This is a genomic window from Hymenobacter nitidus (genome assembly GCF_020447315.1).
In the GTDB taxonomy this organism is placed as follows: Bacteria; Bacteroidota; Bacteroidia; order Cytophagales; family Hymenobacteraceae; genus Hymenobacter; species Hymenobacter nitidus.
Map to the genome: position 1 here is coordinate 287441 of NZ_JAJADQ010000006.1, position 55454 is coordinate 342894.

The following is a 55454-nucleotide window of genomic DNA, read 5'->3' on the forward strand; positions in this document are numbered from 1 at the left end:
TCGTGGTTAATAACGGCGCCTGCTCGGCCCGCGACAGTACCACCGTCCGCCTGGTGGCTTCGCCCACCATCACCCCCGACACCACCGGCTGTATAGGGAGTGGCGTGGTGCTGACTACCAAGGCTGAGCCGGGCAGCACGTACCTGTGGTCGACGCAGGCAACTACGCCCAGCATTATAGCTACCACTTCGGGGCGCTACACGGTACGCGTCACGCAGGGCGCGTGCGTAGAGGAAAAGGCCGTAACCGTGACGCTGCTGCGGCCGGTGTTGCCGCCCAACATCATCACCCCCAACGGCGACGGCATAAATGATGTCTTTAAGCCCTCCAAAGCTGACTTGATAGAGCCTGGTACGCGCCTGCGCCTTTTCAACCGCTGGGGCCGGCAGGTGTATACCACTGACGACTACCGCAACGACTGGGGCCCCGGCCAGCCCGGCGGGACGTATTACTACACGCTGGAAAATCCGCGCTTCTGCACGCCCTACGTCAAGGGCTGGCTGGAAGTGGTGAAGTAAGAGAAAGGCGTGGCGTCTTCCGCTGGCCTTCCGTACTTTCGCAGCAGCTAAGGCCTGCCATTTGGGGGACGAGCTGCTTCCATCCAGGCTTCAACAACCAGCAACCAACAACTTTCCTTCCCACATGCAATTCCGCACCGAGAAAGACACCATGGGCACCGTGCAGGTCCCCGCCGACGCCTACTGGGGCGCCCAGACCCAACGCTCTATCGAGAACTTCCAGATTGCGCAGGATATCAACCGCATGCCCAAGGAAATCATCCGGGCGTTTGCCGTGCTGAAGAAGGCCGCGGCCCTCACCAACCGCGACGCGGGCGTATTGCCGGCCGAAAAAGCCGAGCTGATCGGGAAGGTGTGCGACGAAATTCTGGAGGGCAAGCTCGCCGATTCTTTCCCGCTGGTGGTGTGGCAAACCGGCTCGGGCACGCAGTCGAACATGAACCTGAACGAGGTTATTGCCTACCGCGGCCACGTGCTGCAGGGCGGCAGCCTCACCGATGAGAAGAAGGCCCTGGCTCCGAACGACGACGTGAACAAGTCGCAGAGCTCGAACGACACCTTCCCCACGGCCATGCACATTGCCGCCTACCAGACGCTGGTGGAAGTAACCATTCCGGGTATCACCAAGCTGCGCGACACGCTCAAGCGCAAGAGTGAGGAGTTCATGCACATCGTGAAAATCGGCCGCACCCACCTCATGGACGCCACCCCGCTGACCGTGGGCCAGGAGTTTTCGGGCTACGCCTCCCAGCTCGACCACGGCCTGCGCGCCATCAACAACACCCTGGCGCACCTGAGCGAGCTGGCGCTGGGCGGTACCGCCGTCGGCACGGGCATCAACACGCCTCCTGGCTACTCCGAGGCCGTGGCCAAGCACATTGCCGACTTGACTGGCCTGCCCTTCATTACGGCCGAGAATAAGTTTGAGGCCCTGGCCGCCCACGACGCCATTGTGGAAGCCCACGGCGCGTTGAAAACGGTGGCCGCTTCGCTGATGAAGATTGCCAACGACATTCGCCTGCTGGCCTCGGGCCCGCGCGCCGGTATCGGCGAGCTGTTCATTCCCGACAACGAGCCCGGCTCCAGCATCATGCCCGGCAAGGTGAACCCCACCCAGAGCGAGGCCATGACGATGGTAGCGGCCCAGGTAATGGGCAACGACGTGGCCATCAACATCGGCGGCATGAACGGCCACTTCGAGCTGAACGTGTTCAAGCCGGTCATGATTTACAACTTCCTGCACTCGGCCCGCCTGATTGGCGACGTGTGCGTGTCGTTCAACGACCGGTGCGCCGAGGGAATCCGGCCGCTGGAGGAAAACATCAAGAAGCACGTCGATTCGTCGTTGATGCTGGTAACGGCCCTGAACCCGCACATCGGCTACTACAAAGCCGCCGAAATTGCCCAGACAGCCCACAAAAACGGCAGCACGCTGAAGGAAACGGCCTTGCAGCTCGGCTACCTCACCGAGGAGCAGTTCAACGAGTGGCTGAAGCCCGAGGACATGGTTGGCGAGATTAAGAAGTAATTTTCTTCACCTAACATTCCCTAAACCGTCTGTCATCCTGAGCCTGCGAAGGACCTTATTACGCTAGAACAAGACATTGTTATGATCTTCGTTCAACTGGCAAAAGGTCCTTCGCAAGCTCAGGATGACAGACGATTTTAGTTCTCCCCCCTGCTCCACCCATGGACTGTTCCCGCTGTATCACGCTCGAAAACTCCCGCGTCCGGCTACGGCCGCTGGAGTGCTCGGACTTTGAGGATCTGAAAGCCGTCATCTTCGACGACGACATCTGGCGCTTCACTACTACGCCCAACCCCGGCGACGCCGTGGGCCTGGCCGCCTACCTGACCCAGGCCGTGCAGGGCCGGGAAAAGCACCAGCGCTACCCCTTCGCCATCATCGACCGGCAGACGGGGCGCGTGGTGGGCAGCACCAGCTACGGCAGCTTTGCCCTACCTGAGAAGCGCCTGGAAATCGGCTGGACGTGGATTGGGCGGGACTACCAGCGCACCGGCCTGAACCGAGCCGCCAAGCACCTGCTGCTCAAGTATGCGTTTGGCGAGTTGGGCTGCGAACGGGTAGAGCTAAAAACGGATGCCCGCAATTGGAAGTCGCGGGAGGCTATGCGTCGCATGGGCGCTACCGAGGAAGGTATTCTGCGCAGCCACATGTATACGCAGGGGGGCCTGCGCCGCGACTCGGTGTATTTCAGCATTCTGAAGCCCGAGTGGGACCAGCTGCGCCTGACGGTTTTCCGCGAATTCGACGCCCGTGGCTGAGCCCACCAACGACAGCCTGCTGCGGCGGCGCATCGCCAGCTTCGGGCACGCCTTCCGGGGCGTGGTTTCGGCTTTACGCTCGGAAGTGCACCTGCGCTTTCATGCCTTGGCGACAGTTATTGTTATCGGCCTGGGCTTCTATTTTGACATTTCCGGCTTGGAATGGGCGCTGGTGGCTTTGGCCGTGGGCACGGTATGGTCGGCGGAACTGGTGAATACGGCCGTGGAAGCGGTAGTAGACCTGGTATCGCCGGACTATCATCCGCTGGCGGGCAAGGCCAAGGACGTGGCGGCCGGGGCAGTATTGGTAGCTGCGTTTGCGGCGCTGGCCGTGGGGCTGCTCGTATTCGGGCCCCGCGTGTGGGCCCTGGTATAAGCTACAAGAGCCGGATTTCAGTTGCTATGGCCATCTGCCTTAGCACGACGGCCAGCCTTGCTATATATTATAAACTATATTTGATCCGGGAGCCCAGAGCGGCTACTGCCTTTTTGTGGGCCGCAACCGGACGTTGATGCCGGGTGAAGAGCACGTGGGAATGCTTACCTGGGCAAGAAACAGCTGCGGCTACCCAGGCCCGGGAATTCAGGCGGCGCCGTTGGGCTGCGAGTATCCCGTGCATCCTGCCCGTACTATTCCGCCTGCCCTTACTGCTGCCAGGAAGGCTATTTCCACGCTTTGAATAAGTGCATGCATAGATTTCTCCTGCTGGGCAGCTGGCTGCTGGCTCTCACGGGGGCCGCCCAGTCGCGCCCCAAAAAAGAGGTAGCCGGACTAGCATTGCGCGGGGTGCTACCGACCACAGTTGACCCGCGGCATATGGCCGTGCACGGCACTACGGCCTACGCCGTCGACTGGAACAAAACCCTGCACCTGTTCAATATCAGCACGCCCGCCAAGCCCCGTTTGCTGGGCCAGGCTACCACCAATGGCTATGCCAGCCGCGTAGTGGCCACGGCAACTACTGCGCTGGTCATTACTTCCGAGCCTGATGCAATAGAGGTATTTGATGTACGCTGCCCCGCGGCCCCGCGGCGCCTGGGCAGCTTCCCGACTGCCGCCGAAGCCGTGGATGTGCTGCTAATAGGGACCACGGCTTACGTGGCTATCCGGGACGACTCCGTGGTGCGGGTAGTGGACATACGTAACCCCGCGGCGCCCCGGGAGCTGACGCGCTTGCGGACCGCCGGAAACTCTCCGCGCCTGGCGGCGGGGCGGGCCACGCTGGCCATTACCAGCCAATCGGCCGACCTGCTGCAGCTCTACGATATTACGGAGCCCGTGCGCCCCCGCCTGCGGGGCAGCATCGCCACGGGCCTGTACCCGGCAGCCGTAGTGGTGCAGGGCACAGTGGCGGCCGTCACTTTCGAGCGGGACAATATTCTGCAGCTATTTGATATTCAGAATGCGGCAGTTCCCCGGCTGCTTAGCAGCACCGATATTCCCTGGTCGATGCGGGGCCTGAGCATGAGTGACAGCCTGGCCTACGTATGGTATAATGACGAAGTGCGGGCCTTTGAGGTACGCAATCCGCGGCAGCCCCGGGCTCTGGGCTGGCAGGCAATACCTTCTTTGAAGGCCGTTGTAGGCCATAAGAACTTGCTGCTTACCATGGCTGCCGAGCTGGACAGGGGCCCCCTGCAGGTGTGGGGCCCCAGTGCCCAGCCCGGCCCTGAATGGCAGGCCGCACCTGCGCCCCCACCGGTGCCGCCCGAGCAGCGGGGCAGCATCCGGACCAGCGCCGGGGCAACGAGCGTGGCCGTGCAGGGCGCGGTAGCCTACGTTACCAACAGCAGCAACCGCCTTCAGCTCTTCGACGTGCACGACCCGGCGGCTCCGGTCCTGCTGGGCTCCGCAGCTACCGGCCACGGCACTAGCATGGTGAAAGTAGTCGGTCCTATTGCCTACGTAGCCAATTATAACGGCAGTACCCTGGAGCTTTTCGATGTGCAGAACCCTGCTCATCCGGTGCGCCGCGGTCAGATTGCGACGGAGCCCAAACCTGCCTGCGTGGCCATAGAGGCCGGCCGGGCTTATACCGTGAGCAGCACATATGCCCAGCTGCAGATCTTCGATGTGCACCAGCCCGCCAAACCCCGCCTGCTCGGCAGCAGCCCAACGGATGCCTCGCCTTCGGGAGTTGCCGTAGCGGGCAATTACGCCTATGTAGCCGCTACCGATGCCCAGACCCTGCAGGTATTCGAGGTGGCTAACCCCGCCAAACCGCGGCTGGTAGGCACTATAGCGACGGGGCGCATGCCACTGAGTGTGGAAGTAGCCGCCGGCCGGGCTTACGTCAGCTGCGCGGGGAGTAGCGAGGTGCAGATTATTGACGTGCAGGACCCCGCAGCCCCGCACCTGCTGGGGCGGGCTGCCACCCAGGATTCGCCCGGCATGCTGGCCGTGCAGGGCAATAGTCTGTACGTGGCTAACATTCGGGAAGGCACGGTACAGGTCTTCGACGTGGGCAACCCGGCCGCGCCGCGCCTGTTGACGTCGGTGCCCACGGGCCCAGCTCCGCTGGGCCTGGCCGTAAGCGGGGGCCTGGGCTACGTCACCAGTGAAGAGCGCAGTGTGCTGCTGTTGCTAACGCTGCCCACGGCTCCGGCCCGCTAGTTCGTCTGGGAGCAGTTCATGTCTGGCAGCGCATCAGGCGGCTGGTAAACGAGCTGAGGCGGATAAGCACGACCGGAATGTGCTGGCCCTGAACAATGGCTCGGCAACTGCGTAACGCAAGTTTATCTGCATCTTTGCCGCAATACTGCTTTGTAGCAGGAGCGGATTATTGCTAACCGCCCGATCGTATGCGTCTTCCTCTGCTTCTGGTCACCTCCGTGACTGTCTTATGCTCTGCCCTGGCCTGCAACCGCGGCGTAACCGTGACCACGCCCACCGACCCGCCCGTGAGCGGCAGCGTGAACGGCAACGACACTCCCAACCCCACCAGCACCAACACCACCGACCTGCGCCCGGCCCGGGCCACCGCCTTCGACACCACTTCGCGCCCAGCCTGGCTGGAGTCCCGCATTCAGAACCACCTGGCCGAGCCCAAGCAGAACCCACCCGTGCAGGTTTCGCGCTACCGGTATAAGGGTCAGGTTGTGTACTACGAAACTGTGGGCTGCTGTGACCAGTTTTCCAACCTCTACGACGCCAAGGGCAAGGTTATCTGCCATCCGGAAGGAGGCCTGACCGGCCGCGGCGACGGCCAATGCCCCGACTTTGACAAAAACAAAACCGGCGAAATGCTGGTTTGGCGAGACCCCCGGTAGGCACCTGTCCCGGTGGGCGTCCCCGCTTTCATCCGCCTTTGCATTCACCTTTTACCATTATGATTAACACCAACGAAAAGCTGGGGGCCTACAACGTGTGGGCGAACGACACCCTGCTGCGCCACCTCGACGGCCTGGTAGCCGCGGGCCAGGAAATTCCGGCCGTGTGCCTGCGCCTGTTCAGCCACGTGCTCAATGCTCAGGCCATCTGGATTGCCCGCCTCACCGGCACCAAAAGCCCGGTAAAAGTGTGGCAGGAGCACGATCTGGCCGGCTTGCACCAGCTGCACCAGCAAACATCCGGGCACCTGCACGAGCTGATTCGTACGGCGGATGAGGCCGAGCTGAGCCGCCAGATTTCCTACACCAACTCCGTGGGCGACTCCTACACCAGTCAAGTGTCCGATATTTTCACCCACGTGCCAGTGCATGCCAACTACCACCGCGCCCAGGTCGCAACCCGCCTGCGGGAAAATGGTCTGGAGCCCATCAACACCGACTTTATCACCTACTGCCGCGAGCTGTCGGCAGCCGGGGTGCCGCAGGTAAGCCTGTAGGCAACCGGCAGACGGTACTGTATAGCCCTTTGGTAGCCAAACCAAAGGGCTTTTTGCTGGTTATACGTCACTCTCTCTTCCTTCCCCCGACTTCTTTCTTATGGCTACTCCCGTAGTAAGCGCTGAGCGCCTGGCCGCCAGCTACACCTATTCCAGCTACCGCCAGCTGATTGACGCGCTGCAGGCCGAGGGCAAAACCACCGGCCCCCAGCAGTCGGAGCTGCTGACCAACTACACCCGCCTGAACGTGCAGCGCATGAGCCGCCTCGACAAAACGGTGCAGCTGCTGCCCGAACTGCGCGAGACCCTGGCCCAGGTGCGCAAGCCCTACGCCTGGCTGATTATCACGGAAGGCTGGTGCGGCGACGCGGCCCAGATTGTACCCGTGCTGGAAGCCGTAGCGCAGGCCTCGGGCGGCACCATCACCACGCACTACTTCCTGCGCGACGAAAACCTGGATTTGATGGATCAGTACCTCACGGCCGGGGGCCGCTCCATTCCCAAGCTCGTGGTGCTCGATGCCGCGACGCGCACGGAAGTAACTAGCTGGGGCCCTCGCCCCGCTACGGCCCAGCAGATGTTTCTGGATCTGAAAGCTCAGAACTTACCGTTTGAGGAGTTCTCGACTCAGCTGCACGGCTGGTATGCCAAAGACAAAACCCAGAGCACCCAGCAGGAGCTGACCGACTTGCTGAAGAGCCTGTAGAAACTGCTTTTACCAACAGAAAGCCCCTCACCAATGAAGATGAGGGGCTTTCTGCGTTTTACGTCTGGTAGCGGATACCTTAGCGCTGGGTACGGGCTTCCGTTTCGCCACCACCACCGTTGCCGGTGCTGGTCTGGGCTACGTAGCCTTCCAGCACGGGCTTCAGGCCATAAGTACCGTTGCCTTTAGCCACTACCTGCCAATTGGGGTCGATACCAACCAGCACGGCGTACTGCAGGCCTCCGCCCACGCGGGCATTTACTTTCACTTTCAAACCGGAAGTGGAGCCGCTGGGCGTATCCAGCGCTACTACGCGGCCATTGCTGAGGGTAATGGTATTGTTGGCGCCCAAAACCAGCCGCACTTGCTTAACGGTGCCGGCCTGGAAGCCCGAGGTCGTAAACAAAGGCGAAGCAAGCGTAGCGGAGTTCAGCAGGTTGCGCACGCCGGGCTGCACATCCGTCAAGGTAGTCCAGCTGAGGGTGCGCTCATCGGCATCCTGGCTAACTTCGATCCGCTGAATGTCAACGCTGACGGCCTGGTAGGCGCCCGCAGACTCTTTTTCTTTCTTAGCATCCTGCGCAGTAGTCTGGGCGGCGGGGGCTGCTACATCCTTTAAAGCGTCTTCGCAGCTGGTCAGGAAAACGGCGGCCGTGAGCAGGCCCGAGCAAAGTAGGTGAGTCTTCATACAAACGGTGGTAGAGTGAGACAGATAATAGTTTGGCGTCCCAAACCTAGAAAATTACGCTGGATATTCAGGCATAGGAGGAGGTAAATATTTCCTGTATTGCATTGTTTATTAGTTATATAACATTGACAAGAATAAAACATGCAACTATTCCCAATCTGGGAAATATTATGACCCTCAGTTATCCACACTATGCCTTTCACCGGATTCCATTGAGCAGCCAAAACGCAAAAGTAGAGGGCACAAAAAAGCCCGGCAGCTGCCGGGCTTTTCAGGCTTGGTTGCCAGTACTGCTTACTGGAGCTTCACTGTCGGCACGCTGGTAGCCTGGTTATTTACCACCACAATACCCGTAGCGGTAGCCGTGCGATAAGCCTGCTGATTAGCCGGGGCAGTAGCCGTGGGAAAGAACTCGACGCGGTAGGTGCCGGAAGGAATGCCCTGGAACCGGTAGGCGCCGCTGGCATCGGCGGCCGTGCTGAATGTATCAGCCGGGGTGATGGACGAGCGGATAGCCAGAATCTGGGGCAACGCGGCGGCCGGCGTTACGGTGCCATAGATGCCGCCCGCAATTTCCTGAGCTACCAGGCGAATCACCGGCTTCAGCAGAAACCGCTCCTTTTTATCGTTACCGGGCTTCCAGTTGCCGCGCTCCACAATGGATTTGGCCACGTCGAAGTCGAGCAGCAATTGGAAGGTTTCGCCTTGGCGAAGTGTGGCTTTGTCCAACTTCAGTTTCACGCCAGAAGTCTGACCGCTGGGCGTTTTCAGCGTGTACACTTCCCCGTCGCGGGTAGTCACGGTGTTGTTGGGGCCCAGAATCAGGCGAATTTCCTTCAGGTCGCCGGGCGCGAAATCGGTGCTGACCAGCAAGGCCGAGCGGCCGTTCACGTACTCCAGCACATTGAGGGCCTGGGGCGTGAAGGGCAGCAACTGCCAGCCATTCGGGTCGTTTTCCTCTTTCAGGTGCACCTCTATCTTCTGCACATCCAGGCTGACGCGGTTGAAGTCGCCGGGCGCGTCCATCAGGCGTACTTCCAGCTTAGAGGTGTTTTGGGCGTCCGACTCGTTGTCTTTCGAGCAGCCAGCCAGGGTGATGCCCGCTAGCAAAGCCAGGGAGAAGAGGGGTTTAAACGTCATACGGCAGAGTGGGAAGGGTGGAAAATGAAAACGCAGAAGCCTTGACGAATGCAAGACTTCTGCGTTTCAGACAATAATCGGTCCTGTTTTTCCGGCTACTCTTCCCGGCTATCTTCTACTCTCCCGCTTTTGTGCTATCAGCTGGCGTGGGCTCGGGGGCTTTGGCGGCGGGCTTCTTCGGCTTGCCAAACAGGTTGCCCAGCGTCTGGGTAGCCTGACTTTTCAGCTTGGCCTGGGCTTCAAGACGCTTTTTCTCGATTTCCAACCGGGCTTTTTCCTCTAGTTCGGCCCGCTTGCGGTCCAGCTCCTTGCGGGCACTGTCCTGGGCTACCTGCGTATTGGCGGCCAGCTTAAGCTTGGCATCGTTCACCTTGCTTTGCACCACGCTTTGCACCAGGCTCTTGGCCACGTCCTTGGCCTGACTTTTCACGCCCCCGGTGGTCAGGGCTACCTGCGGCGACGTAACGGTACCGCCGATTTTGAGGCCCAGCGTCACGCGCTCCGTGCCTTTGATGTCCTGCACGCCGGTGAGCTGAGTGAGCTTGGCATTCAAAGCGTTACCTACTTTGCCGGTCGGCACGTCGAGGGCCATGACGTACTCCAGGGCGCCACCGATATTGGACGAGCCACCCAGCGTACTCTTAATCTGGCCCACATTGAAGTCGAAAGGCTTCACGATGAAGTTGCCGTTGATCAGTTCGGCGGCCACATCCTTGTTGTTTACAGCAAAGCTTTTCAGCTCCTGCAGCTGGGTCAGGGAGCTGATTTTGCTCAGTACCGGCGAGGCTCCCACGGCGGCCCGCACTACCTCAAACAGGCCCTTGCCCGTGAGCGTGCTGTAGACCGGCATCATGTCCTGGCCCATCTCGCCGCTCACGCTGAAGTTCGTGGAGAAAATGCCCTCTACCTGCGAGGCCAGCGGCACGAGTTTCTTCACCGAGTTGAAGGCCGTGAAGGCATTCTGGAAGTCGAGGTTCTTAATGTTGAGGCCCAGGTTGAACTTGGGGTGGGCCAAATCTTTGCTGGTGTAGCTGCCGGTGGTAGCGAAGTTGCCGCCCAGGGTATTGAAGGTCAGCCCGTTCATGTTCACAGCTTGGTCGCGCACAACCAGCGCGCCCTTCATGTTGTCGAGCTTCAGGTTGTCGTACACCACCTGGCCCACGTTGGCATTCAGCGTCAGGTCGAAGAACTGCGGGATTTCCAGCACGCCGTCGGCCTTGGTGGCGGTGGCCGGCGCTTTGGCGGCCGTGGTGGCACCGGCGCTGGGCTGGCCGCTCACGTTGTCCACCATCCACTCGTTCACATTAAAGCGGCGCGAATCCACGTTCAGGGTGCCGCGCAGGCTCTGGCCGGGCGTAAACAGATAGCCCATGTAGTTCGAAATCGTGCCCGAGGCAGCAATGTCGGACGAGCCCACGAAGCCTGTCATATCGCGCAGCACAATCTGGTCGTTGTTGAACGTAGCCGTGGCTTTGGTCACCTTCACGCCCTGGGGCAGGTCCTTGCTCTTATAGGTCACATTCTGGGCATTCACGGTGCCCGAGGCCACCACGCTCTGGTAGCGGCCGGCTTCGATGTCGGCCATCTTGCCTTTGGCGGCCACGTTGCCGTTCAGGCGGCCCGTCACGGTCATGCCTTCGAGCGGGAAAATCTTGGTGAGCTTGGTCAGATCCACCACCCCTTTAATGTCAGCGTCGAAGATGGGCTTGTCGATGTTCTGGGCCGCCACGCGGCCTTCCAGCGGCTCACCGTCCAGCAGCATCCGGAAGCGGGGAATGTCGATGCGGGTGTCGTTGACCTGGCCGGTGCTGTTCAGCACGGTGCCGTTCAGCGTCAGATTTTCGATGGGGGCCGGAAACTGCTTGCTCTTCACGTAGCCGTTGGTCAGGTTCATCTTGGCATTCACCACCGGCATCTGGGTTTTGGAATAGGTGCCCTTGCCGGTAGCATCCACGAAGAGCTGCCCACGCAATACGAGGTCCTGCACGGGATACACCTTCATCATTTCGGCCAGATCCACGTTGGCTTTCACGCGGCCGTCAATCTTCATCGGCTCCAGCCCGTCAACAATGACGTTGCCCTCCACCGGGTTTTTGCCCAGGTCCAGGTGAAACTGCTTCACATTGACTTTCACGTTGTTGGTGAAGCCCGAGGGGTTGTCCACGTTCATATCCACATTGATGTTGCGGGCCGCCTGGGGCAGCTGCGGGTAGTGGAACATGCCGTTCTTGATCTGCAGATTCACGCCGTAGCCGGGCATCTTCACCTCGTTCTGCACGCCCTTGAAGTAGCCGTCGAAGGCCACTTTGCCACCGGCTTCCACGTCTTTGAACTGCTCGGTGTAGACGCCTGGCACCAAGCTCAGAATGTTCTTGAAGTCGGTTTCAAGGGCCTTAAACGTCAGGTCGTAGGTGATGTCCGTGGCATTGGGCAGGCCGATGCTGCCCTGGAACGACGCCGGAAAGTCGTTGAGCTGCACCTTGTTGTCTTTGAAGGTGAACAGCATTTTGCCCAGGTCCATAGCCATGGTCACATCGGCCGTCAGCTTCTTCTTCGAGATATACTCGGTGCCGGCGTAGGTCATCGAGAGCTGGTCGGCCGTGGTCTGGCTCACCATGTCGAAGATGTTGCGGGTGAAGTCGCCCGAGCCGGAGTGGTTCAGCCCGCGCATTTCCATGCTGAAGGGAATGGTGCGGTCCTCGTAGCGCAGGTGGCCGTTGTTCACTTTCCAGCCTTTGATGGCCAGGCTTACCTGGCTGGTATCCTGGCCCTGGGCCGCCGCGGCCGAATCCGAAATCATAATGTCCCAGTTGGCCCGCCCGCTTTTCAGTACTCTGGCGCTGATGTCGGGTTGGTCAAGCTCAATGGATTTAATCTTAATTTGCTCGCCCCGCACCACGCTCATCAAATCCATCCCGACCCGGAACGAGGGCAGGTAGGCCAGCGTGTCGCGGGCAAACGAGTCTTTACCAATCACGCGCAGTTGGTCGATGCTCAGGGCCAGGTCAGGGAAAGTACTGAACAGGCTCAGGCTTACATTGCCCGGGTCGTACTCCACCTTGGCATTCACGCGCTGGGCCAGCTGCTGGTCGAGGGCCTGCTTGATTTTATCTTTAAATAAGATGGGCGTCAGGGCCACGGCCGCTACCACCACCACTAGGAAGATCAGTAAGCCTAACAGGAATTTGCGCATACGAGTAAAGGAAAAAACGAGGAAGGAGTCGGTGCCAAGCCGCAGTATACTCAGCCCATGACAAAAGTAGTGCAGAACTTACCGGAAGCCCGGTCTTGTACCAGTAGTTTTGCCGCAAACCCCGCCAGCGTCTTCTGCCATGCGGCCCGGCAGAAGCCACCTTGCCTAAAAGATGGATGATTTCGACATTTTAGTTCCACCCCGCACAAGCCGGCATGCACGAAAGCAGAGACCCAACGCGTTAAAGAAGTTGCTTATGCGGATGTACTACATTTCTTCTGCCCGCTCTACCCGCACGGTCGGGGCTCAGCTTCGGTGGCCGCCCCTGGCCCGGTCGGTGCTGGTGCTTGGCATTAGCCTGGCCGGGCGCGGCGCGGCCCAGGGGCAGGATTTGTACTTCGCCCAGCCCTACGCCACCCGGATGCATACCAATCCGGCTTTCACCGGCCTGTTCGACGACTACAGCATCACGCTCAGCTACCGCAACCAGTTCCCGACGCTGGCCGGCACCTTTCAGACCACCCAGCTGGCCGCCGACTACCGGTTTAAAGACCAGACCAGCGCCGTGGGGCTGCTCCTGAACCTGGACCGCACCGGCGCCATCGGCTACACGCGCATTGAGGCGGGCGGCACTTATGCCTACCACGCCCGCCTCACGCCCCAGCTCAGCTTCAGCGGCGGAGCCCAGGTGAGCTACGGTAATCAGCGGATCAGCTATAGCAACCTAGTGTTTGGCGACCAAATCGACGCCGACGGCAGCGTGCAGGGCGGCACCCGCGAAACGCTCGACTACAACCCCGTGAGCTACCTCACCCTCGGCACGGGTGTTCTGCTCTATTCCGACCGGTTCTGGCTGAGCCTGGCGAGCCACCATCTCAACCAGCCCGACCTGGGGTTTCGCAGCCAAACTCAGTTGCCGCTCCGATTGAACTTAACCGGGGGCTATAAACATTTCTTCGTGCGTAACACAACCAAGCAGCAATACCGCGAAATCAGTTTGTCGCCTACAGTCAGCTACACCCGGCAGGGCAGCAGCCAGCGGGCCGAAGCCGGGGTCTACGCCGTGCTGACACCCATTACCCTGGGCCTTATGTACCGGGGCGTGCCTTTGCCGGGCTCAAGCAGCCCGCAGAAGATTCTGACGGCTACGGCTGGCGTGAGTTTCGGCGCATTTCGGCTCGGTTATAGCTACGATGCGAGCCTGAGTTCTTTGAGTGCCGACCTGGGGGGAGCCCACGAGCTTTCATTGGGCCTGCGGAATTTCGATTCGCTGGAAGCAGCCTGGCGCCGGTTGAAACGCCGTAATTACCCGTCAATTCCTTGCCCAGCGTTCTAAAATTTCGTATTATTGCATCCGAATTGCCTTTCATAAATCATTTTCTCTCAGGTAGTTTCAACTTGATCATGAATTTTTCCAAGTACCTGCGTTTTGCGGTAGTGGGAGCCTGTGCGCTGGCTTCCTGTAAGGGTGGACCACCCACGGCTACCAAGCCCGGTAAGTACAGCTCGACTACGGGCATTGAGTACAATACCGAGGAAGGCATGAAAGTGGCCGACTATCAAGGCATTCCGGAAGGCCCTGGTCTGGTCTTCATCGAAGGTGGCCGGACGGTGCTGGGCACCCAGGAAGAGGACGTAACCATGACGCACGACAACATCGAGCGGACCGTTACCATCGCCTCCTTCTACATGGACGAAGCCGAGGTGGCCAACATTCACTGGCTCGAATACCTGCACTTCGTACGCAAGGACTCCTCCGAAGAAATTTACCAGCGCGCCTTGCCCGACACTACCGTGTGGGCCCGGGAGCTGTCCTTCAACGACCCCTACGTTGATTATTACCTGCGTTACCCCGGCTTCCGCTACTTCCCCGTGGTAGGTGTAAGCTGGCTGCAGGCCAACGACTATTGCACCTGGCGTACAGCTAAAGTGAACGAACGCCTGGCTGGCGAAGGTGAAGATGGTGGCAGCGCCCCCAAGAAAAAAGGTGGCCTGTTTGGCCGCAAGAACAAGGAAGTTGAAGGCGGCGATGCTGCTGAAGGCACCGAGTCGGGCGGCGGCACCAGAATTGCCATCGAAAACGGTAACACCCTGCCAAACTACCGCCTGCCCACCGAGGCTGAGTGGGAATACGCTGCTCAGGCTCTGATCGGCACCCAGGAAGTAGGCAACGAGAACCAGGAAAACAAGCGTATCTATCCTTGGGATGGTCGCCAGGTGCGTAACCCCTATGGAAAAAGCATGGGCTCTTTCCTGGCCAACTTTAAGCGTGGCCGCGGTGACTACGCGGGTATTGCCGGTAGCCTGAACGACGGCGCCATGATTACGGAGTACGTATATGCTTACCCACCAAACGACTACGGCCTGTACAACATGTCGGGCAACGTGAATGAATGGGTACAGGACATTTACCGTCCCCTGTCGTTTGAAGACGTGGAAGACTTGAACCCCTTCCGTCGTAATGGCTTCCTGGACCCCTCCGAGAAGTACGACAAGAAGAACTACCAGTCGCTCATCGATGACCACGTGCGCGTGTACAAAGGCGGCTCGTGGAAAGACGTAGCCTATTGGCTGTCGCCCGGTACGCGTCGCTTCATGGCAGAAGACTCGGCTACGGCTGCTATCGGCTTCCGCTGCGCGATGATCAACGCTGGCTCGAACAAGTAAGCGGACTTACATATCCGACAAAAGCCCCGATCTGGAAACAGGTCGGGGCTTTTACTTTTAGATAATATGGGCTGGCAAAGCGGCTGTTTACTGCTCGGCGCAGGCAATGGTGGCAATACTAACTTGGCGGCAGCCAGCAGCCAGTAGCACGGCCACACAGGCTTCCAGGGTAGCGCCGGTCGTCAGCACATCATCGACCACTAGCACGTGCTTGCCGACTACGCTGGCTTTGTTGGCCACTTCGAACACTGTGGCTACGTTTTGCCAGCGCTGGGTGCGGTTTTTCTGAGTTTGGGAGCTGGTGTGTTCCGTACGGCAGAGTGCGGCGGCGTCCCATGGAACCTGCAGACTGGCCGACAGCCCTTCGGCAAAGCAGTCGGACTGATTGAAGCCGCGCTTGGCCAGCTTGCGCGGGTGCAGGGGTACGGGTACTATCAGGTCGAACTCCTGGTTGAGGCCCTGCTGAGTCAGCTCAGTGCCATACCAGCGGCCCAGCACCTGCCCCACGTCGCGCTGGCCCTGGTACTTGAGCTGGTGCAAAAGATGCTGCACGCGGCCGTGGCGCAGAAAGCGCAGGTAGCTGAGAGCATGCGTCACGGGCACCTTGCCCCAGAAGCGGCGGGCTATGGGGTTAGCTGCTTCGGGCAGCTTGTGGTAGTCGGTGTAAGGGAGCTGGGCCCGGCAGGCTGTGCAGATATGGTCTTCGCCCCGGGTCAGGGCCTCGGAGCAGGCCAGGCACACCTGCGGAAAAATCAGGCCCACAAAATCGGCGAACAGCGCTGCTAGCATAGAAAACGATGGATAGAATAAGAAATAGATATAAGTGCCGAAAAGGTACGGATTTAGAGCAGCGAATTGTGAGGTGTAGGGCCAGTTCCTCTGTATATACTTTACACTAGCGCTTGGCGCGGGCATACTGGTCGGGCCAGGCCACGTCGATGCCCAGCTCCTTGGCCGCGTGCAGCGGGAAGTTAGGGTCGCGCAGCATCTCGCGGGCCAGCAGCACCAAATCGGCCTGGCCGCTGGCGACAATGGCTTCGGCCTGGGCGGCCGTGGTGATAATGCCCACCGCGCCGGTCAGGATGCCGGCCTCTTTTTTTACTTTCTCGGCAAACGCCACCTGGTAGCCCGGCCCCACCGGAATAGCAGCTGTGGGTACGTTGCCACCGGTTGAGCAGTCGAGTAGATCTACACCTTGCTCTTTAAGAATAGCGGCCAGCTGTACCGAGTCGTCGTCGCTCCAGCCGCCTTCGGTCCAGTCGGTGGCCGAGATGCGCACGAACAGCGGATACTCGGCGGGCCACTCGGCGCGGGTGGCTTCCACCACCTGCAACAGCAGCCGAATGCGGTTGTCGAACGAGCCGCCGTAGGCGTCGGTGCGGGCATTGCTCAGGGGCGAGAGAAACTCGTGCAGCAGGTAGCCGTGGGCCGCGTGCACTTCCACCACCTGAAAGCCCGCCGCCAACGCCCGCACGGTGGCTGCCCGGAAGTCCGCAATAACTTTATTAATTCCGGCCTGGTCGAGGGCTGTGGGGGCGGGCTGGCCGGCGTGGAAGGGCACGGCGCTGGGGGCTACGGTTTGCCAGCCGCCTTCCTCCGCGGGCACCACGCCGCTGCCTTTCCAGGACGTGTAGGTGCTGGCTTTGCGGCCGGCGTGGGCCAGCTGAATACCAGCTGCGGCCCCGTGCTCCTTCAGAAACGTGGTAATGCGCTGCAGGCCGGGCACATGCTCATCCTTCCAGATGCCGAGGTCGTCGGGGGTGATGCGGCCTTCGGGCGCCACGGCCGCGGCCTCGGTGATAATCAGGCCGGCCCCGCCCACGGCGCGGCTGCCCAGGTGCACCAGGTGCCAGTCGTTGGCAAAACCATCTTCGCTGCTGTACATGCACATCGGCGAAACGGTGATTCTATTCTTCAGGGTAAGGCCGCGCAGGGTAAGCGGCGAAAACAGGCTGGACATAAGGCGCAGAACTAGACTTGAGGAATTAAGCACTCTAAACCCCGTTCGCGAAGCCAGGGTTTTGCCCCGCCCCCGGCGCTACTCCACAATCACCCCGTATTTGCTGACCAGGCCCAGCAGGCCGGTAAGCGTAAACCGGGCCTTGGTCAGCGTGTTACCGTCGGGGTCGATGGTGAACTGGGAGGCCGTGGTAAAGTCGGCGCCGGTGAGCTGGGTGTTGCGGAACACGACGCCAGCCAGCGTGCAGTCCTGAAACGCGGCCTCGGTCAGGTCGGCGCTGGTAAAGTCGGCATCGGTGAGGGAGCAACCCACGAAGCGGGTACCGCGCATCTTCTTGCCGAAAAACGAGGTGTAGTGCAGCTGGCAGCCATTGAACCGCACCTCAAACAGGAAGTCGCGGGCGGCGGCAAACTGCAGGCCCGCCAGCTTGCAGTCGGTGAAAGTCACGTTCTGCAGCCCGGTACCCGCCAGGCTGGCCGACGACAGGTTGCAGCGCTCAAACAGACAGTCGGTGAAGCGCAGCTGGCCCAGCGGGGCCCCGGAAAAGTCGCACCCCACGAAGTGGCACTGCTCAAACTCGGGGTCGGGGTGAGAAGCCAGCGTGTGGGCATCCCAGCGTTCAAACCGGTTTTCGGGCGCAAATACAAGGGGCTTGCGCGAAGCCGAGGCAGGGCGGCGGTGTTTCATAGTGGTACGGAATCAGGCAGAGAGTAAGGGCCGGGCCCGTTTGTTTAGACCTGGCGCAGCAGCCAGCTCAGGGCTTCCTTTTCTTCCACGAACCGCTCCCCCACGAAAGGCTTGTCGAGGAAGTAGGCGGCGGGCGGAAAAGCAGCATCGGCATCCTGGTCGCGCAGCGTGACGGGCGCCAGCAGATAGGCCAAATAGGTGCGGCCCCCCAGGCGCAGCTGCAGCTGGGGCAAAAACGTGGAAACCATCCACTGCGCGCCTTCCCGGTCGGTATTGAAGCGGCGCCGCCCATCGAGCAGCCAGCGGCGGCAGCCATACTCGGCCGCGTACTCGAGCAGCAGCCGGTAGCCCTGTTGCATTTCGTCCACGGTAATCAGCCGCTGCCAGCGCACCACCAGCACCTGCAGATCGGGGCGGTAGGTGACGGTCAGAAAATCGGGCGGTGTGGGCAGCGTCATGCAAAGGGGCGGTAAGCCGGCAAAGCTACGGCGCAGCTTAGCAAGTTGTAACCCCAACCGCAAAGTTTAATATGGGGACAAAAAAACAGGCACGAGACAAAGCCTCGCGCCTGTAAACAAGCGGGTTGAGTACCAAGACACCAACCACTACTTGCCCGGAGCTGACGCCGAAGCGCCGTGCAGAGAAGTGCTGTGGGAGAGTAAAGCCAGCAGGAACGGCTTACCCAGAGACTCCAAAAAGCGCCTTGCTGCCACCGATAAGCCTGCTGACTCTACCGCCAATTTCCTTCGCTTAGGGAGCCTGCGCAATACCTACTTGTTGGTATTTTGCGGCGAAGCGTAGCCAGCGCCACAATACAGCCATAAGTATTACGCGGCTCTCAAACGTGCCATAATTCTATTGGGGCGCAAGCTTGTGGGGCTGGTTTAAGTTGGTATGGCGACAGGAGTGTCTAGCAATCAGAGGGATAGTGGGTGTTGTTTCCCTGAAAATCACAATTTATTCTTTTTTATTGCGTGCGTCTTTTTCGGAATAATCCAATAAACTTGTAAATCAGTCGGAAGACTGCGCCGGCCTTGAAAGGCAGGTTTTGCGTGTCATTTGCCCCGTTGGATTTGTGAAGAACTTACTGGCCCTGCTGCTGGGGTTGCTGGCTCTGCCGGCCCTGGCTCAGACGGGCGCCTCAACGCCTCAGCTTGCCCATTGCGACGCTGCCATTGAGCAGTTTATGCAGCGCTGGAAAATTCCGGGGGCCTCAGTGGCCATCAGCCGGCACGGCAAGCTGGTGTATAGCCGGGCCTTTGGCTACGCCGACCTGGGCCGCACCGTACCCATGCGGCCTTCCCACCTGATGCGGGTGGCCAGCGTGTCGAAGCCCGTGACGGCCACGGCCATCATGAAGCTGGTGGAAGACGGCCGTCTGGAGCTGAGCCACAAGGCGTTTGGCCCCGAGGGCTACCTGCAGTCGGACTATTACACCAGCGCCATCCGCGACGAGCGGGTGTACGACATCACGGTGCAGCAGCTGCTGGAGCACAGCGCCGGCTGGAACCGCAACAACGGCACCGACGGCTTCAGCAGCTCCGACCCCATCGACTTCCCCCTGCACGTAGCCGATGCGCTGAGTGCCCCCAACCCCGTCGGCGACTCGACCATGGTGCGCTTTCTGCTCACCAAAGGTCTGGATTTCAAGCCCGGAGCCCGGTTTGCCTATTCCAACGTGGGCTACCTGGTGCTGGGCAAGATTCTGGAGAAAGTAACCGGACAATCGTACGAAACCTGGGTGCGGGCCAATATTCTGGCCCCGGCCGGTATTCAGGAAGCGCACCTGGGCCACAACCTGCTGGCTGATAAGAACGAGCGCGAAGCCGAATATTTCAGCAAAGACCACCGCGCCTCGTGCTACGGCACCGGCAAAAACGTGTCGGCGGCCTATGGCAGCTGGAACCTGGAGGCCATGAATGCCCACGGCGGCTGGCTGTTTTCGGCCCGCGACTTGGTACGCTTTCTGGTAGCTACTGACGGCAATCCGGCCCAGCCCGACGTGCTGGCTCCGGCCACTGTGGAGCAGATGCGGGAGCCTTCGGAAAACAACCGCCACTACGCCAAAGGCTGGATGGTCAGCAAGAAGGTGAGTTGGCACACCGGCAGCCTCGACGGCACCGCCAGCTGCGTGGCCCAAACTGCCGATGGCTACACCTGGGCCATTCTGCTGAATGCCCGGGCCAACCCCAACCGCTTCTGGAATGACCTGGAAAAGCTGGGCTGGGAGTGCGTGGAAGGCGCTACCGAGTGGCCCACGCAGGATTTCTTTCCGCCCACCCAAAATGCCAGCCACCTGCGCGGCACTATCTTGCCCACGGGCACGGCGGCCCTGCGCTGGACCAACGGCAACGGCTCCCGGCGCCTGGTGATTCTGCAGGAAGGCAGCCCGGTGGCCGCGCTGCCCCAGGACGGCACCAGCTACGCACCCGATGCGGCCTTCGGGCACGGCTCGGCGCTGGGCAAAGGCGCCTACGTAGTAGCCGCCGGCCCCGACAGCACGATAAGCCTGCGGAATCTGGCGCCCAACAAGACCTACTACGCCCGCGTGGTCGAGTACTTACAGAACGATACCACCGGCCAACAGGCCATGTACGCCCTGGACGGCAACCCGACCTGGCAGTTTCATACCCCGGCTGCCCCTTCGCTGTTAGCCAAGCTCAGCCACACCTCGGCTAAGAAAAAACCCGCCGTGAAGAAGCCGGCGGTGGCTCAGCATAAGGCCAAAGCGGCCAGCGTAAGCAAAACAGCCGCTAAAAAGCAACCCCTGGCCCCGGCGCCGGCCAAAGCCGATGCACCCACCAGTACCTCGGATTCCTACCTGAACCGGCTGCGCACCAAAGGGCGGGAACTGCTGAAGTGGTTTGCCAAAGCCTAAGCTGGCGAGCTGATCTGGAAGGCGGCAAGAGCGTATACAGGGCGTAAAAGTCCGGCTGGTCCGTGTACTTTGCGGGAAATGACGGCCGCCGGTTCCGGCCGGAGCCGTTTCTCTCGTCTGCCTACCGGCTGGTTCCGCCGCTTTTACTCGCTCTTCTCTTATGACACAGATTCGCACCGGCCTGCTGGCCTATGGTATGTCGGGTAAGGTATTTCATGCCCCATTCGTGGCTACTCACCCCGGTTTCGAGCTAAGCGCCGTGACGGAGCGCAGCCGCAAAGAAGCCCGGCAGCAGTATCCCGAAGTCGTGAGCTACGACAGCGTGGAAGCTTTGCTGGCCGACGAGAGCCTGGAGCTGATTGTAGTGAACACGCCCAGCAACACCCACGCCGACTTTACCCGCCAGGCTCTGCTGGCCGGCAAGCACGTGCTGCTGGAAAAGCCCGTGGCCACGTCGCCCGAGGAGGTGCGCGAGCTGTGGGCCCTGGCCCGGCAGCAGGGCAAGCACCTACTGGCCTACCAGAACCGGCGCTGGGACAGTGACTTCCGGCTCGTAAAGCAGGTGGTGGAAAGCGGGCAGCTGGGGCAGCTCATCGAAGTCACCTTCCGCTACGACCGGTTCAAGAGTACGCTGAATCCCAAGCCGTTCAAAGAAACACCCCTGCCCGGCAGCGGCCTGCTCTACGACCTGGGGCCCCATTTGCTCGACCAGGCCATCAGCCTGTTTGGCCAGCCCCTGAAGAGCCGCAAAACCACCGGCCGCTTCCGCACCAGCACCCAGGTCGACGACTACTTCTCCATTCAGCTGCTGTATTCGGGCTTCACCGTCACGGTGGCTTCGGGCCTGCTGATGGCTGATCCGCTGCCAGCTTTTGTGCTGCACGGAACCCAGGGCAGCTTCCGCAAAAACCGCAGCGACGTGCAAGAGGCGCAGCTCATCAGCGGCCTTTCTCCACTGGCTCCTGAGTATGGCATCGAGCCCGCCGACCAGGCCGGTACGCTCACGGTAGCCGGCGGCAACGACGTGAAGACCACCACCGTGCTGCCCGCCGAGAAGGGTGACTACACCGGCTTGTTTGATGCCGTCTATCAGACCATTCGCCACGATGTGCCTTATCCCATCCGGGAGGAGCAGCTGCTGTGGCAAAATGAAATTCTGTCCCAGACGGACGACGTGTGGGTGCTGTAGAATTTTGTAGACTAAGCAGTTATGCGCTTGCTCAACATTCCCGGGGCCGGGCCATCTTGTTGGCCGGGTACTGCGGGTTCAGGGCGTGCAGCGTGTCGCGGAGCACTTTGGCCACTACGTAGGCTTTGTACCAGTTCTGGTCGGCGGGCACCAGGTGCCAGGGGCAGCTGGCGGGGTTGCAGTGCCGGAACACATCTTCGTATGCGCGCCGGTAGAGCGGCCATTTCTTGGCTTTGCCCGCGTCGCCGGCCTCGTATTTCCACTGCTTGGCCGGGTCGTGGAGGCGTTCCTGCAGCCGCTCGCGCTGCTCTTCCTCCGAGACGTGCAGGTAGAACTTGAGCACCGTGGTGCCCGCCTGCTGCAATAGCTTCTCGAAAGCGTTGATGGCCGCGAAGCGCTGCCGCGCCACTTCCGCCGGTATCAGCTTGTTTACCCGCGTGATGAGTACATCCTCGTAGTGGGAGCGGTTGAACACCTGTATCATGCCGTGGCGGGGCACCTGCTGATGCACCCGCCACAGGAAGTCATGGGTCAGCTCCTCGGCGGTAGGTTCCTTGAAGGAGTACACCCGCACACCCTGGGGGTTGATGCCGCTGAACACCTTTCGAATCAGGCCGTCTTTGCCGCTGGCGTCCATGCCCTGCAGAATGACCAGTACGCTCCGGCGGTTTTCGGCGTAGAGGCGGTTCTGCAGCTCCGCCAACTCCTGCCGCAGGTGCCTGGTTGCGCGCTGCGTGTCACCTTTGTGCAGGCCCTGCGGGGCGCGGCTCGCCAGCTGGGTCAGGTCGAAGAAAAGGGTTTTGGGGGCCATGGCAGGGGCGGCGGAAGGTGGGCTAAGTGGGCGTAAAGCAGGATGCCATCAACTCACAGCCTGTTAGTTACGGGTAAAAATTCAGCCAAAAAAAGTTGATCTTCTGTGTAACCCTGCTCCATGACAAAGACGTAGAAAGCGCGTTTTTTCTGTTTCACCATTTTAACTAACCACTATCATGGCTATCCAGAAATTTCAGGATTCCTTTTCTGACATGATGCCCGGCTCCTTCAGCACCATGTTAGACCGGTTCTTCAACGACTCACTGGCTTCGCGCGGCCGTCTGTCCAGCTTTTCCCCACAGATAGACGCCTACGAAACCGAGCGAGGGTACGAAATTGAGGCCGCTTTGCCCGGCATGAAGACCGAAGACATCAAAGTCGACTTCCAGCAGGGGCGCCTGAGCATCTCCGGGGAGCGGCACTTCCGGAATGAGCAGAACCAGCGGCGCTACCACATGGTCGAAAGCTCGTTCGGCTCCTTCCACCGTTCCTTCCAGCTACCCGACACCGTAAATCCGGAGCAGATCCAGGCCCGCTTCGAAGATGGTATTCTGCACATCACCGTCCCGAAAGACGAGCAGAAAACCATGCGCCACCAGATCCAGATTATGGGTGGCCAAAACAACTCGGCCCAGGGTCAGATGTCGGAACGGGTGGGGCAGCAGGCCTCTGATGTAGCGGTGCAAAACGGCGACAATCCGGCCGAAAAGGCCGACGGTAAACAGGCTGAGCAAGGCCAGCGCCCGGCTTTTCAGACCAGCGTGCAAGGGCGTAGTACCCGCAACACGCAACGTTCGAACTCGGAAGCCTAAACTGCTAAGGCTGCTTCCAGCAAACTAGTCCAAAAGGCCTCGCAATGCGGGGCCTTTTGTTTTATTATAGTACTGAATTACAGATTGTTGTCGCGGGCTTTGATTAGAGCGACGTATCGTCAGCAAGGGAGTAGTTACCGCCTGATTATGCCAATGTGACTGCAATGATAACGACCGAAGGTGAATGTAAAGACATTATGACCGGCAAAAGGACTCGGAATGCCTTAATCCAGGTTGGTACAGCGTTTGTATTTAAGCTCTCAACTAAGAAAGGAAATAGCCATGAATCTGATCAGCAAAGAGTTTATTCGCAACATTGCCCCCCAGCTCGACTTGCTCAATACGTTGGGCGGCGGCACGGCCCAGGCGGCGGTGCGCATAGATACGCGCGAGCAGGGCATTGTCATTCGGGTGGCCGTGCCGGCCGTGAGTCCCGAGAACTTCCACGTGGTGCTCGACAACAGCCGCCTCACGGTGTACTGCGAGTTCCGTCATCAGCCCGAGGATAAGCTGGCCGCTCCGCTGTTTGCCCACACCCTGGATCTGCCCGCCACTCTCGACCTGGCCCGCATCGACGCGGTACATAAGGGTCACGAGCTGCAGGTGCGTATTCCCTACAAGGATGCCGCCGCTCAGAAGCGCGAAATCGAAATCAAGCAGCGCTAGGAATCTGCTCCTGCTGCACTATTCATACCGTCGGGGCCGACCGACACCATTGTTCCACCTGGCCACTGCCCCCGCAGTGGCTTTTTTGTTGCCCGCCCGGCTTAGCCGAACAGCGGAATCAGCAGCACGAAGCCCAGCAGCAGCGAGAGGTAGAACCAGCCCATCACCTGCCCGCGGTAGCGGCGCGGCAGCCGGTTGCTGAGCACCAGTACGGCCACTACCACCAGCAGCAGGTGCAGCAGCAGAAACACGACGGTCTTCACCCAGTTGCTCACAATCGTGTTTTCGGGTTGTAGCTGGTCGGCCATACCCATGCCCGAGGTAACCCAGCTCAGCAGGTAATACGCGCCTGTTTCGAATGCTACGAACAGGGCCGCGCCCGTAAGCAGCGCCAGTGGTCCGGATTTTTCGGTGATGTCAGCCATTTCAGCCCCAAGCTACAAAAACAAGTCGGCCAGCGGATACCTCCACTGGCCGACTTCTTAAACGGAACCCTAAACAGGCTTAGCCTTTTTTACCTTTGCCATTAGCTTTATAGTGCAGCGTTACGGTTACTTCGCCGCTGGGCGAGGTGGTGCTGTGCGAGCTGTAGGTTTTGCCATTTTCCTGCCAGGTAGCGTCTTTGACCAGCGCGTTGGCGGGCCGCAGCTCCACTGGCACCGTGCCTTTCCAGACCGAGGTTTCGTTGCCGGAGGGCGTTACCACGTAGGTAGCCTGGGTCATGTTCACGCACTGCTTCAGGCCCGTGAGGTCGGCGGAAATACACTCCTGGTAGGCCGATTTGTAGACCAAGGCTCCTTTGCCCTTGCTCTGGGTTTTCACGTCCTGGGCCTGGGCCTGGGCCGATGAGCCGAACGCCATCAGGCCAGCGAACAGGGCGGAAGCGGCGGTGGTACGAAGGAAATTTTTCATGGGGAGAGAAGTAGGGAGAGACGATGCATTCATACTGCGGTACAAATCCATCCAAGAACTATACCACAATACTTGCCTCCCCACTTCAGGGCCTAGCCCTTGCGCTGGGCCAGCACCTCGGCCGTGCGCGTCTCCACGTACAGATCCTCCACTTTGGTGCGGGCCCAGGGTGTGCGGCGCAGAAACGTCAGGCTCGACTTGATGCTGGGGTCCACGGCAAAGCAGTTGACGCGGATGCGCGCATCCAGGCCGGGCCAGCCGTAGCGGGCCACCAGATATTCCAGGATCTGGGCCAGCGTGATGCCGTGCAGTTCGCGGATAAGGTGACCGGATTCGTCGCGGACGTCGGTAGGCTGGGGCATAACTTTAGGGCAAAAAGGAACTGCAAAGGTGGCAAAAAGCCTGTGCATATACGTTCTTGGGCCTGCGGCCGATGCTACTGGGCCGGCTTTTTGCCCGGCAGCGGGTATCATTGGCCCTTCGTTCTTCGTTACCTTTGGCATGGCAACCCTTATGAATCGACGTCCTTCCCGCCCTGTTTCCCGCCGCCGGGCTCCTGCCTGGCGCCGCTACCTTGGCCTGCTGGGGCTGCTGGTAATGCTGGTGGGGCTGGCCGGGTATCTGCGGTATCAGCGCCAGATTCACCGCTACGCGCGCCGCTACTACGCCAGCTTCACGCTGGGCAGCCTTACGGGCCGCGAAAAAACCCCGCTGCTGTCGGGCTACTCGGTGCACGGCATCGACGTATCGGCTTACCAGGGCACCATCGACTGGAAAACTGTGGCCGAGCACCGGGTGCGCTTCGCCTTTATCAAGGCCAGTGAGGGCATTACGCTGCGCGACCAACGCTTCCGCCGCAACTGGCGCGAAGCCCACCGGGCCGGTATCTACCGCGGGGCCTACCACTACTTCCAGCCCAACTACGACGGGGCCCAGCAGGCCAATCTGTTTACGCGCACTGTGCCGCTGGCCGTCGGCGACCTGCCGCCCGTGCTCGATGTGGAGGCGCCCGAGTTTCACGACGTAGCCGTAATGCGGCGCGGCGTGGCCACTTGGCTGCGGCTGGTGGAGCGCCACTACGGCGTGCGGCCCATTCTCTACTCCAACTACAGCTTCTACAAGCGCCACCTGGCCGGGCATTTCGACGAGTACCCGCTGTGGCTGGCGCACTACGAGGTAGAAACGCCCGTGCTGCCCCGCGACAAATGGATTATCTGGCAGCACAGCGACGAAGCCTACGTGCCCGGTATCCGCGGTACCGTCGATTTTAACGTGTTTCAGGGTAACTTCGACAACCTGCTGGCATTGCGCATTCCTGAAGCCGGCAAACAAGCCCGCCGCGCCCCAATTAACCCCTGAGTTGATGCTCCTTTTTCTTTCCCGTCTTATTACCGCCGGTTTGCTGACCTTTTCGTTGCTGCTGGGCAGCTGCGGCGGCAGCAAAAGTGCCTTCACCCAGAGCGGCGGCGCTTCCTACTACGCCGACAAGTTTGAGGGCCGCAAAACGGCCAGCGGCACCACCTATCGGTCCAACAAGCTCACGGCGGCCCACAATACCCTGCCTTTCGGCACGGTGGTGCGCGTGACCAACCCGCGCAACAAACGCTCGGTGAAAGTAACCGTTACGGACCGGGGCCCGCACGCCAAGGGCCGCGTCATTGACCTCTCGCGCAAGGCCGCCCGCAAAATCGACATCGTGGATGCCGGTGTGGCTCCGGTGCAGCTGAAGGTGGTGCGCGCCGCGGCCAAACGGTAACTCCCGGCCGCTATTCTCTTTCCCTAAACCTGCCGTCTATGCGCATCCGCAAGAAAGTAAAGTGGCTTCAGCCCGCCGAAGCCGACCGGTTCACTTCCCTGAGTGCCTTCGTGAAAGCCGCTGAGGCCCAGAGCTGGACCGAGGCTGAAATCCAGTTTGTCATCAACGAAGTGGTCGAAGCCCGCGACGAGGCTGAAGTCCACGCCATCTTCCAGGATTACACCCAGCGCTAAGCTGCCCGGGGTAAAACGCAACAAGGTCCGGAGCTGCTAGCCCCGGACCTTGTTGCGTTTGTTGTGTTTGTTACGAATACAAAGCGAGACGCTAGTTCTTGCGCTTCATCTTCATTTTGCCTTTGCCGTTTTTGCTCATGGCCATCAGGCTGTCCTGCTCAGCCTTCATAGCGGTAGTCGTCAGGCGGCCGCTTAGGGAAAGCATGTCGCCTTCCTTCATCATTACGGTGCTGCCGTCGGCCATGGTTACGCTGCCGTCAGCGTTGATTTTGGTGCCATTGGTCAGCGTGGTGGGCTCGGCCAGCGTGGTGGTCATGCCCTGGCGGGTGAAGAGCACCTTGCCCTCTTTCATCACGACGCCGTCTTTCATGGTCACGCCTTCGCGCACAACTACTTTTTCTTTGGGCGCTACGGCCCGGCGCGGGGCTACTTTGGTTTGAGCCTGGGCGGTGAAACCGGCAAGGGCCAGGCCCAGGGTCAGCAGAAATGAGAAACGGAGTTTCATGGGAGAGAAATTAGAGTGAGAGAGGATACGCTGCTTGTACAAGTGGAGTAAAATACAAAACCCGCACGAAAGTTCCCGGCTGGTCAGCAACAACTCCAGAAAGGTGTTCGGCGTTAAAACGTAGTATTAGCTCGACAATAACTGTTTTTTCATTCTCTTAATCCTTCCTCACATGAGTAAAGCTGAGCAGAACCCGGATATATACGCTGAATTCAAGCAGCAGGTGAACATGACGGCCAGAGAGCTGGAGAAGTGGCTGACAACGGAAGAATCCAAATCGGTGGGGCAGGACGATGGCGACGGGGAAAGCATCGGCCACAAGTCGGGCCAGCGCATCGTGCAGATCCTGGGCAAAAAGAAAGCGGAGCTGACCCCCGACGACAAAGCCCACATGCATAAGGTCCATTCCTATATCAGCCGGCACACGGCCCAGGGGCCCCAAACCGATAAGGAGCACTCCCGCTGGCGCTATTCCCTGATGAACTGGGGCCACGACCCGCTCAAAAAGTAACTTTGAGGGTAGCGAACTGACTGTCAGACGACGTTCACAACCCCCAGCTTTTCAATACGATGGACTACAAAGATTATTACAAGGTGCTGGGAGTGGATAAAACCGCTACCACCGACCAAATCCGCAAGGCGTACCGCAAGCTGGCCCGGCAATACCACCCCGATGTGAACCCCAACGATGCGGACGCAGAGCGCAAGTTCAAGGAAGTAAACGAAGCCAACGAAGTGCTCAGCGACGAGGAAAAGCGCCGCAAGTACGACCAGCTCGGCGCCGACTGGCAGCGCTACCAGCACGCCGGGGCCGGCCGGGGCAGTGCCGGCGGCTTCGATTGGTCGCAGTACGCACAGCCGGGCGGCGGCTTCGGCGGGGGCGGCAGCAACGACCCCTTCGGCGGCGCCGACTTCTCTGACTTTTTCAGCTCCATCTTTGGCGGCTCCGGCGGGCGGGCCAGCGGCAACCCCCGCCCCGCGGCGGGCCAGGATTACCAGGCCGAGCTGGAACTGACGCTGGAAGATGCCTACCAGGGCGGCCCGCGCACTCTTACGGTAAACGGCAAAAAGCTGCGCATCACCATTCAGCCCGGCGTAGAGGACGGCCAGACCATCCGGCTGCGCGACCAGGGCGCGCCCGGCCGCAACGGAGGCCCCAGCGGCTCGCTCTACATCACCATCCGGCTACAGCCCGATGCGCGCTACACCCGCACCGGACCCGACCTGACCATGGACGTGCCCGTGAGCGTCTACAAGGCCCTGCTGGGAGGCGAGCAAGTAGTAGAAACCTTTTCGGGCCCGGTTAAAATCAAGATCAAGCCCGAAACGCCCAACGGCACCCGGCTGCGGCTGCGGGGCAAGGGTTTTCCAGTCTACAAGCAGCCCGGCCAGTTCGGCGACCTGTACCTGCGTCTCAGCCTCACGCTGCCTCAACACCTGACTGACGAAGAAAAAGCCCTGATTCAGCAACTGGCTACCCTCCGCAACGAAGCCTGACCGCTATGGAAACGCACATCATCACTATCACCCTGCACGAATGCTCGACGCAATACGGCCTGAGCGAGGCCGATGTGCGTGAATTCATCGATCTGGGCCTGCTCGATGAAGCCGATAGGCCGGGCGCGGTGCACGGCGAAGCCGACCACCTGGCCCGCCTTGCCCGCCTGCACCACGACCTGGGCCTGAGCAAGGAAGCCATTGACATCATAGTGGCCATGCGCCAGCGGCTGGTGCTGGTGCAGGAGGCTCTGGCCCGGCAAACGGCCCGCGCCGCCCAGCTTGAGCGGTATTTGGGTGGCTCGGGCCCGGTTATTGACACCGACCTATAGAAGCCAGGTGCAGTTCTGCTGATTATACCAAATCGACGGCCAGGGCCAGAGCGCAGCCCGCCACCGTGGCCGCCAGCTTGGGCAGGTTCAGGTGGTGCTCGGGGCTCGTTTCAAACAAAATAGTAGTCGACACGTGCAGGAAGTTGCCGGCCACCAAGCCCAGCAGGGCCGCGTACCAGCCGCCCTGCAGCAAGTCTTCCAGCACCACGTAGTTGCTGACGATGATGCCGGCCGGGCCCGCCAGGGCAAAAAGCACCAGATACGGAAAGGCCCGCTGGAAGCTGTTTAGCCGCAGCAGCAGCGCTGCCATCAGGGCAAAGGCCGCCGGAATGTGGTGCAGGGCAATACCGGCTAGAATGGCGTAGAAGCTCTGCCCCACGCCCGCCGCATCCGGCGACTTCACCAGGATGCTGCCTTCCAGAAACGAGTGCAGCACCAGGGAAAACAGCAGCAGAAACGGCACCCGCCCCGCGTGCGAGGTGTGGTAGTGCACGTGCCCGTGCTCCACGCCCTGCGAGAAAACCTCCAGCAGCAGCTGTCCAAAAAAGCCCGCCAGCACAAAGTAGCCAATCCGGTGGCTCACCTCCGGGTCCAGGCTCAGGGCCTCGGGCAGCAGGTGCATGATGGTCAGAGTGAACAGGTAAGCACCGCTGAAGGCCAGTAGCGGCTTCATCCAGGTAGTGCGGGCCGTGGGCACGAAGCGGGTAAGCCACCCCGCCCCCACAACGGTAACAAACAGCAGAAAAACGGCAAACCACATATAGGTAATGTGCTAATGTGAGAAATGTGCTGATGTGCTAATAGCTGAAGTATGGATACAAGTAACTGTCAATTGCAGAGACATTTGATTGTATTGTGGTGCATAAGCTAACTCACCCGCATGAGTACAGTGACTCCTATTTTTTCAGAATGAAAATCATGCGGGGGCTGGTCTTCTCGTCGTAGGCGTCGAGCTGGTAGTTGCCCAGCACCTCCGCCAGCCGCAGCCCGGCCATCTGGAAGTACTCCTCAAACCGGTCCTGGCTCAGGGCCCGCACCTGCTCCTCGTATTGCTGCGGCTGCCCTTCGTGGTCCGTAAAGCGGATTTCCTTCACGATGAAGTCGTTGGATAAGTGGCGGTGCAGGTGAAAGGTGATGCCGTCCACGGTTTTCTGCTCGTGCACCACCAGTTGGCGCACCGTCAGTTCGGTGTTCATAAAGTCGATGACCATCTTGCCCCCGGGCCGCAAGGCCGCTGCCGCTGAGCGCAGGGCCACTACGTTTTCGGTTTCGTTGGCGAAGTAGCCAAAGCTGGTAAAGAGGTTGAAGATGAAGTCGAACGGGCCGTAGGGCAGCGGGTCGCGCATATCGTGCACGTAAAAGTGCAGGTGCTCGTGGGCAAACTGCCGGGCGTAGGCAATACTCTCCGGCGACAAATCGACCCCCGTTACGTCATAGCCCTTCTCGTTCAGGTAAATAGCGTGCCGGCCTTTGCCGCAGCCCAAGTCCAGCAGGCGCGTAGAGGGCTTGGGGTGCAGGTGAGTCAGCAGCTCGTCGATGAAAGCCCGTGCTTCGGTATGGTTTCGGTCCCGGTAGAGGAGGTGGTAATACGGCGAATCAAACCAGGTACTAAACCATTCGGCTTCTGATGGTGGCATTCAGGGCGAAAATAAGCGGCAATGGGAACGGCTACATACAAGCCGGAAAAACAATAGACGGGCTATTTTGCAACAATGTTACAAAAAGCACCCGACATTCGGCGGCTCTGTCCGCCGGGCGGTGCGGCCAAGCGCAGGCGCAAGTAGGCCCCAGTGCCAGCCGCTCCCGACGGTGTCGGTGGCAACTGAACGCTGGGGCCTACTACGCTTTAAAACGGACGAGGATATTATTCCTCCGTCATTTTTTCGGCGGGCTTTTCGTTCTCATCGTGCTGCGTGTTGGCAGCGGCGGGGGCAGCAGCTTCCGTCTTAGTGCGGTCGGTTTCTTCGCCGTTAGCCGAAATGCCCTTCTCAGCGGTAGGGTGCCGGTCCTTCTCGAAATCGGTGTGGGAGCTGATGGGCTCAGCAATAGCGCCACCTTTGGCCTGATGGGCTTCTTCCACCGTGCCCTGGTCGAAATTGTCGCTGGTGCGCGAGCCGGGTGCTACCTGGTCCAGAGATACTTTGGCTTCCGGACGCAGGTCCGAAGGTTCGCCGCTGCAGGCATTCAGGGCCAGGCTGGCTACGGCCAGAGCGGAGAGCAGAAGATTTTTAGTCATGTTCGTAAGAGGTTGAAATGCTAAGCGTTGGGGCAGGCAACCAGCCCTAATAAGGGCTGCTACCTGTTGCCTTACCTGCGTCGTACCGAAGTACTGTACCGGCTCAGACCGGGCAAAGTTACGCGGAAGTTGGGCTCGTAGGCGCAGGCGAAGCCGGAGATTGGGCTGGCAGCAGGTTTTTGCGGCGCAGCATCGAGTCAAACAGCTTGATGTCGTTGGGCGAGTTGAAGATACGCAGGGGGAAATACAGGAAGATCGGCACGTTGAAGGTGCGGGCCATCCAGCCCTTAAAGCCCTTCAATTCGTCGGCTTCCGCGGGCGGCTGCAGCCACAGTAGGTAGGCGTCAGCGTCGCGGCGGGCCTGCCCGATCATATCCCAGTTCACGCCCATGCCCTTGGTTTCGCTCTGGCGCAGAATGATCTGGCGGTTGTCGATTTCGTAGTTCATACGCTCAAACAGAGCCTTGCTTTGCTCCATCTGGGCCACGCCGGTAATTTGGGCCGAGCGTAGCAGTACGAACAGCAGCGTGAGCAGAAAAGCGCCCAGTACCCACCACCACGACGGCCAGATAACGGCCGGCAGCAGGCCGATAGCCAGGGGAATAAGGGCGTACCACCACTCTTTCTTCCAGACCTGCGCCATGGCCATGCGCGTGTAGGTGTCGGTGTCGAGCTGGTATTTTTTGGTCCGGATGGCCATGGGCGCGGGGCCCTGGGCCTGCCGGTAGCCGCCGCGTTGATTGGGCTGTTGCATCTGCGTAAGAAGGAAAATGTGTTCTGAATGTGGGAAATGGGAAAAATGACAAGCGTGGGTTCAGTTCTCGGAACAACCCACATTTAGCATATTCTCCACATTCTTCACATTAATTTAAAAGGCTTTCAGGCTCAGGTCCAAGCTCTTGACCGAGTGGGTAAGGGCGCCCACCGAGATGTAGTCGACGCCGGTGCTGGCCACTTCGGCAATGGTGTTGTCGTTGATGCCACCGGAGGCTTCCGTCGGGAAACGGCCTGCAATCAGCTCCACGGCTTCCCGCAGGCGGGCCGGGGCCATGTTGTCGAGCATAATCCGCTCGATACCGCCTACTTCGAGCACCTGCTGCACTTCGGCCAGCGTGCGGGTTTCGACTACGATGGGCAGCTGCCGACCGGTGCGCTCCAGATAGGCTTTGGTAGCATCAATGGCGGGCCGGATGCCCCCGGCGTAGTCTACGTGATTGTCTTTGAGGATGATACCGTCGAAGAGGCCGTAGCGGTGGTTTACGCCGCCGCCGATAAGGACCGCCCATTTTTCGCAGATGCGGAAGTTGGGCGTGGTCTTGCGCGTGTCGAGCAGTTTGGCTTTGGTGCCGGCCATCAGGCTGGTCAGATGGGCTGTGTAGGAGGCAATGGCGCTCATGCGCTGCATGCAGTTCAGCACCAGGCGCTCGGCGGTCAGGATGCTGCGCGAGCGGCCTTCCACGATAAAGGCAATGTCGCCGTGCGTTACCCGGTCCCCGTCGTTGAGAAGCTGCTCCACCTGCAGGTCCGCATCGACTTCGCGGAAGATGAGGTGCGCCAGAGCTACTCCCGCCAGGATTCCCTCGCCTTTTACCAGCAGGTGGGCCCGGTTGCGGGCTTCAGCCGGAATGGCCGCTAGGGACGAATGGTCGCCGTCGCCGATATCCTCGGCCAGGGCCGCGCGGATAAATGTGGTGAGAGCTTCGGGAGTGAGGTAGGGAGGGTTTTGCACGGTGCAAAAATAGAAAAAGGCCCTGACTTGCGCCGGGGCCTTTCCGAGAATCATCAAAAACAGTTGGCGGCTAACCAGAGGCTGTTGGAGTGGAATAAGTAGCTTTTTCTCAAATTCTTAGCCCTTCCGAGCCCGCAGTGACAATTATTCCTTGGTGAAATCGATGGTGTCGATGACCAGATTGCCCCGATCCGACTTCATTTTGACGAACATCCGGTAGGCGCCGGTTTTGCTCACGTACTTGCCAACCGCGTAGGGCGTTCCTTCGTTACTACCACCGTAGTGGACAAAGTCGAAACCGGCGGGAGAGTTCTTGGCAAAGAAGTCCTTCATCACGAATTCGGCCTGCGTTGAGCTATAGCTTTGCTTGTCACCGTCGAAGCTCAATTCCACGGTAGAGCCAAAATGCTGCGACAACTCCCGGGATGAGCCACTCCGGATGGCATTGCGAACCGGAGTGAAGGCTTCACCTTGTGCCAGTACCGTTACGGAGAGTAACAAGAACCACACGACGGTAATAACCTGAAATATGTTGCGTTTCATACTAGAGTAGGGAATGTATCATGCTGTTCGCTAAAACTATGCCAAGTAGGCATTGTCCATAAAATGTCCCCACAGCCGGCCGCTACGGCTCCAAGGTAACCTAAACCAACAAAATGCGCACGTTCCCGCGAGTGCGCCTATCTTTGCAGCTATGAATAAACAGGTATTGCTGGTGATATTGGACGGGTGGGGATTGGCACAGAATACGGAGGTATCAGCCATTGATAAGGCCAATACTCCGTTTGTCGACTCACTGTTTCAACGTTTTCCCCACAGTAAGCTGCAGGCTTCGGGGGAAGCCGTTGGTCTGCCCGATGGGCAGATGGGCAATTCGGAAGTCGGCCACATGAACATCGGGGCCGGCCGGGTGGTGTACCAGGATCTGGTGCGCATCAACAAGTCGATTCGGGAGCGGAAGCTGGGCGCCATGCCCGCGCTGGAAAAAGCCTTCGAATACGCCCGCACCACGGGCCGTAACCTGCACTACATCGGGCTGCTGTCGGATGGCGGGGTGCATTCCCACATCGAGCACCTGAAAGCCCTGTGCACCCTGGCTCACGATGCCGACGTGCACAAGATATTTATTCATGCCTTCACTGATGGCCGCGACACCGACCCCAAGGGGGGCGTGAACTACGTGAACGACCTGGAGCAGAGCCTGGCCCGCAGCGGCGCCAAAATTGCCTCGGTGGTGGGCCGCTACTACGCCATGGACCGCGACAACCGCTGGGAACGGGTGAAAATTGCCTACGACCTGATGGTGAACGGCAAGGGCGCCCCGTCCCAGAACCTGATTCAGAGCATGCTGGACTCCTACAAGGACGGCGTGACGGATGAGTTCCTGAAGCCCATCGTGAAGGTGGGCGCCGACGGGCAGCCGCTGGCCACCATTCAGGAAGGCGACGTGGTTATCTGTTTCAACTTCCGCACCGACCGGGGCCGGGAAATCACGCAGGCCCTGACCCAGCAGGATTTCCACGCCTTCAACATGCACAGGCTGAACCTGCACTACCTGACCATGACCAACTACGACGCCACGTTTGTGGGCGTCACCCCGATTTTCGAGAAGGACAACCTCGAAAATACGCTGGGCGCGGTGCTGGAAGCCAACGGCAAAAAGCAGATCCGCATTGCCGAAACCGAAAAGTACCCGCACGTCACTTTCTTCTTCTCGGGCGGCCGGGAGGTGGAGTTCAACGGGGAAACCCGCCTGATGCGTGCCTCCCCCAAGGTAGCTACCTACGATCTGCAGCCCGAAATGAGTGCCTACGAGCTGCGCGACGCCCTAGTGCCCGAGCTGCAGGCCAAGTCGGCCGACTTCATCGTGCTCAACTTCGCCAACCCGGATATGGTGGGCCACACCGGTGTGTTTGAAGCCGCCGTGAAAGCCGTGGAAACCGTGGATGCCTGCACCCGCGACGTAGTAACGGCTGCGCTGGAAAGCAACTATGCCTGTATCGTCATTGCCGACCACGGCAACGCCGACATGATGATTAACCCCGACGGCACGCCCAACACGGCCCACACCACCAACTTGGTGCCCTGTATTCTGGCCGACGCCGACTACCAGGGCACCCTGGCCGATGGCAAGCTGGGCGACATTGCCCCCACGGTACTGCAACTAATGGGCCTGTCCCAGCCCGCCGATATGACCGGCGTGTCGCTGCTGCAACCGGTGGGTGCTAGCGCTTCCTCGAATGCGTAGAGCGTTGTGGGCGGCCTCCATCCTGCTCCTGGCCACTGCCTGTGGCCAGGAGCAGGATGCTGCCCAAGCCGGCCAGCCAGTGCGCAAGCCGCTGTATTTTGACGTGAAAGGCCTGCTCGACAACCAGACCAAGCTGCTGACTCAGCACCGCCCGGCTGTGGAAAAGCAGGTGGCTTTGCGCAATGGAACCGTGGAAACGACCCGGGTAGAACAGGTGGACTGGAGCAAGGAGCTGCAGATCTTCTATCAGGCCGATATTAACAAGCCGGCCCTGCGCGGCGCCTATGAAGCGCAGAGTCCACAGGCAGGCGACACGATAAATCTAGTGAAGGTGTACCGGCGCAAAGCCGGAATTGAGAATATCGTAGACCAGTTGCGGGTAGAGGAAAACGATACCCAGAGTGGTGCCATCGAGGCCGTGCTGACGCAGGACAATCCACTGTTCTTCTCGCGTAAAACCCTGACTTTGAATTACCAGCATGGCTTGCTGAACTCCTATAAGGTAGAGGGCGTGCAGAAGCTGGTGATGTTCGACACGTTGCGCTACTCGGCCACCGTGCGGGTGCTGCTGTAGGGAGCCTCCAGGCCTAGTCCAGATACGGCTCGACGCGTGCCACGGCGGGCTTGCCGTCCGAGAAAGTTGCCGACACGTTATTCACCCGCTCCGTGTCGCGGATCTGCATTTTAATACAAGAGCCACCGTTCAACCGCGCCGATACGTCGAGCGTCTGGCGCAGGCGCTGCCCGTAGGCGGGTCGGAAGTTGGTGATGACGGCCCTCCGCAACAGGCGCTGCTCGGGCATGCAGTAGAACTCGAACTGATTGCCCTGGTGTTGCAGCGTCAGAATCGTGTCGGTCTGACCTTTCTCGTGCAGGTTGGCAAAGGGCTTGCGCGACACCACTTTGGCCCCGGCACTAAGCAGCTCGGCGACGGTGGGCTCGGTGCCAAAGGGCTGCCCGGCCAGCGTATCGTTGGTCGTGACGCAGGTAGCCTTGGCCACTGGGGCTTTGGCCACGGCGCGGCGCTTGGTAGGGGCGGGCTGAGTCGTTTGGGCCCGGGCCGCGGCCGAGTCGTCGCTGTGGCAGGCGCCCAGGCTCACTGCCACGGACACCGCCAGGGCCGAAACCAGTTTAGCAGAAGAAAGCAGGGCAGCAGAAACCATAGCGCAACAGAAGCCTTTTGCTGCTTCATACGCAAACCTACCCAAGCCGGCTTGTTACGCCCCCGATTTCTTTTGGGCTTTTAGCTCTCCGAACCCATAATCGTGGCCACAATCCAGCGGCGGCCGCCGTGGTTGCGGTGCTCCCCCAGATACACGCCCTGCCAGGTACCCAGAGCCAGCTCGCCATTGGTAATCGGGAGGGTGACAGAGGTGCCCAGCGTGGCGGCTTTCAGGTGGGCCGGCATGTCGTCGGGGCCTTCCTGGGTGTGGTGGAAGTAGGGCGCATTCTCGGGTATGGCCCGGTTGAAGTACTGCTCGAAGTCGTGGCGGACGGTCGGGTCGGCGTTTTCGTTGATGCTCAGACTGGCCGAGGTGTGCTGAATAAAGAAGTGCACCGTCCCGACCTTGATGCGCTCCAGTTCGGGTAGCTCCGCCACCAGCACATCGGTGATGAGGTGAAAGCCGCGGCGCACGGCCGGCATGCGCAGGCGTTTCTGAATCCAGATCATAGCAACTAGGGCGGGCTAGGGGTTTTTACGCTCGTAGGCACCCGGGTCGGGCGTGGCCGGGTCGCGCGGGCGGTTGAGCAGGTCATTGGTCACGCCTCCGAAAGGCTTGGCCGTATTGCGCACCGCCGAAAGCGTATCGAGGCTGTAGTCGAACTTATCGGCAAACTGCCCGGCGGGACGCTTGAACTTGGGGTCCACGTTGAGCAGGTTGCCCCGGATGGCGCCCGTGCTGCCCGCCAAGGCTGTTTTGTAGACCTGGGTGCGCAACACGTTGTTTTCCAGCGTGAAGTCGGCGTAGGCATTACTGTTTTTGAAGAGCAGCTCATCGGCCACCGAGCCCCAGACGATAGAGTTGCGGATGCTGATACGGGTAAGCAGCGGCCCCGGCGTGGCCTGGGTTACGCCCTCATTGGTGAAAGCCACCGACTCGGTTTCGCGCCGGAACTGGGGCGTGAAGTTGGCAATGGTGCAGAAATTCAGGTTGTAAGTTCCCCCAGCCAGGCCCAGAATGGCGTACTCGCCGCAGTTGGTAAACAAGCAGTTGGTCAGGTTAAATTCGCCGGCAATGCCCAGAATGCCCGCGCCGTCGAAGCTCTGCCCACCGCTGGCGAAGGTGAGACCCGCTCCGGAAATGTTCCGGAATACCGTGTTTTCTACCGTTACCCGGGGGCGGGGCTGCTGGTTTTCAGGGTTGTACACCAGCAGGCCAAAGCTCGAATTCTTGATTTCGGCGTAGCGCACTACGCTGTTGCGGCTGCTGCCGGGGTCGAACTGAATACCGGCCCACTGGCCCGGCACGTCGTTGTAGAACGATTCGAGCCGGTCGCCGGCAAAGCGCACGATGTTGCGGTCATCGGGCTTGAGCGCCGTGGTCGGCGCAAAGTCCGGATTCACGCGCAAAGTGCCTTTCACAATGATGGCCGCGCCGGCGTGAACATACACCCGGGCCCCGGCCTCGATGGTCAGCACGCAGCCCACGGGCACCAGCACCGAGCCGGGCAGCACGTGGGGCTTGTCGGCGCGCCACACCTCGGCGCAGCTGAGCACCCCGCGGTGGAAATACGCATTCTGCCCGTAGGCCACCAGCTGCACCTGCTGGTCGTTGCCATTGGTTTTGAACTGGAGCTGATCGGCATTCAGAAACGGCTTGCCTTCGGGCTGGGCCGTGCCGGGGCCCAGCTTGGCCCGCACCAGCACCAATACGCTGTCTTTACCCCTGATTTCGACGTTGTTGGCAATCGGGCCGGCGTCGCCGTTCACGATAATAGAATACTCCGACACGGCCGGATTCAGCACCCGGATCTGCTCCACCTTCACGGCCCGGCTGTTGCGGTTATACACCCACAGGCGCTTCGTAACCGTGGCTACCTGGGCAAATACCGTGTCGAAGAGCACCGTATCGGTCGAGAATTCGAGCTTGGCACCGGGGTCGGTGGTAAACACGTCTTCCTTGGGCTCACAGCCCGGCAGCACGGTCAGCAGGCACGACAACACTAGCAAACAGGGTAGCAGAAAGCGCATAGCAGGAATAGAGGTCAGGGTACAAACGGGTCATCCTGAACATTGAGCAGAACCTTATGCCAATGGAACGGGGTGTTCTGGCGTGGCAAGGTCCTGCGCAATGCTCAGGATGACAAACGGATTATAGAGCAGCTTAGTGCGTTGCGGCTACGCCACGCCTTCCTGCAGGCGCTCAGCGCTTTCGGCGATGCGCAGCTGCTCCACGAAGTCGTCGATGTTGCCTTCCATCACGCTGGCCAGGTTATACACCGTGTAGCCAATGCGGTGGTCGGTTACGCGGCCCTGGGGGTAGTTGTAGGTCCGGATTTTGTCCGACCGGTCGCCGCCGCCAATCATGCTCTTGCGGGTTGCGCCTTCGGCTTCGTTCTTCTTGGCCAGCTCAATTTCGTAGATGCGGGAGCGAAGCACCTGCAGGGCCTTGTCGAAGTTTTTGAGCTGCGACTTCTGGTCCTGGCACTGGGCCACGAGGCCGGTGGGCAGGTGGGTGAGACGCACGGCCGAGTACGTGGTGTTTACCGACTGGCCACCGGGGCCCGACGACATAAACAGGTCCTTGCGCACGTCGTTCATGTCGATCTGCACGTCCAGCTCTTCGGCCTCGGGCATCACTACGATGGAAGCCACCGAGGTGTGAATGCGGCCCTGGGTTTCGGTGGCCGGCACGCGCTGCACGCGGTGCACGCCGCTTTCAAACTTGAGCTTGGCGTATACGTCCTCGCCTTTCACGGCCAGGATAATTTCCTTGTAACCGCCCGAAGTGCCTTCGGTGGCGTCCACGAGTTCCATTTTCCAGCCCTGGCGCTCGGCGAAGCGCATGTACATGCGCTGCAGGTCGCCGGCGAAGATGGCGGCCTCGTCGCCCCCGGCCCCGGCCCGGATTTCCATGATAACGTCCTTGCTGTCGTTGGGGTCTTTAGGAATCAGCAGGTCTTTGATGATGGCTTCGAGGCGCTCCTGCTCGGGCAGCAGCGTTTCGAGCTCGTCTTTGGCCATCTGGCGGAAGTCCTCGTCTTTCTCGGTGGCAATAACTTCGCGGGCCCCCTCGATGTTGGACAGCACCTGCTGATAATTCCGGTACTCGGTCACGATTTTGCCGAGGTCCTTGTACTCTTTATTCAAGGTCTTGTAGCGCTTCATGTCGCTCATGGCCTCGGGCTGCATCAGCTGCTCGTTTACGTCTTCGTAGCGCTGGCGAATGGCCTCCAGTTTATCTAGCATCTTGCCTTCAGGGAATTGTATTTGCAACTGCAAAGGTAAGGAAACAAACACGATGAACCCGGCCCCGCGTTCCGTGTGGCGAATAGAATATAGTGCGGGGGCGTTGCGGCTTGTTTTCGCCTGCCTCGCCCGGCTCCGGATAACCGCAGCAGAAAATCAAAATCCGGTAAAAATCTGAGCCTGAAGTTGGACGGGTCAGATTATTCGCTACTTTGGGCTCAATATTCAACGCGCCCAATGCTTCAGCCAACTGCTACAGCTGCTTTTTTCCGCGCTCTGCCCGTTATTCTAACGGGTACAGGTATGGTCACAACAACCCGGTAACCGGGCTGCACCTACCTCTTTCTCTCTAGTTTCTTTTGTGAGTCGCAGCCCGAGCCGAGGAAATCCCCAGGGGATTCCTCTACGCCCGGGCTTTTTCGTGTGTTCTTTTTTACGCCAAACGGTATGCAGGTTCTAAAATTCGGCGGTACGTCCGTCGCCAACGCCGCCAACATCACCAAGGTCCTCGCCATCGTAACGGCCGCGGCCCAGCAGGAAACCACCCTAGTGGTTGTATCGGCCCTGAGCGGGATTACCGACGCCCTGATTGAGGCCGGCCGCCTGGCCGCTGCCGGCAACGAGACCTACCGGCAGCGCCTGCACCACATCGAAAGCCGCCACATGGAAGCCGCCCGGGAGCTGGTGCCGGTAACCAGCCAGAGCAGCGTGCTGAGTTTGGTGAAAACGCACTGCAACGAGCTGGAAGGCATCTGCAACGGCGTATTTCTGCTTGGCGAGCTGAGCGTGCGCACCCTCGACCGGGTCATGAGCTTTGGTGAACTGCTTTCCTCGCAGCTGGTAGCCGCCAGCCTGCGGGCCCGGCAGGTGCCGCACCAGTGGCACGACAGCCGCCAGCTCATCCGCACCAATTCCCAGCACGGCTTTGCCGCCGTCGACTTTGCCGTTACCAAGCAGCTCATCACCGATTTTGTGGCCGGACAGCCCGAGGCGCTGTACCTCGTGCCGGGGTTTGTGGCCGCCGATGCCCAGGGCGCTACTACCACGCTGGGCCGGGGCGGCTCCGACTACACCGCCGCCATCTTTGCCGGGGCTCTGGGCGCCGGGCGCCTGGAAATCTGGACCGACGTGAGCGGCATGATGACGGCTGACCCCCGCCTGGTACCCCACGCCCGGCCGATTCCGCGCATCTCCTACCAGGAGGCCATGGAACTGTCGCACTTCGGGGCCAAGGTGTTGTACCCGCCTACCATTCAGCCGGTGATGAGCCAGGGCATCCCGCTCTGGATCAAGAATACCTTCGCGCCCACCGACCACGGCACGCTGGTTGAGGTAGCGCCGCCGGCCAGCCACCACATCGTGCGCGGCCTGTCGAGCATCGGGCAGCTGGCTTTGCTGAGCCTGGAAGGCAGCGGCATGGTGGGCATCCCGGGCTTTTCCAAGCGCCTGTTTGAAGCCCTGGCCCGGGAGAAAATCAACGTGATTCTCATCACCCAAAGCTCCTCGGAACACTCCATCAGCGTGGGCATCAACGCCCGCGACGCGGCAACGGCCCAACGCTCGGTGGACGAGGAATTTGCCTACGAAATAGCCGTGGGCAAAGTCGAGCCCCTGCACCTGGAAACCGACCTGGCTATTGTGGCATTGGTGGGCGAAAACATGAAAAACCACTCCGGCATCAGCGGCCGGCTGTTTGGGGCGCTGGGCACCAATGGCGTGAACATCCGGGCTATTGCCCAAGGCTCGTCGGAGAAGAATATTTCCACGGTCATTCGGGCTCAGGACGTGAAAAAGGCCATCAACGTGCTGCACGAAACGTTTTTTGAGGCCACCAGCAAGCAGATAAACCTGTTTGTGGTGGGCGTGGGCAACGTGGGCAGCAAGCTGCTGGAACAGCTGGCCCGGCAGCAGGCCTACCTGCAGGAAAAGCTCAGGCTGAACGTGCGGGTGGTGGGCGTGGCCAACAGCAGCCGGTTTACCCTGCACGAGCACGGCCTGGAGCCCGGCGAGTGGAAACTGGCCCTGGAGCAGGGCGAGCCGCTGCACCTGCCCACACTGGTTGAGGCCATTCATGCCCGCAACCTGCGCAACGCCGTGTTTGTGGACGTGACGGCCAGCGCCGACGTGGCCCAGGTGTACGGCGCTTTGCTGGAGAAAAGCGTGGCCGTGGTGGCTTGCAACAAGATTGCCTGCGCCTCGGAGTACGTGAACTATGCCCGGCTCAAGTCATTGGCCCAGGAGTTCAACACCGATTTTTTGTTCGAAACCAACGTGGGTGCCGGCCTGCCCGTCATTGGCACGCTGAACGACCTGCTGCGCAGCGGCGACGTGGTAAACCGCATCGAGGCCGTGCTGTCGGGCACACTCAACTTCGTCTTCAACCACTACGACGGCAAGCGGCCCTTTGCCGAGGTGGTACGCCAGGCCCAGGCCGAGGGCTACACCGAGCCCGACCCGCGCCTCGACCTGAGCGGCACCGACGTGGCCCGCAAAATCCTGATCCTGGCCCGCGAAACGGGCGAGACGCTGGAAATGGAACAGATTCACAACGTGTCGTTTTTGCCCGCCTCGTGCATGGAAGGTAGCGTGGAAGACTTCTACGAGCAGCTGGCCGTGCACGAAGACCACTTCCAGGGCCTGTACGAAGCCGCCGCGGCCCAGGGCAAAAAGCTCAAGTTCGTGGCCCGCTACGCCGACGGCAAAGCCAGCGTGGGTTTGCAGTCCATAGCGCCCGGCCACGACTTTTACGCCCTACAGGGCAAGGACAACGCGGTGCTGTTTTATACCAACCGGTATTCCGAGCAGCCGTTGGTCATCAAGGGAGCCGGGGCGGGAGCGGAAGTCACGGCCTCGGGCGTGTTTGCCGACATCATCCGCGCGGCGCGGGGTTAATTTTCAGCTGTTCAACTGCTTTCTATGCCTGCTTCCATCACTGTTCTGGCTCCCGCTACTGTCGCCAATGTCGTCTGCGGCTTCGACGTGCTGGGCTTTGCCCTGGCCACGCCCTCCGACACAATGCACCTGCGCCTGACCGATACGCCCGGCGTCACTATCCTCAACGAGGACGACTACAACCTGTCCACCGAGCCGACCCGCAATGTGGCCGGCGCGGCTTTGCTGGCTTTGCTGCGCGAGGCCCCGGCTGGCACCGGCATCGAGGTCCGGATTCAGAAAAACATCAAGCCCGGCAGCGGCATCGGTAGCAGCGCGGCCAGCGCCGCTGGCGCCGTCGTGGGGGCCAACGAGCTGCTGGGCAACGTGTTCAGCAAGCAGGACCTGGTGCGCTTCGCCATGTTCGGGGAGGAAGTGGCCTCGGGGGTGCAGCACGCCGACAACATCGCGCCGGCCATCTACGGCGGCGTCACCCTGATTCGGGCCACCGAGCCCACGCCCGACATCGTGACCCTGCCCGCCCCCGAGCTGCACGTGACGGTGGTGCACCCTCAGATTGAAATCAAGACCTCCGACGCCCGCCAGATTCTCAAGAAGGAGGTACTGCTCAAGGATGCCATCCGGCAGTGGGGCAACGTGGGCGGGCTGGTGGCCGGCCTGCTCAAAGGCGACTACGACCTGATTGGCCGGTCTCTGGAAGACGTCATCATCGAGCCCGTGCGCAGCATCCTGATTCCGGGCTTTGCCGAGGTGAAAGAACACAGCCGACTGGCCGGGGCCCTGGGCGGGGGCATTTCCGGCTCGGGACCATCCATTTTCATGCTGAGCCGCACCGAGCAAACCGCCCAGGCCGTGGCCCAGGCCATGCAGCAGATTTACCGCCGCCTCGGCATCGACTTTCACACCTACGTCACCCGCATCAGCCCCGTTGGGGTGCAGGTAGTTCCGTCCCAGCAGCTTCTTCCCAATGCAGTACTATAGCCTCAACCGCCAGGCGCCGAGCGTCGATTTTCGGGCTGCCACCCTGGCCGGCCAGGCCCCCGACGGCGGCCTGTACTTCCCTGAAACCATTCCGCGCTTCTCGCCCCAGCTGCTGCAAAGCCTGCGCACCCTGCCCAAAGCCGAGCTGGCCCTGCAGGTAATGCAGCCCTACGTGGGCACCACAATACCAGCCGCGGAGCTGGCCCGCATCTGCGCCGAAACTGTAGATTTCTCATTTCCCGTGGTGTCCGTTACCGAGCAGATTGCCGCGCTGGAGCTGTTTCACGGACCCACGCTGGCATTCAAGGATGTTGGGGCGCGGTTCATGAGCCGCTGCCTGGGCTACTTTTCGCGCCAGCAAACCCGGGCCGTTACGGTGCTGGTGGCTACTTCCGGCGACACCGGCGGGGCCGTGGCCAACGGCTTTTTGGGGGTGGAAGGCGTGGAGGTCGTGATTCTGTACCCGGCGGGCAAAGTCAGCCCGGTGCAGGAGCAGCAGCTCACGGCCCTGGGCCAGAACATTACGGCCCTGGAAGTGCAGGGCAACTTCGACGACTGCCAGCAGCTGGTGAAGCAGGCTTTTACCGATGCCGCCGTTACCAGCCACCTCACCCTGACGTCGGCCAACTCCATTAATGTGGCGCGCTGGCTACCCCAGCAGCTGTATTACCTCTACGCCAGCCAGCAGTGGCCGCACCCCGAGCCGCCGGTGGTGGCCGTGCCCAGCGGCAACTTCGGCAACCTCTGCGCCGGGCTGCTGGCCTACGCCTCAGGCTTGCCGGTGTCCCACTTTATTGCCGCCTGCAACGCCAACGACGCTGTGGCCCGCTACCTGCGCACCGGCGACTTTGCCGCTCGCCCGGCCGTGGCCACGCTTTCCAACGCCATGGACGTGGGCAACCCCAGCAACTTCGGGCGTATTCTGGAGCTGTTTGCCCAGAACCACGCCACCATCAGCGGCCTGATTAGCGGCGGCACCGTTACGGACGCTGAAACCAGCGCCACCATTCGGCGGGTGCACCAGCAGACGGGCTACCTGCTCGACCCGCACGGCGCGGTGGCCTTTCACACCCTGGAAGCGTACCTGCACACCCGGCCCGGCCAGCACGGACTGTTTCTGGAAACGGCCCATCCGGTGAAGTTTCCAGAAGTCGTGGAGCCGCTGATTGGGCAGGCCATTGCCGTGCCGCCCGCCCTGCACGAACTGATGCGCCAGCCTAAGCGTAGTATTGCCCTGGAACCGCGCTACGAGGCCTTGCGCGAGTATCTGCTGACACGCTGACGCTCAACTTCTGATTCTTTGCGTTGTTTGCACTACCAAATCCGGTAGCTGCCGGCTCGTTTGTTTTTCGTGTTTTCCTGTTGCTATGCGCGCTGCTTTTCACTTTCTGGCCTCCGGGTTTCTCTGCCTTAGCCTGCTTGCGGGGTGCCGCCCCGACCAGATTGAGCACATTGAGAACGGCAAGCAGATTGCCACCACCCTGGAAAATATGGCCGTGAAGCGCATTCTGCCCGCCGACTTTCTGCGGACCACGCGCTGGGCCGGCGACTCGCTCACCGGGCAGGCCGACCGGGAGCTGCACCGCCTGCTGGCCCTGCAGCTGCGGGCGGGCGGGGTAGCGGCGGCCTTGCCCTACTGCCGCCCCGAAGCCTACGCCACCACCGACACCCTGGCCCGCACGCTGCTGGCCACGCCCCGCCGCCTTTCCGCCCGGCCCCGCAACGCGCAAAACCAAGCCGTGCTGCCCGACGCCGAGCTGCAGCCTGATACGGCCCGCCTGATTAAGCGACCCACGGCCGATGTATTTGTGTATCAGCGGCCTATCCTGCTCAGTGATGCGCAGTGCCTGCGCTGTCACGGTGAAGTCGGCAAGGACATTGCCGCCGCCGACTACGCCCTGATCAAAAAGCAGTATCCGCAGGACCAGGCCACTGGCTACCGGCTCGGCGACGCCATGGGCGTCTGGCGCGTGAGCTTTGCCCGCAACGGCATAGCGGAGTTCTACACCATGAAAACCCGCAAGGTGATGAAGCCGCGCAAGCCGCTGTTTTAAGTTGACCTGTGTTGCATGTGATTGATTTCTAGTGGGTAGCCGCTAAACGGGCGGCGTCCTGATAGTTTGATACCAACCTTCCGCCAACTCTGGCAGTTGAGAAACCTATGAGCCTTTCTTCAGCTACTCCCATCATCATTATCGGGGCCGGTATGGCGGGCCTCACCTGTGCCAACTACCTGCACCGCGCCGGCCGCCCCGTGCTGGTTCTCGAAGCCGCTGACGCCGTGGGGGGCCGCGTGCGCACCGACGTCACACCCGAGGGCTTCCGCCTCGACCGGGGCTTTCAGGTGCTCCAAACGCGCTATCCGGAAGTGCAGCGCCTGATGGACTACGGCGCGCTGCAGCTACAGGCGTTCCGCTCCGGCGCGGTTATCCGGCTGGCCGATGGCCGGCAGACAACCCTGGTGAACCCGCTGGATCAGCCGCTGGCCGCCTTTTCCGCCCTCACTTCGCCTATCGGCACGCTGACGGACAAGCTGCGCATTGCGGCCCTGGCCAAGCGCGTGAGCAGCAGTAGCAGCGAGGAACTGCTGCGTTTGCCGTCGTCGGATACGCTCACCTACCTGCGGCAGCACGGCTGGAGCGAGCAAATCATTGACTCTTTCTTCCGGCCCTTTTTCGGCGGCGTGTTCCTGGACCGCGGCCTGAGCACGGCCAGCAACTTCTTCGAGTTCGTGTTCAAGCAGTTCGTGGAAGGGGAGGCGGCCATTCCGGCTCTGGGCATGCAGCAGATTCCGGAGCAGCTGGCCGCCCGCCTGCCCGCGGGCAGCGTGCGGCTCAACACCAAAGTGGAAGCTGTGCAGGGCCACACCGTTCAGCTGGTTGGGGGCGAAACGCTGCAAGCGGCGGCTGTCGTGGTAGCTGTGAATGGGGAAGCCGCCGCCCGGCTGCTGCCGACCTCCAGCCTGCCCATCCCGACGGCCTGGCGCCGCACCACCTGCACCTATTTCGCCGCCGATGCCTCGCCCGGCAAGGCCGATAAGCTGCTGCGCCTGAATGCAGCCCCCGGCTCCCTGGTGCACAATGTGGCCTTCCCCAGCGACGTAGCACCCGGTTATGCCCCGGCCGGCCGCGCCCTGATTTCGGTGAGTGCCCACGGCTCCCAGGCCCTGAGCGACGCCAACCTGACGGTGCGGCTGCGGGAAGAGCTGGCGGCCTGGTTTGGCCCGGCCGCCCGGCAGTGGCAGCATCTGCGCACCTACCACATTCCGCAGGCCCTGCCGGTGTATGCCAGTGGTCAGCCTCCGTTTCAGCCCCTGCAAGTGGGTGAAAATCTTTACCGCTGCGGCGACTACACCAGCTACCCTTCGCTGAATGCGGCAATGGCCACGGGCCGCAAGGTGGCGGAAGCTTTGCTAGCCTAACGCAACTATGTTCGGCACTAGCAAAAGCCTCCCGGCGCTATTCGCTGAACGCGTAGTGTCGGGAGGCTTTGTTTTAGTGGCGAGCTGCTTAGCTTAACTCCACATACGCCGGGCAGTGGTCAGAATGAACTACGTCGGGGAGCAGGCCGGCATCGGCAATGCGGGGCTGCAGGCTCTGGTCGACCAGCAGGTGGTCGAGGCGCCAGCCCACGTTGCGTGCCCGGGCGCCGGCGCGGAAGGTCCACCAGGAGTAGTGGCCGGTGGCGTCGCCGTGGTGGTGGCGGAACGAGTCGGTGAAGCCGTCGGCCAGGAAATCGGCAAACCAGGCGCGCTCCTCGGGCGTGAAGCCGGGGCTTTTCTGGTTGGCTTTGGGGTTGTGCAGGTCAATGGCGGTCTGACAGCAGTTGTAGTCACCGCCGATAATCAGGGGCGGCGCGCTGGCCTTGATTTCCTGCACGTAGCGGCGGAAGAAGTGCAGCCATTCGACCTTAAACGCCTGCCGCTCTTCACTGCTCGTGCCCGAGGGCATGTACACGTTCAGTACCGAGCAGTCGGCAAAATCCAAGCGCAGCACGCGCCCTTCCAGGTCGTAGCACTCGGTGCCGCAGCCGTACACCACGTTCTGCGGCGCAATTTTGGTGAACGTAGCCACGCCGCTGTAGCCGGGTTTCTGGGCCGGGTGAAGGTAGGCCTGATAGCCCAGCGCTTCGAACCCAGCCACATCGAGCGGGGCCGTACCCGCCTTGATTTCCTGCAGGCACAGCACGTCCGGGTTGGCCTCCCGCACCCAGTCGAGCAAGCCTTTGCTCATGGCCGAGCGGTAGCCATTGACGTTGTAGGTAATGATTTTCACAGCCAAAAAGTAAGCCTTCGGAATCAGTCCGAAGAAAGAAAAACAATGAGTTAGCGGTCCGCCAGCTTGTTTACCTGCTCTTCGCCCTGCCGGGCCGGTACGGCTACCAGCTTGGCGCCGCCTTCCGGCCGCAGCTCCAGATACGTCGGCGCGTTAGGGTCCGGCACTACCTCGAGGCAGGCTTCTCCCACGCACAGGTGCACCGGCTGCCCCGCCGCCTGCCACGGAATCGACAGATACTGGTCGGTACCCAGCTGACCGACCGCCCCGTTGTCGATGCTCACGGGGAGGCTGGGGCCGGGCCGGCGGCGGTACACAATCAGGTGGGTGGGGCGCTGGGCCAGGTTGGTGGCTGCGCCTTCCGTACCCTGATAATCCAGGATCAGGCCGGTGCGCATGTCCAGGGAAAATGCCTTGCGCGGCGGTCCGGCATTGATTACCCCACCGGAGGTGTTGTTGAAATCGGGCGCGAAAAACATGAAGTTGGGCCCGCGCTGCTCCAGCAGGTAGTATTCCCCCTGAAACTGAATGTATACCTGGCGCCCGTCGCAGAAGCCCCAGGCGTCGGTCAGGGCCACGTGTTTGCCCTCCGGCGTCAGCACCGAGGGGTTGACGGCCCGCTTGCCCTGCCACTCGGTGTTGCGGTAGGCCCGCGCATCCACGGACACATTGTCCGGCCGGCCCGGCTCGTTGTGCCGAAACTCGAAGAAGCTGCGGTAGATGCCCATGCGCCACGTCTCTGTCCGGATCGGGTAGGGCGCCGTGCCGGGCTGCTGCAGTTGGGCCAGGGTGTAAGCCGGGCCCGGCTGGGTCCAGTCGGCGCGGCTCACCTGCTCCAGACTTTGCTGCAGCAAGGCGGCCAGCAGCAGCGGGGCCGACTGCTCGGGCGTGGTAGCCGTTACCTGCTGCTGGTCGGTTGCGTAGGTGCGGGCCACCAGGTAGTAGCTGCTGTCGGGTCGTTGCGCGTAGTATTCGGCCGCCAGCTCGCCAGCGGTGTTCAGCTTGCCATTCGCCAAAAGGGAGGAGGCGTTGATGCTGGTGAGGCGAAGCACGAGCGGCTGGGCTGCCGCCGAGGCTGGCAGGCGGGCCCTTAATGCTGCGGTCAGCTCGGGCCCCACGCCCTGGGCTACTACCAGCATGCGGTAGGGCGCAAACAGGCCGAACTTGCTAATGCCGAGCCCCCGCTGCCGAGGCTGCGCCTCAATTACCCGGCGAATGTAGAACGGTTCGGGTGGGGGCGGCACCGCGTACGCCTGCAGGCTCACGGGCAGGTCGCGCCCCAGGATGGAGGGTTGGGCCTGCAGGCTGTAGCTTACCAAAAGCAGGCTCAGTATCCGCCCACACACATATCTGTTCACGCTCACAGCGGAATAGTAGCTTACTCAGAACCCAGCGTCGGATCCTCTTTCATAAAGGCCTCGAAGTACTCCAGGATGTGCCACTTCAGCATGCGCTCCTGCTCCTTGAGGTTGGCAAACGGCACCGGTCGCACCAGCGTGTAGTGGGGCCAGCCTTCTTCGTCCACGTGGTCGAGGGCGTAGTGGCCCGACAGGCTGAAGAGGCGGCAGGTAGCAATGTGCATCAGATCCTGCTTTTGCTCTTTGGTAAACGGCCCCGCGCCCTGCCCCAGCTCCTGCACGCCAATAAGCAGGAGCAGAGCGTTCAAATCAGGCTTTTTGCCAAAACGGGCGCGCATCTCGTTCATGAGCTCCCACCAGCGGGCCTCAAACTGGGCTTCGGTTTCGTCGACGTGCAGGGGCATGCTAGGCGTCGTGGTGGTGCAGGGGCGCAGGCGTGGTGGCCTCGTCCTTCAGAATTTCCCAGTACTCCACGGCCCGGCGGAAATGGGGAATCACGATGCTGCCGCCAATCAGGTTGGCAATAGCAAATACCTCGTAAATCTGCTCGTCGTTAATGCCCTCCTCGTGGCACTTGCCCAGGTGGTACTTGATGCAGTCGTCGCAGCGCAGTACCATCGAGCAGGCCAGGCCCAGCATTTCCTTGGTTTTGACGTCCAGGGCGCCGGCCTGGTAGGTGTTGGTATCGAGGTTGAAAAAACGCTTGATGACTTTGTTATCAGCCGCCATGATTTTCTCATTCATGCGCTGGCGGTATTCATTAAACTCGGTGACTTGGCTCATGGTAACAGACTATGGTATGGGCTATAAACACGAAAGTAGGCACAAAAGTCACCTGCTCCCGCCTTCCTCTAAGCATTGCTTCGCCAGGTGCTTCATTTTCCGCCGGTTGTAGTCTGTTATCCTGAGCCGGAGAATGTTGCCTGCGCTGCCTGGAAATCAGCTACCAGCCCAAACAAACGCTACAACAACGTCCCTTCGCCGTGCAGCCGGTCGAAAATCAGCTGGTCGACGGGGGACACGCTGGCACGGTCAGCGTAGGTGAGCCAGACTACTTCCTCGATTTCGGCGGCGGGCTGCAGCGTACCGGTATAGCGGGCCCCGTAGCAGATCATGCGCACCAAGATTCCTTCGGTGTGTCCGTGGGCCTGGGCTTCGAACGTATCTATATAGTGCAGGCTGCCGGCATCCAGGGTCACGGTCAGCTCCTCCCGGATTTCCCGCAGCAGGGTTTGGGCGTCGGTTTCGCCGGTTTCCCGCTTGCCGCCGGGAATGTAGTACCGGTCTTTGCCCCGGCTGCGGGTGCTGAGCAGGCGCCCCTCGTGCAGGTGGAGCCAGGCAACTTTATCAATGACGTTCATAGCAGCGGCGGGCGTGGCAAGCCATGCCTTAGAAAGAAGAAGCCACGAAGATACGCGCGCTTATGCAGCCTAACGATTGGTAGTTAGTCTTTGGCAGACCTCCTACTTTGTCTTTTGCCCGCATGAGCAAACCAACTACCCTGCACGCCTGCCTCACCGTGGCCAGCCTGGCCCTGGCGGGCTGCGCTACCAGCCAGGCTCCGCAAGCCACGGCTACTGCTACTGCCCCCGCCGCTACGCCGACCCTCACGGCATCGGCCGCTACAGCCGCGCCGGTCGTTTCCGAAGGCCGCAGCATCAACGTGGCCGACCTCGACCGGTCGGTGGCGCCCTGCGAGGACTTCTACCGGTTTTCGGGCGGCAACTGGCTCAAGAACAACCCTGTGCCGTCGTACGCCACGCGCTGGGGGCCGCGTAACCTGCTCAACGACCGGATTCAGCTGCAGCTACGCCAGATTCTGGAAGAGGCCGCGGCCAACCAAAGTGCGGCCAAGGGCTCGAATACCCAGAAAGTAGGCGACTTCTTTGCCTCGGCCATGGATACGGTGGCCATTGAAAAAGCCGGCCTCACGCCCCTGCAGCCCGAGCTGAGCCGCATTGCCGCCATCAAGGACCTGAAGGGAGTGCAGGACGAAATTGCCCGCCAGAAGATGCTGCAGACCGACGCCTTTTTCCGGGCGGGCGTGGATGTGGACGAAAAGAAGTCGACCCAGTATACCGTGGGCATCAACCAGGGCGGCCTTACCCTGCCCGACCGGGACTACTACTTCAAGCAGGATGCCCGCACCGAAACCATCCGCGGGGCCTACCGGAAATACCTGACCAACATGCTGGCCCTGCTCGGCGACGACCAGGCTACGGCCCAGAAAAACGCGGCCACCATTGAGCGGATTGAAACGCGCCTGGCCAAAGCCTCCCGTACCCGCGTGGCGCTGCGCGACCCGCAAAGCAACTACAACAAGCTGACCGTTGCGGAGCTGCAGAAGCGCTACCCTACCCTGAACCCGCAGCGCCTGCTGACCAGCCTGCAGCTGGGCGCGGCCAAGGAAGTGGTAGTAGGCCAGCCCGATTTCCTGGCCGAAGTAGATAGGGTACTCAAAACCGAGCCCGTCGGCGACCTGAAAACCTACCTGCGCTGGCAACTGGTGCGCTCGGTAGCGGCGGCTTTGCCCGCGGCTTTCGTCAACGAGAGCTTCCGCTACAACCAGGTGCTGACCGGCGCCAAGCAGCCCCTCACCCGCTGGAAACGCATGCTGGCCGCCACCGACAACTCCCTGGGCGAAGCCTTTGGCCAGCTCTACGTGGATAAGGCCTTTTCGCCGGCGGCCAAGCAGAAGGCGCTGGAAATGGTGACCAACATCAAAGCCTCCATGGCCGACCACATCCGGAGCAACACCTGGATGAGTGAGCCCACCAAGGCCGAGGCCCTGAAAAAGCTCAGTGCCCTGCGGGTGAAAATCGGCTACCCGGATAAGTGGAAGGACTATTCGGCCCTGAACATCACCCGCGACTCGTACCTGCGCAACCTGCTAGCTGCCCGCGAGTGGGACTACCGCCAGGAGGTGAAGAAGTACGGCGGGCCCATCGACCGGAATGAGTGGGGCATGACGCCGCCCACCATCAATGCCTACTACAACCCGCCGATGAACGAAATCGTGTTTCCGGCCGGCTACCTCCAACCGCCCTTCTTCGACCCCAATGCCGACGACGCGGTAAACTACGGGGCCATTGGCGGGGTAATGGGTCACGAAATCACCCACGGCTTCGACGACCAGGGCCGCCAGTACGATGCCGCCGGCAACCTGCGCGACTGGTGGACGCCCGCCGACGCGGCCGAATTTACCAAGCGCACGGCCATCGTCGGCCGCCAGTACGACGCCTTCTCACCCCTCGACTCGGTGCATGTGAACGGCAAGCTGACGATGGGCGAAAATCTGGCCGACTTTGCCGGCCTGACCGTGGTGTATGGGGCGCTGCAGAAGCAGCTGCAAAAGCAGTACGGCTCGAATCCGCGCCCCCTTATCGACGGGTTCACGCCCGAGCAGCGCTTCTTCCTGAGCTGGGCCCAATTGCGGCGCTCCAACATCCGGCCCGAGGCCCTGCGCCAGCAGATCCTGACCGACCCTCACTCCCCCGACCAGTACCGCACCATCGGCCCGCTGATGAATATGCCCCAGTTCTATCAGGCCTTCGGCTGCCAGCCCGGCCAGAAGATGGTGCGCACCGACGATGACCGGGCCACCATCTGGTAGCATCGCACTTTCGCTCTCACTCAATCCGCTCAGCCGGAACCAGACTGCGCCGCCGCTTGTCGGAAGACTGGACCCATCCTTTTTCTGCTCCTTTTTACCCCATATAATGACAAACAAAAATCAAATCCTGCTGACCCTCAGCACCGCCGCGGGCATTGCCCTGGCTGGTTGCGCGGCCAGCAGCACGGCCACCACTACGGCTACCACAGCCCCCACCGCCGCGGCTACCACTCCCGCTCCTGCCGAGCAGCCCGTCGTGAAAGGCGTTGGGCTGGACGTAGCCAACATCGACCCTTCGGTGTCGGCCTGCGACGACTTCTTCCAGTACGCTTCGGGCACCTGGCTGAAAAACAACCCGATTCCGGCCGCCGAGTCGCGCTGGAGCTCCTGGAACACGCTCATCAACCAGAACGAAGCCGTAATGCGGCAGATTCTGAACGATGCCGCCGCCAACCGCACCGCCGCCAAGGGCACCAACCTGCAGAAGGTTGGCGACTTCTACGCCTCGGCCATGGACTCGATGGCTATTGAGAAAGCGGGTATTAATCCGCTGAAGCCCGAGCTGAACCGCATTGCCGCCATCAAGGACCTGAAGGGCCTGCAAACGGCGCTGGCGCGCCAGCAGATGCTGCAGACCCGCTCGGTGCTGGGCGTGGGCGTGGGCCAGGACCGCAAGAAAAGTACGGAATACGCCGTGTACATGATGCAGGGCGGCCTCTCGATGCCCGACCGGGACTACTACCTCAAGGAAGACGCACGCTCCAAGCAGGTGCGCACCGCCTACCTGACCTACCTGACCAACACCTTCAAGCTGCTCGGCGACAACGAAGCCACGGCCGCCAAGAACGCCAACACGGTGATGCGCCTGGAAACGCGGCTCGCCAAAGCCTCGAAGGACCGCGTAGCTCTGCGCGACCCCTACGCCAACTACAACAAGATGAGTGTGGCCGAGGCCAGCAAGCAGTTCCCCAACCTGGGCGTAACCAGCCTGTTGCAGCAGCTCGGTCTGGGTGCCGCCAAGGAGGTAATCGTGGGCCAGCCTGACTTTATGAAGGAAGCCAGCACGGCCCTGAAGTCGGAGCCCCTCGGCGACTGGAAAACCTACCTGCGCTGGCATTTGGTGAACAGCTCGTCGTCGGCTTTGCCCCAGGCCTTCGTGCAGGAATCGTTCCGCTACAACCAGGTGCTGACCGGCGCCAAGCAGCAGCAGCCCCGCTGGAAGCGCATGCTGCGCTCCACGGACGCGACGCTGGGCGAGGCCTTCGGCCAGCTCTACGTGGACAAGGCTTTCACGCCCGAAACCAAACAGAAGGCCATGGAAATGGTGAGCAACATCAAGGCCTCGATGGCCGAGCACATTCAGCAGCTCGACTGGATGAGTGCCGCTACCAAAACCGAAGCCCTGAAGAAGCTCAACGCCTTCACCGTGAAAATCGGCTACCCCGATAAGTGGAAAGACTATTCGGCCCTGAATATCACCCGCGAGTCGTACCTGCAGAACGTGCTGGCCGCCCACGAGTGGGAGTATAAGGACGACGCCAAGAAGTTCGGCAAGCCCATTGACCGCGGCGAGTGGGGCATGACCCCGCCCACGGTGAATGCCTACTACAATTCGTCTTTGAACGAAATCGTATTCCCGGCCGGCATTATGCAGCCGCCCTTCTTCGACCCCAAGGCCGATGACGCCGTGAACTACGGTGGCATGGGCGCCGTTATCGGCCACGAAATTACCCACGGCTTCGACGACAAAGGCCGGCAGTCGGATGCTGAAGGCAACCTGCGCGACTGGTGGACCAAGGAAGATGCCGAGAACTTTACCAAGCGCGCCGACATGGTAGGCGCCCAGTATTCGGCCTTCTCGCCCCTGGATTCGGTGTTTGTGAACGGCAAGCTGACGATGGGCGAAAACCTGGCCGACTTCGGGGGCCTGGCCCTGGCCTACTCGGCCCTGGAAAAGCAGCTGGAGAAAAAGTACGGCTCGAACCCACGTCCGAACTACGACGGCTTCACGCCCCAGCAGCGCTTCTTCCTGAGCTGGGCCCAGATCTGGCGGACCAATGCCCGGCCCGAATACCTGCGTCAGCAGGTGCTCACCGACCCGCACTCCCCGGCTCAGTACCGCACCAACGGCCCCTTGATGAACATGCCTCAGTTCTACGAGGCTTTCGGCTGTAAGGAAAACGCCAAGATGGTACGCGCCGCCAACGAGCGGGCCAAAATCTGGTAGCAGCCTAGCTGTTTTCTATTAAAAAGGCGGTCTGCAGCGCGCAGACCGCCTTTTTTGCGTTTGTACCCACCGGGCTGAATGACCCTGCGGGCCGCCGCCGCCGTAGAGTCCGTTACCACCAAGTCCCTCGTGCTATGCCCCTGCACCACCAGCTGGACCAGAAGCTCAGCAAGATGTATGAGCCCTCCTCCACCATTGACGACGTCTTTAAAGGCCACGA

General features: G+C 60.9%; 57 protein-coding genes (2 of these 57 running past the window's edge). 30 read left to right on the forward strand and 27 right to left on the reverse strand.

Annotated elements, in window-relative coordinates; genetic code table 11:
- The 8 genes from LGH70_RS13335 to LGH70_RS13370 form a co-directional block, all read left to right on the forward strand.
- Positions 1-518, forward strand: partial view of a DUF7948 domain-containing protein gene (locus LGH70_RS13335; protein ID WP_226186419.1) — the 3' end only. 2506 nt of this gene lie to the left of the window's left edge; only the last 518 of its 3024 coding nucleotides appear in the window; its start codon lies beyond the left edge, outside the window; its stop codon occupies positions 516-518.
- A 124-nt stretch (positions 519-642) separates the two neighbouring features.
- Complete coding sequence (gene fumC, locus LGH70_RS13340; protein WP_226186420.1) at positions 643-2046, forward strand: class II fumarate hydratase; 1404 nt, start codon at positions 643-645, stop codon at positions 2044-2046.
- A gap of 161 nt (positions 2047-2207) precedes the next feature.
- The gene (locus tag LGH70_RS13345; protein ID WP_226186422.1) at positions 2208-2804 is read left to right on the forward strand and encodes a GNAT family N-acetyltransferase; all 597 of its coding nucleotides are present in this window, start codon (positions 2208-2210) and stop codon (positions 2802-2804) included.
- Entirely contained in the window at positions 2797-3180 is a 384-nt protein-coding gene (locus tag LGH70_RS13350) for a diacylglycerol kinase family protein (RefSeq protein ID WP_226186425.1), read from the forward strand. The genes LGH70_RS13345 and LGH70_RS13350 overlap by 8 nt, the downstream gene beginning before the upstream one ends.
- 312 nt (positions 3181-3492) lie before the next feature.
- The gene (locus LGH70_RS13355; protein WP_226186427.1) at positions 3493-5418 is read left to right on the forward strand and encodes an LVIVD repeat-containing protein; all 1926 of its coding nucleotides are present in this window, start codon (positions 3493-3495) and stop codon (positions 5416-5418) included.
- Between the two features lie 188 nt (positions 5419-5606).
- The gene (locus LGH70_RS13360; RefSeq protein ID WP_226186429.1) at positions 5607-6074 is read left to right on the forward strand and encodes a DUF6970 domain-containing protein; all 468 of its coding nucleotides are present in this window, start codon (positions 5607-5609) and stop codon (positions 6072-6074) included.
- 59 nt (positions 6075-6133) lie between these two features.
- A complete protein-coding gene (locus tag LGH70_RS13365) occupies positions 6134-6631 on the forward strand; it encodes a DinB family protein (protein ID WP_226186431.1) in 498 nt (165 codons plus the stop codon).
- Between the two features lie 100 nt (positions 6632-6731).
- The gene (locus LGH70_RS13370) at positions 6732-7337 is read left to right on the forward strand and encodes a thioredoxin family protein (protein WP_226186434.1); all 606 of its coding nucleotides are present in this window, start codon (positions 6732-6734) and stop codon (positions 7335-7337) included.
- Positions 7338-7416: 79 nt separating this feature from the next.
- Here LGH70_RS13370 and LGH70_RS13375 read toward each other — a convergent pair whose 3' ends face one another.
- From LGH70_RS13375 to LGH70_RS13385, 3 genes are all read right to left on the reverse strand, one after another.
- Positions 7417-8025, reverse strand: coding sequence for a DUF4382 domain-containing protein (locus tag LGH70_RS13375; RefSeq protein WP_226186437.1), 609 nt, complete (start codon positions 8023-8025; stop codon positions 7417-7419).
- Between the two features lie 294 nt (positions 8026-8319).
- Entirely contained in the window at positions 8320-9165 is an 846-nt protein-coding gene (locus LGH70_RS13380; protein ID WP_226186440.1) for a DUF4382 domain-containing protein, read from the reverse strand.
- A 115-nt stretch (positions 9166-9280) separates the two neighbouring features.
- Positions 9281-12358: an AsmA family protein gene (locus LGH70_RS13385; protein WP_226186443.1), complete on the reverse strand. Its 3078-nt coding sequence runs from the start codon at positions 12356-12358 to the stop codon at positions 9281-9283.
- 262 nt (positions 12359-12620) lie between these two features.
- On the opposite strand from LGH70_RS13385, the gene LGH70_RS13390 reads away from it, so the two are divergent.
- Both LGH70_RS13390 and LGH70_RS13395 read left to right on the forward strand, forming a co-directional pair.
- Positions 12621-13694: a PorP/SprF family type IX secretion system membrane protein gene (locus LGH70_RS13390; RefSeq protein WP_226186446.1), complete on the forward strand. Its 1074-nt coding sequence runs from the start codon at positions 12621-12623 to the stop codon at positions 13692-13694.
- A 68-nt stretch (positions 13695-13762) separates the two neighbouring features.
- Complete coding sequence (locus tag LGH70_RS13395) at positions 13763-15025, forward strand: SUMF1/EgtB/PvdO family nonheme iron enzyme (protein ID WP_226186449.1); 1263 nt, start codon at positions 13763-13765, stop codon at positions 15023-15025.
- 87 nt (positions 15026-15112) lie between these two features.
- Here LGH70_RS13395 and LGH70_RS13400 read toward each other — a convergent pair whose 3' ends face one another.
- From LGH70_RS13400 to LGH70_RS13415, 4 genes are all read right to left on the reverse strand, one after another.
- Positions 15113-15814 (reverse strand): ComF family protein, encoded by a 702-nt coding sequence (locus LGH70_RS13400; protein WP_226186450.1) that lies wholly within the window; start codon positions 15812-15814, stop codon positions 15113-15115.
- A 106-nt stretch (positions 15815-15920) separates the two neighbouring features.
- A complete protein-coding gene (namA, locus tag LGH70_RS13405; protein WP_226186452.1) occupies positions 15921-16985 on the reverse strand; it encodes an NADPH dehydrogenase NamA in 1065 nt (354 codons plus the stop codon).
- Between the two features lie 78 nt (positions 16986-17063).
- Positions 17064-17672, reverse strand: coding sequence for a pentapeptide repeat-containing protein (locus LGH70_RS13410; RefSeq protein WP_226186455.1), 609 nt, complete (start codon positions 17670-17672; stop codon positions 17064-17066).
- 44 nt (positions 17673-17716) lie between these two features.
- Positions 17717-18130, reverse strand: coding sequence for a hypothetical protein (locus tag LGH70_RS13415; RefSeq protein WP_226186459.1), 414 nt, complete (start codon positions 18128-18130; stop codon positions 17717-17719).
- Between the two features lie 617 nt (positions 18131-18747).
- Between LGH70_RS13415 and LGH70_RS13420 the strand changes: the two genes are divergently transcribed.
- Entirely contained in the window at positions 18748-20550 is a 1803-nt protein-coding gene (locus LGH70_RS13420; RefSeq protein ID WP_226186461.1) for a serine hydrolase domain-containing protein, read from the forward strand.
- 160 nt (positions 20551-20710) lie between these two features.
- The gene (locus LGH70_RS13425) at positions 20711-21739 is read left to right on the forward strand and encodes a Gfo/Idh/MocA family oxidoreductase (RefSeq protein ID WP_226186464.1); all 1029 of its coding nucleotides are present in this window, start codon (positions 20711-20713) and stop codon (positions 21737-21739) included.
- A gap of 31 nt (positions 21740-21770) precedes the next feature.
- Here LGH70_RS13425 and LGH70_RS13430 read toward each other — a convergent pair whose 3' ends face one another.
- Positions 21771-22550: a PPK2 family polyphosphate kinase gene (locus tag LGH70_RS13430; protein WP_226186467.1), complete on the reverse strand. Its 780-nt coding sequence runs from the start codon at positions 22548-22550 to the stop codon at positions 21771-21773.
- A 178-nt stretch (positions 22551-22728) separates the two neighbouring features.
- Here LGH70_RS13430 and LGH70_RS13435 point away from each other — a divergent pair, with 178 nt between their 5' ends.
- Positions 22729-23364 (forward strand): Hsp20/alpha crystallin family protein, encoded by a 636-nt coding sequence (locus LGH70_RS13435; RefSeq protein WP_226186470.1) that lies wholly within the window; start codon positions 22729-22731, stop codon positions 23362-23364.
- Between the two features lie 282 nt (positions 23365-23646).
- The gene (locus LGH70_RS13440; protein ID WP_226186473.1) at positions 23647-24030 is read left to right on the forward strand and encodes an Hsp20/alpha crystallin family protein; all 384 of its coding nucleotides are present in this window, start codon (positions 23647-23649) and stop codon (positions 24028-24030) included.
- A 101-nt stretch (positions 24031-24131) separates the two neighbouring features.
- Here the strand turns inward: LGH70_RS13440 and LGH70_RS13445 are convergent, their stop codons facing one another.
- From LGH70_RS13445 to LGH70_RS13455, 3 genes are all read right to left on the reverse strand, one after another.
- Complete coding sequence (locus LGH70_RS13445; protein WP_226186476.1) at positions 24132-24455, reverse strand: hypothetical protein; 324 nt, start codon at positions 24453-24455, stop codon at positions 24132-24134.
- A gap of 79 nt (positions 24456-24534) precedes the next feature.
- Positions 24535-24942 carry a hypothetical protein gene (locus LGH70_RS13450; RefSeq protein WP_226186479.1) on the reverse strand — a complete coding sequence of 136 codons (408 nt, stop codon included), beginning with the start codon at positions 24940-24942 and terminating at the stop codon, positions 24535-24537.
- Between the two features lie 92 nt (positions 24943-25034).
- Positions 25035-25304, reverse strand: coding sequence for a VF530 family protein (locus LGH70_RS13455; protein ID WP_226186482.1), 270 nt, complete (start codon positions 25302-25304; stop codon positions 25035-25037).
- A gap of 151 nt (positions 25305-25455) precedes the next feature.
- On the opposite strand from LGH70_RS13455, the gene LGH70_RS13460 reads away from it, so the two are divergent.
- The 3 genes from LGH70_RS13460 to LGH70_RS13470 are packed head-to-tail and all read left to right on the forward strand — an operon-like array spanning position 25456 to position 26931.
- On the forward strand, positions 25456-26301 hold the full coding sequence (locus LGH70_RS13460; protein ID WP_226186484.1) for a glycoside hydrolase family 25 protein: 846 nt from the start codon (positions 25456-25458) through the stop codon (positions 26299-26301).
- Positions 26302-26305: 4 nt separating this feature from the next.
- Positions 26306-26698, forward strand: coding sequence for a septal ring lytic transglycosylase RlpA family protein (locus tag LGH70_RS13465; protein WP_226186485.1), 393 nt, complete (start codon positions 26306-26308; stop codon positions 26696-26698).
- Positions 26699-26736: 38 nt separating this feature from the next.
- Complete coding sequence (locus LGH70_RS13470) at positions 26737-26931, forward strand: hypothetical protein (protein ID WP_226186486.1); 195 nt, start codon at positions 26737-26739, stop codon at positions 26929-26931.
- A 91-nt stretch (positions 26932-27022) separates the two neighbouring features.
- Here LGH70_RS13470 and LGH70_RS13475 read toward each other — a convergent pair whose 3' ends face one another.
- Complete coding sequence (locus LGH70_RS13475) at positions 27023-27436, reverse strand: DUF6799 domain-containing protein (protein ID WP_226186487.1); 414 nt, start codon at positions 27434-27436, stop codon at positions 27023-27025.
- A 172-nt stretch (positions 27437-27608) separates the two neighbouring features.
- Between LGH70_RS13475 and LGH70_RS13480 the strand changes: the two genes are divergently transcribed.
- Genes LGH70_RS13480 through LGH70_RS13490 form a run of 3 tightly spaced genes read left to right on the forward strand, consistent with a single transcriptional unit; the run spans position 27609 to position 29265 of the window.
- Positions 27609-27947 (forward strand): DUF3140 domain-containing protein, encoded by a 339-nt coding sequence (locus LGH70_RS13480; protein WP_226186488.1) that lies wholly within the window; start codon positions 27609-27611, stop codon positions 27945-27947.
- A 59-nt stretch (positions 27948-28006) separates the two neighbouring features.
- Positions 28007-28933 (forward strand): DnaJ C-terminal domain-containing protein, encoded by a 927-nt coding sequence (locus tag LGH70_RS13485; RefSeq protein WP_226186492.1) that lies wholly within the window; start codon positions 28007-28009, stop codon positions 28931-28933.
- A gap of 5 nt (positions 28934-28938) precedes the next feature.
- On the forward strand, positions 28939-29265 hold the full coding sequence (locus LGH70_RS13490; protein ID WP_226186494.1) for a chaperone modulator CbpM: 327 nt from the start codon (positions 28939-28941) through the stop codon (positions 29263-29265).
- A gap of 22 nt (positions 29266-29287) precedes the next feature.
- On the opposite strand, the gene LGH70_RS13495 is transcribed toward LGH70_RS13490, so the two are convergent.
- From LGH70_RS13495 to LGH70_RS13520, 6 genes are all read right to left on the reverse strand, one after another.
- A complete protein-coding gene (locus tag LGH70_RS13495; protein ID WP_226186496.1) occupies positions 29288-30025 on the reverse strand; it encodes a ZIP family metal transporter in 738 nt (245 codons plus the stop codon).
- A 136-nt stretch (positions 30026-30161) separates the two neighbouring features.
- Entirely contained in the window at positions 30162-30902 is a 741-nt protein-coding gene (locus LGH70_RS13500; protein WP_226186498.1) for an SAM-dependent methyltransferase, read from the reverse strand.
- A 227-nt stretch (positions 30903-31129) separates the two neighbouring features.
- Positions 31130-31501 carry a hypothetical protein gene (locus LGH70_RS13505; RefSeq protein WP_226186501.1) on the reverse strand — a complete coding sequence of 124 codons (372 nt, stop codon included), beginning with the start codon at positions 31499-31501 and terminating at the stop codon, positions 31130-31132.
- A 118-nt stretch (positions 31502-31619) separates the two neighbouring features.
- Complete coding sequence (locus LGH70_RS13510) at positions 31620-32255, reverse strand: hypothetical protein (protein WP_226186502.1); 636 nt, start codon at positions 32253-32255, stop codon at positions 31620-31622.
- Between the two features lie 114 nt (positions 32256-32369).
- Positions 32370-33230, reverse strand: a complete 861-nt coding sequence (gene nadC, locus LGH70_RS13515; protein ID WP_226186503.1) for a carboxylating nicotinate-nucleotide diphosphorylase — start codon at positions 33228-33230, stop codon at positions 32370-32372.
- A gap of 144 nt (positions 33231-33374) precedes the next feature.
- Entirely contained in the window at positions 33375-33773 is a 399-nt protein-coding gene (locus LGH70_RS13520) for a DUF4783 domain-containing protein (protein ID WP_226186504.1), read from the reverse strand.
- A gap of 151 nt (positions 33774-33924) precedes the next feature.
- Between LGH70_RS13520 and gpmI the strand changes: the two genes are divergently transcribed.
- Both gpmI and LGH70_RS13530 read left to right on the forward strand, forming a co-directional pair.
- Entirely contained in the window at positions 33925-35478 is a 1554-nt protein-coding gene (gene gpmI / locus LGH70_RS13525; protein ID WP_226186507.1) for a 2,3-bisphosphoglycerate-independent phosphoglycerate mutase, read from the forward strand.
- Positions 35471-36052, forward strand: coding sequence for a hypothetical protein (locus LGH70_RS13530; protein ID WP_226186509.1), 582 nt, complete (start codon positions 35471-35473; stop codon positions 36050-36052). The genes gpmI and LGH70_RS13530 overlap by 8 nt, the downstream gene beginning before the upstream one ends.
- A gap of 13 nt (positions 36053-36065) precedes the next feature.
- Here the strand turns inward: LGH70_RS13530 and LGH70_RS13535 are convergent, their stop codons facing one another.
- From LGH70_RS13535 to prfA, 4 genes are all read right to left on the reverse strand, one after another.
- Positions 36066-36641 carry a hypothetical protein gene (locus LGH70_RS13535; RefSeq protein WP_226186511.1) on the reverse strand — a complete coding sequence of 192 codons (576 nt, stop codon included), beginning with the start codon at positions 36639-36641 and terminating at the stop codon, positions 36066-36068.
- An 80-nt stretch (positions 36642-36721) separates the two neighbouring features.
- Positions 36722-37150: a secondary thiamine-phosphate synthase enzyme YjbQ gene (locus LGH70_RS13540; RefSeq protein ID WP_226186513.1), complete on the reverse strand. Its 429-nt coding sequence runs from the start codon at positions 37148-37150 to the stop codon at positions 36722-36724.
- 15 nt (positions 37151-37165) lie between these two features.
- Entirely contained in the window at positions 37166-38671 is a 1506-nt protein-coding gene (locus LGH70_RS13545; RefSeq protein ID WP_226186516.1) for a right-handed parallel beta-helix repeat-containing protein, read from the reverse strand.
- Positions 38672-38818: 147 nt separating this feature from the next.
- Positions 38819-39889, reverse strand: a complete 1071-nt coding sequence (gene prfA / locus LGH70_RS13550) for a peptide chain release factor 1 (RefSeq protein ID WP_226186519.1) — start codon at positions 39887-39889, stop codon at positions 38819-38821.
- A 447-nt stretch (positions 39890-40336) separates the two neighbouring features.
- Here prfA and thrA point away from each other — a divergent pair, with 447 nt between their 5' ends.
- The 5 genes from thrA (at position 40337) to LGH70_RS13575 (ending at position 47183) form a co-directional block, all read left to right on the forward strand.
- The gene (thrA, locus tag LGH70_RS13555) at positions 40337-42781 is read left to right on the forward strand and encodes a bifunctional aspartate kinase/homoserine dehydrogenase I (RefSeq protein WP_226186522.1); all 2445 of its coding nucleotides are present in this window, start codon (positions 40337-40339) and stop codon (positions 42779-42781) included.
- A 24-nt stretch (positions 42782-42805) separates the two neighbouring features.
- Positions 42806-43762, forward strand: coding sequence for a homoserine kinase (locus LGH70_RS13560; RefSeq protein ID WP_226186525.1), 957 nt, complete (start codon positions 42806-42808; stop codon positions 43760-43762).
- Positions 43749-45044 carry a threonine synthase gene (gene thrC, locus LGH70_RS13565; RefSeq protein ID WP_226186527.1) on the forward strand — a complete coding sequence of 432 codons (1296 nt, stop codon included), beginning with the start codon at positions 43749-43751 and terminating at the stop codon, positions 45042-45044. Before LGH70_RS13560 ends, thrC begins: the two co-directional genes overlap by 14 nt.
- A gap of 85 nt (positions 45045-45129) precedes the next feature.
- Positions 45130-45816 (forward strand): c-type heme family protein, encoded by a 687-nt coding sequence (locus tag LGH70_RS13570; RefSeq protein ID WP_226186529.1) that lies wholly within the window; start codon positions 45130-45132, stop codon positions 45814-45816.
- A gap of 107 nt (positions 45817-45923) precedes the next feature.
- Positions 45924-47183 (forward strand): NAD(P)/FAD-dependent oxidoreductase, encoded by a 1260-nt coding sequence (locus tag LGH70_RS13575; protein WP_226186531.1) that lies wholly within the window; start codon positions 45924-45926, stop codon positions 47181-47183.
- A gap of 88 nt (positions 47184-47271) precedes the next feature.
- On the opposite strand, the gene LGH70_RS13580 is transcribed toward LGH70_RS13575, so the two are convergent.
- The 5 genes from LGH70_RS13580 to LGH70_RS13600 form a co-directional block, all read right to left on the reverse strand.
- On the reverse strand, positions 47272-48036 hold the full coding sequence (locus tag LGH70_RS13580) for an exodeoxyribonuclease III (RefSeq protein WP_226186533.1): 765 nt from the start codon (positions 48034-48036) through the stop codon (positions 47272-47274).
- Between the two features lie 50 nt (positions 48037-48086).
- Positions 48087-49355: a hypothetical protein gene (locus LGH70_RS13585; RefSeq protein ID WP_226186535.1), complete on the reverse strand. Its 1269-nt coding sequence runs from the start codon at positions 49353-49355 to the stop codon at positions 48087-48089.
- Between the two features lie 59 nt (positions 49356-49414).
- Positions 49415-49798, reverse strand: coding sequence for a hypothetical protein (locus LGH70_RS13590; RefSeq protein WP_226186538.1), 384 nt, complete (start codon positions 49796-49798; stop codon positions 49415-49417).
- A 1-nt stretch (position 49799) separates the two neighbouring features.
- On the reverse strand, positions 49800-50177 hold the full coding sequence (locus LGH70_RS13595) for a carboxymuconolactone decarboxylase family protein (RefSeq protein WP_226186541.1): 378 nt from the start codon (positions 50175-50177) through the stop codon (positions 49800-49802).
- Positions 50178-50356: 179 nt separating this feature from the next.
- Positions 50357-50755: an NUDIX hydrolase gene (locus LGH70_RS13600; protein ID WP_226186544.1), complete on the reverse strand. Its 399-nt coding sequence runs from the start codon at positions 50753-50755 to the stop codon at positions 50357-50359.
- 122 nt (positions 50756-50877) lie between these two features.
- Between LGH70_RS13600 and LGH70_RS13605 the strand changes: the two genes are divergently transcribed.
- The 3 genes from LGH70_RS13605 to LGH70_RS13615 form a co-directional block, all read left to right on the forward strand.
- Positions 50878-53007, forward strand: coding sequence for a M13 family metallopeptidase (locus tag LGH70_RS13605; RefSeq protein WP_226186546.1), 2130 nt, complete (start codon positions 50878-50880; stop codon positions 53005-53007).
- A gap of 106 nt (positions 53008-53113) precedes the next feature.
- Entirely contained in the window at positions 53114-55234 is a 2121-nt protein-coding gene (locus tag LGH70_RS13610; RefSeq protein WP_226186548.1) for a M13 family metallopeptidase, read from the forward strand.
- 134 nt (positions 55235-55368) lie between these two features.
- A protein-coding gene (locus LGH70_RS13615) for a hypothetical protein (RefSeq protein ID WP_226186549.1) crosses the window boundary here: on the forward strand, positions 55369-55454 show its 5' portion. 172 nt of this gene lie beyond the right edge of the window; the window shows 86 of its 258 coding nt (coding positions 1-86); it begins with the start codon at positions 55369-55371; its stop codon lies off the right edge, out of view.

Excerpts from the sequence above, each read along its gene's own strand:
- LGH70_RS13440 (WP_226186473.1), top strand. The coding sequence starts at position 23,647 with ATGAATCTGATCAGCAAAGAGTTTATTCGCAACATTGCCCCCCAGCTC.
- LGH70_RS13435 (WP_226186470.1), top strand. The coding sequence starts at position 22,729 with ATGGCTATCCAGAAATTTCAGGATTCCTTTTCTGACATGATGCCCGGC.
- LGH70_RS13570 (WP_226186529.1), top strand. The coding sequence starts at position 45,130 with ATGCGCGCTGCTTTTCACTTTCTGGCCTCCGGGTTTCTCTGCCTTAGC.
- LGH70_RS13445 (WP_226186476.1), bottom strand. The coding sequence starts at position 24,455 with ATGGCTGACATCACCGAAAAATCCGGACCACTGGCGCTGCTTACGGGC.
- LGH70_RS13540 (WP_226186513.1), bottom strand. The coding sequence starts at position 37,150 with ATGATCTGGATTCAGAAACGCCTGCGCATGCCGGCCGTGCGCCGCGGC.
- LGH70_RS13510 (WP_226186502.1), bottom strand. The coding sequence starts at position 32,255 with ATGCAACAGCCCAATCAACGCGGCGGCTACCGGCAGGCCCAGGGCCCC.
- LGH70_RS13505 (WP_226186501.1), bottom strand. The coding sequence starts at position 31,501 with ATGACTAAAAATCTTCTGCTCTCCGCTCTGGCCGTAGCCAGCCTGGCC.
- LGH70_RS13370 (WP_226186434.1), top strand. The coding sequence starts at position 6,732 with ATGGCTACTCCCGTAGTAAGCGCTGAGCGCCTGGCCGCCAGCTACACC.
- LGH70_RS13465 (WP_226186485.1), top strand. The coding sequence starts at position 26,306 with ATGCTCCTTTTTCTTTCCCGTCTTATTACCGCCGGTTTGCTGACCTTT.
- gpmI (WP_226186507.1), top strand. The coding sequence starts at position 33,925 with ATGAATAAACAGGTATTGCTGGTGATATTGGACGGGTGGGGATTGGCA.
- namA (WP_226186452.1), bottom strand. The coding sequence starts at position 16,985 with ATGTCCAGCCTGTTTTCGCCGCTTACCCTGCGCGGCCTTACCCTGAAG.
- LGH70_RS13600 (WP_226186544.1), bottom strand. The coding sequence starts at position 50,755 with ATGAACGTCATTGATAAAGTTGCCTGGCTCCACCTGCACGAGGGGCGC.
- LGH70_RS13535 (WP_226186511.1), bottom strand. The coding sequence starts at position 36,641 with ATGGTTTCTGCTGCCCTGCTTTCTTCTGCTAAACTGGTTTCGGCCCTG.
- LGH70_RS13385 (WP_226186443.1), bottom strand. The coding sequence starts at position 12,358 with ATGCGCAAATTCCTGTTAGGCTTACTGATCTTCCTAGTGGTGGTGGTA.
- LGH70_RS13595 (WP_226186541.1), bottom strand. The coding sequence starts at position 50,177 with ATGAGCCAAGTCACCGAGTTTAATGAATACCGCCAGCGCATGAATGAG.
- LGH70_RS13355 (WP_226186427.1), top strand. The coding sequence starts at position 3,493 with ATGCATAGATTTCTCCTGCTGGGCAGCTGGCTGCTGGCTCTCACGGGG.
- LGH70_RS13590 (WP_226186538.1), bottom strand. The coding sequence starts at position 49,798 with ATGCCCCTGCACGTCGACGAAACCGAAGCCCAGTTTGAGGCCCGCTGG.
- LGH70_RS13480 (WP_226186488.1), top strand. The coding sequence starts at position 27,609 with ATGAGTAAAGCTGAGCAGAACCCGGATATATACGCTGAATTCAAGCAG.
- LGH70_RS13365 (WP_226186431.1), top strand. The coding sequence starts at position 6,134 with ATGATTAACACCAACGAAAAGCTGGGGGCCTACAACGTGTGGGCGAAC.
- thrA (WP_226186522.1), top strand. The coding sequence starts at position 40,337 with ATGCAGGTTCTAAAATTCGGCGGTACGTCCGTCGCCAACGCCGCCAAC.
- LGH70_RS13610 (WP_226186548.1), top strand. The coding sequence starts at position 53,114 with ATGACAAACAAAAATCAAATCCTGCTGACCCTCAGCACCGCCGCGGGC.
- LGH70_RS13455 (WP_226186482.1), bottom strand. The coding sequence starts at position 25,304 with ATGCCCCAGCCTACCGACGTCCGCGACGAATCCGGTCACCTTATCCGC.
- LGH70_RS13415 (WP_226186459.1), bottom strand. The coding sequence starts at position 18,130 with ATGACGCTGCCCACACCGCCCGATTTTCTGACCGTCACCTACCGCCCC.
- LGH70_RS13380 (WP_226186440.1), bottom strand. The coding sequence starts at position 9,165 with ATGACGTTTAAACCCCTCTTCTCCCTGGCTTTGCTAGCGGGCATCACC.
- LGH70_RS13395 (WP_226186449.1), top strand. The coding sequence starts at position 13,763 with ATGAATTTTTCCAAGTACCTGCGTTTTGCGGTAGTGGGAGCCTGTGCG.
- LGH70_RS13545 (WP_226186516.1), bottom strand. The coding sequence starts at position 38,671 with ATGCGCTTTCTGCTACCCTGTTTGCTAGTGTTGTCGTGCCTGCTGACC.
- LGH70_RS13520 (WP_226186504.1), bottom strand. The coding sequence starts at position 33,773 with ATGAAACGCAACATATTTCAGGTTATTACCGTCGTGTGGTTCTTGTTA.
- LGH70_RS13605 (WP_226186546.1), top strand. The coding sequence starts at position 50,878 with ATGAGCAAACCAACTACCCTGCACGCCTGCCTCACCGTGGCCAGCCTG.
- LGH70_RS13575 (WP_226186531.1), top strand. The coding sequence starts at position 45,924 with ATGAGCCTTTCTTCAGCTACTCCCATCATCATTATCGGGGCCGGTATG.
- LGH70_RS13450 (WP_226186479.1), bottom strand. The coding sequence starts at position 24,942 with ATGAAAAATTTCCTTCGTACCACCGCCGCTTCCGCCCTGTTCGCTGGC.
- LGH70_RS13500 (WP_226186498.1), bottom strand. The coding sequence starts at position 30,902 with ATGCCACCATCAGAAGCCGAATGGTTTAGTACCTGGTTTGATTCGCCG.
- LGH70_RS13495 (WP_226186496.1), bottom strand. The coding sequence starts at position 30,025 with ATGTGGTTTGCCGTTTTTCTGCTGTTTGTTACCGTTGTGGGGGCGGGG.
- fumC (WP_226186420.1), top strand. The coding sequence starts at position 643 with ATGCAATTCCGCACCGAGAAAGACACCATGGGCACCGTGCAGGTCCCC.
- LGH70_RS13410 (WP_226186455.1), bottom strand. The coding sequence starts at position 17,672 with ATGAAACACCGCCGCCCTGCCTCGGCTTCGCGCAAGCCCCTTGTATTT.
- LGH70_RS13390 (WP_226186446.1), top strand. The coding sequence starts at position 12,621 with ATGTACTACATTTCTTCTGCCCGCTCTACCCGCACGGTCGGGGCTCAG.
- LGH70_RS13460 (WP_226186484.1), top strand. The coding sequence starts at position 25,456 with ATGAATCGACGTCCTTCCCGCCCTGTTTCCCGCCGCCGGGCTCCTGCC.
- LGH70_RS13475 (WP_226186487.1), bottom strand. The coding sequence starts at position 27,436 with ATGAAACTCCGTTTCTCATTTCTGCTGACCCTGGGCCTGGCCCTTGCC.
- LGH70_RS13470 (WP_226186486.1), top strand. The coding sequence starts at position 26,737 with ATGCGCATCCGCAAGAAAGTAAAGTGGCTTCAGCCCGCCGAAGCCGAC.
- LGH70_RS13485 (WP_226186492.1), top strand. The coding sequence starts at position 28,007 with ATGGACTACAAAGATTATTACAAGGTGCTGGGAGTGGATAAAACCGCT.
- LGH70_RS13345 (WP_226186422.1), top strand. The coding sequence starts at position 2,208 with ATGGACTGTTCCCGCTGTATCACGCTCGAAAACTCCCGCGTCCGGCTA.
- prfA (WP_226186519.1), bottom strand. The coding sequence starts at position 39,889 with ATGCTAGATAAACTGGAGGCCATTCGCCAGCGCTACGAAGACGTAAAC.
- thrC (WP_226186527.1), top strand. The coding sequence starts at position 43,749 with ATGCAGTACTATAGCCTCAACCGCCAGGCGCCGAGCGTCGATTTTCGG.
- LGH70_RS13560 (WP_226186525.1), top strand. The coding sequence starts at position 42,806 with ATGCCTGCTTCCATCACTGTTCTGGCTCCCGCTACTGTCGCCAATGTC.
- LGH70_RS13430 (WP_226186467.1), bottom strand. The coding sequence starts at position 22,550 with ATGGCCCCCAAAACCCTTTTCTTCGACCTGACCCAGCTGGCGAGCCGC.
- LGH70_RS13360 (WP_226186429.1), top strand. The coding sequence starts at position 5,607 with ATGCGTCTTCCTCTGCTTCTGGTCACCTCCGTGACTGTCTTATGCTCT.
- LGH70_RS13400 (WP_226186450.1), bottom strand. The coding sequence starts at position 15,814 with ATGCTAGCAGCGCTGTTCGCCGATTTTGTGGGCCTGATTTTTCCGCAG.
- LGH70_RS13490 (WP_226186494.1), top strand. The coding sequence starts at position 28,939 with ATGGAAACGCACATCATCACTATCACCCTGCACGAATGCTCGACGCAA.
- LGH70_RS13530 (WP_226186509.1), top strand. The coding sequence starts at position 35,471 with ATGCGTAGAGCGTTGTGGGCGGCCTCCATCCTGCTCCTGGCCACTGCC.
- LGH70_RS13425 (WP_226186464.1), top strand. The coding sequence starts at position 20,711 with ATGACACAGATTCGCACCGGCCTGCTGGCCTATGGTATGTCGGGTAAG.
- LGH70_RS13375 (WP_226186437.1), bottom strand. The coding sequence starts at position 8,025 with ATGAAGACTCACCTACTTTGCTCGGGCCTGCTCACGGCCGCCGTTTTC.